General features: G+C 67.3%; 50 protein-coding genes and 2 tRNA genes (1 of these 52 running past the window's edge). 16 read left to right on the top strand and 36 right to left on the bottom strand.

Annotated elements, in window-relative coordinates; genetic code table 11:
• The 4 genes in view from tal to WG902_RS20095 are tightly spaced (at most 35 nt apart) and all read right to left on the bottom strand, a layout consistent with a single transcriptional unit that may run on beyond the window.
• Positions 1-646, bottom strand: the 5' portion of a protein-coding gene (gene tal / locus WG902_RS20110) for a transaldolase (RefSeq protein ID WP_340061985.1). 302 nt of this gene lie to the left of the window's left edge; 646 of the gene's 948 nt are visible here — the first part of the coding sequence; the start codon lies at positions 644-646; its stop codon lies off the left edge, out of view.
• A 35-nt stretch (positions 647-681) separates the two neighbouring features.
• Positions 682-1,731 carry an ABC transporter ATP-binding protein gene (locus WG902_RS20105; protein ID WP_340061984.1) on the bottom strand — a complete coding sequence of 350 codons (1,050 nt, stop codon included), beginning with the start codon at positions 1,729-1,731 and terminating at the stop codon, positions 682-684.
• Complete coding sequence (locus WG902_RS20100; RefSeq protein ID WP_340061983.1) at positions 1,732-3,915, bottom strand: ABC transporter permease; 2,184 nt, start codon at positions 3,913-3,915, stop codon at positions 1,732-1,734.
• Positions 3,912-4,925 carry an ABC transporter substrate-binding protein gene (locus WG902_RS20095; RefSeq protein WP_340061982.1) on the bottom strand — a complete coding sequence of 338 codons (1,014 nt, stop codon included), beginning with the start codon at positions 4,923-4,925 and terminating at the stop codon, positions 3,912-3,914. The genes WG902_RS20100 and WG902_RS20095 overlap by 4 nt, the downstream gene beginning before the upstream one ends.
• 176 nt (positions 4,926-5,101) lie before the next feature.
• Here WG902_RS20095 and zwf point away from each other — a divergent pair, with 176 nt between their 5' ends.
• A complete protein-coding gene (gene zwf / locus WG902_RS20090) occupies positions 5,102-6,556 on the top strand; it encodes a glucose-6-phosphate dehydrogenase (protein ID WP_340061981.1) in 1,455 nt (484 codons plus the stop codon).
• Positions 6,557-6,697: 141 nt separating this feature from the next.
• Here the strand turns inward: zwf and WG902_RS20085 are convergent, their stop codons facing one another.
• The 9 genes from WG902_RS20085 to WG902_RS20045 all read right to left on the bottom strand — a co-directional run bounded on the left by WG902_RS20085 (position 6,698) and on the right by WG902_RS20045 (position 17,338).
• Entirely contained in the window at positions 6,698-7,696 is a 999-nt protein-coding gene (locus WG902_RS20085) for an ABC transporter ATP-binding protein (RefSeq protein WP_340061980.1), read from the bottom strand.
• Positions 7,693-8,670 (bottom strand): ABC transporter ATP-binding protein, encoded by a 978-nt coding sequence (locus WG902_RS20080; protein ID WP_340061979.1) that lies wholly within the window; start codon positions 8,668-8,670, stop codon positions 7,693-7,695. The genes WG902_RS20085 and WG902_RS20080 overlap by 4 nt, the downstream gene beginning before the upstream one ends.
• A complete protein-coding gene (locus WG902_RS20075; protein WP_340061978.1) occupies positions 8,667-9,578 on the bottom strand; it encodes an ABC transporter permease in 912 nt (303 codons plus the stop codon). The genes WG902_RS20080 and WG902_RS20075 overlap by 4 nt, the downstream gene beginning before the upstream one ends.
• Before the next feature lie 48 nt (positions 9,579-9,626).
• On the bottom strand, positions 9,627-11,201 hold the full coding sequence (locus WG902_RS20070; RefSeq protein WP_340061977.1) for an ABC transporter substrate-binding protein: 1,575 nt from the start codon (positions 11,199-11,201) through the stop codon (positions 9,627-9,629).
• A 55-nt stretch (positions 11,202-11,256) separates the two neighbouring features.
• Entirely contained in the window at positions 11,257-12,483 is a 1,227-nt protein-coding gene (locus WG902_RS20065; RefSeq protein ID WP_340061976.1) for a M20 aminoacylase family protein, read from the bottom strand.
• Complete coding sequence (locus tag WG902_RS20060) at positions 12,483-13,463, bottom strand: ABC transporter permease (RefSeq protein WP_340061975.1); 981 nt, start codon at positions 13,461-13,463, stop codon at positions 12,483-12,485. Before WG902_RS20060 ends, WG902_RS20065 begins: the two co-directional genes overlap by 1 nt.
• Positions 13,464-13,672: 209 nt before the next feature.
• Positions 13,673-15,253, bottom strand: a complete 1,581-nt coding sequence (locus WG902_RS20055) for an ABC transporter substrate-binding protein (protein WP_340061974.1) — start codon at positions 15,251-15,253, stop codon at positions 13,673-13,675.
• Between the two features lie 97 nt (positions 15,254-15,350).
• The gene (locus WG902_RS20050) at positions 15,351-16,118 is read right to left on the bottom strand and encodes a DUF3047 domain-containing protein (protein ID WP_340061973.1); all 768 of its coding nucleotides are present in this window, start codon (positions 16,116-16,118) and stop codon (positions 15,351-15,353) included.
• Positions 16,119-16,201: 83 nt separating this feature from the next.
• Positions 16,202-17,338 carry a porin gene (locus WG902_RS20045; RefSeq protein ID WP_340061972.1) on the bottom strand — a complete coding sequence of 379 codons (1,137 nt, stop codon included), beginning with the start codon at positions 17,336-17,338 and terminating at the stop codon, positions 16,202-16,204.
• Positions 17,339-17,667: 329 nt separating this feature from the next.
• Between WG902_RS20045 and coq7 the strand changes: the two genes are divergently transcribed.
• Positions 17,668-18,285, top strand: coding sequence for a 2-polyprenyl-3-methyl-6-methoxy-1,4-benzoquinone monooxygenase (coq7, locus tag WG902_RS20040; protein ID WP_340061971.1), 618 nt, complete (start codon positions 17,668-17,670; stop codon positions 18,283-18,285).
• 32 nt (positions 18,286-18,317) lie between these two features.
• Here coq7 and WG902_RS20035 read toward each other — a convergent pair whose 3' ends face one another.
• Positions 18,318-18,776, bottom strand: a complete 459-nt coding sequence (locus WG902_RS20035) for an OsmC family protein (protein WP_340061970.1) — start codon at positions 18,774-18,776, stop codon at positions 18,318-18,320.
• Between the two features lie 184 nt (positions 18,777-18,960).
• Between WG902_RS20035 and ilvA the strand changes: the two genes are divergently transcribed.
• Both ilvA and WG902_RS20025 read left to right on the top strand, forming a co-directional pair.
• A complete protein-coding gene (gene ilvA, locus WG902_RS20030; RefSeq protein WP_340061969.1) occupies positions 18,961-20,505 on the top strand; it encodes a threonine ammonia-lyase, biosynthetic in 1,545 nt (514 codons plus the stop codon).
• Positions 20,506-20,515: 10 nt separating this feature from the next.
• Positions 20,516-21,268, top strand: a complete 753-nt coding sequence (locus WG902_RS20025; protein ID WP_340061968.1) for an adenosylcobinamide-GDP ribazoletransferase — start codon at positions 20,516-20,518, stop codon at positions 21,266-21,268.
• On the opposite strand, the gene WG902_RS20020 is transcribed toward WG902_RS20025, so the two are convergent.
• Entirely contained in the window at positions 21,238-21,732 is a 495-nt protein-coding gene (locus WG902_RS20020; RefSeq protein WP_340061967.1) for a type II secretion system protein N, read from the bottom strand. The two genes, WG902_RS20025 and WG902_RS20020, sit on opposite strands and share 31 nt — an antisense overlap.
• 21 nt (positions 21,733-21,753) lie before the next feature.
• Here WG902_RS20020 and gspG point away from each other — a divergent pair, with 21 nt between their 5' ends.
• The 10 genes from gspG to gspE are packed head-to-tail and all read left to right on the top strand — an operon-like array spanning position 21,754 to position 30,751.
• A complete protein-coding gene (gene gspG, locus WG902_RS20015; protein WP_340061966.1) occupies positions 21,754-22,215 on the top strand; it encodes a type II secretion system major pseudopilin GspG in 462 nt (153 codons plus the stop codon).
• Positions 22,190-22,669 carry a prepilin-type N-terminal cleavage/methylation domain-containing protein gene (locus WG902_RS20010; RefSeq protein WP_340061965.1) on the top strand — a complete coding sequence of 160 codons (480 nt, stop codon included), beginning with the start codon at positions 22,190-22,192 and terminating at the stop codon, positions 22,667-22,669. Before gspG ends, WG902_RS20010 begins: the two co-directional genes overlap by 26 nt.
• A complete protein-coding gene (gene gspI / locus WG902_RS20005) occupies positions 22,666-23,022 on the top strand; it encodes a type II secretion system minor pseudopilin GspI (protein WP_340061964.1) in 357 nt (118 codons plus the stop codon). The genes WG902_RS20010 and gspI overlap by 4 nt, the downstream gene beginning before the upstream one ends.
• Positions 23,022-23,669 (top strand): PulJ/GspJ family protein, encoded by a 648-nt coding sequence (locus WG902_RS20000; RefSeq protein WP_340061963.1) that lies wholly within the window; start codon positions 23,022-23,024, stop codon positions 23,667-23,669. Before gspI ends, WG902_RS20000 begins: the two co-directional genes overlap by 1 nt.
• Positions 23,666-24,628 (top strand): type II secretion system minor pseudopilin GspK, encoded by a 963-nt coding sequence (gspK, locus tag WG902_RS19995; protein WP_340061962.1) that lies wholly within the window; start codon positions 23,666-23,668, stop codon positions 24,626-24,628. The genes WG902_RS20000 and gspK overlap by 4 nt, the downstream gene beginning before the upstream one ends.
• Before the next feature lie 25 nt (positions 24,629-24,653).
• A complete protein-coding gene (gene gspL, locus WG902_RS19990) occupies positions 24,654-25,862 on the top strand; it encodes a type II secretion system protein GspL (RefSeq protein WP_340061961.1) in 1,209 nt (402 codons plus the stop codon).
• Complete coding sequence (gspM, locus tag WG902_RS19985) at positions 25,859-26,338, top strand: type II secretion system protein GspM (RefSeq protein ID WP_340061960.1); 480 nt, start codon at positions 25,859-25,861, stop codon at positions 26,336-26,338. The genes gspL and gspM overlap by 4 nt, the downstream gene beginning before the upstream one ends.
• 10 nt (positions 26,339-26,348) lie before the next feature.
• A complete protein-coding gene (gene gspN, locus WG902_RS19980) occupies positions 26,349-27,149 on the top strand; it encodes a type II secretion system protein N (RefSeq protein ID WP_340061959.1) in 801 nt (266 codons plus the stop codon).
• A gap of 3 nt (positions 27,150-27,152) precedes the next feature.
• Positions 27,153-29,339, top strand: a complete 2,187-nt coding sequence (gspD, locus tag WG902_RS19975; RefSeq protein WP_340061957.1) for a type II secretion system secretin GspD — start codon at positions 27,153-27,155, stop codon at positions 29,337-29,339.
• A 5-nt stretch (positions 29,340-29,344) separates the two neighbouring features.
• Complete coding sequence (gene gspE / locus WG902_RS19970) at positions 29,345-30,751, top strand: type II secretion system ATPase GspE (RefSeq protein ID WP_340061956.1); 1,407 nt, start codon at positions 29,345-29,347, stop codon at positions 30,749-30,751.
• Between the two features lie 80 nt (positions 30,752-30,831).
• On the opposite strand, the gene WG902_RS19965 is transcribed toward gspE, so the two are convergent.
• The 4 genes from WG902_RS19965 to WG902_RS19950 form a co-directional block, all read right to left on the bottom strand.
• Complete coding sequence (locus WG902_RS19965; RefSeq protein WP_340061955.1) at positions 30,832-31,059, bottom strand: hypothetical protein; 228 nt, start codon at positions 31,057-31,059, stop codon at positions 30,832-30,834.
• A gap of 4 nt (positions 31,060-31,063) precedes the next feature.
• Entirely contained in the window at positions 31,064-31,249 is a 186-nt protein-coding gene (locus tag WG902_RS19960) for a hypothetical protein (protein WP_340061954.1), read from the bottom strand.
• A 116-nt stretch (positions 31,250-31,365) separates the two neighbouring features.
• Positions 31,366-32,070: a haloacid dehalogenase type II gene (locus WG902_RS19955; RefSeq protein ID WP_340061953.1), complete on the bottom strand. Its 705-nt coding sequence runs from the start codon at positions 32,068-32,070 to the stop codon at positions 31,366-31,368.
• Complete coding sequence (locus WG902_RS19950) at positions 32,067-33,125, bottom strand: calcium-binding protein (protein WP_340061952.1); 1,059 nt, start codon at positions 33,123-33,125, stop codon at positions 32,067-32,069. The genes WG902_RS19955 and WG902_RS19950 overlap by 4 nt, the downstream gene beginning before the upstream one ends.
• Before the next feature lie 189 nt (positions 33,126-33,314).
• Here WG902_RS19950 and WG902_RS19945 point away from each other — a divergent pair, with 189 nt between their 5' ends.
• The gene (locus WG902_RS19945) at positions 33,315-35,555 is read left to right on the top strand and encodes a hypothetical protein (protein ID WP_340061951.1); all 2,241 of its coding nucleotides are present in this window, start codon (positions 33,315-33,317) and stop codon (positions 35,553-35,555) included.
• 54 nt (positions 35,556-35,609) lie between these two features.
• Here WG902_RS19945 and WG902_RS19940 read toward each other — a convergent pair whose 3' ends face one another.
• Positions 35,610-36,785, bottom strand: coding sequence for a BamA/TamA family outer membrane protein (locus WG902_RS19940; RefSeq protein ID WP_340061950.1), 1,176 nt, complete (start codon positions 36,783-36,785; stop codon positions 35,610-35,612).
• Between the two features lie 242 nt (positions 36,786-37,027).
• Between WG902_RS19940 and WG902_RS19935 the strand changes: the two genes are divergently transcribed.
• Positions 37,028-37,831 carry a class I SAM-dependent DNA methyltransferase gene (locus tag WG902_RS19935; protein WP_340061949.1) on the top strand — a complete coding sequence of 268 codons (804 nt, stop codon included), beginning with the start codon at positions 37,028-37,030 and terminating at the stop codon, positions 37,829-37,831.
• Between the two features lie 94 nt (positions 37,832-37,925).
• Here the strand turns inward: WG902_RS19935 and WG902_RS19930 are convergent, their stop codons facing one another.
• From WG902_RS19930 to WG902_RS19855, 16 genes are all read right to left on the bottom strand, one after another.
• Positions 37,926-39,212: a phospholipase D-like domain-containing protein gene (locus WG902_RS19930; RefSeq protein ID WP_340061948.1), complete on the bottom strand. Its 1,287-nt coding sequence runs from the start codon at positions 39,210-39,212 to the stop codon at positions 37,926-37,928.
• A gap of 144 nt (positions 39,213-39,356) precedes the next feature.
• Positions 39,357-39,432, bottom strand: a tRNA-Phe gene (locus tag WG902_RS19925).
• 93 nt (positions 39,433-39,525) lie between these two features.
• Complete coding sequence (locus WG902_RS19920; RefSeq protein ID WP_340061947.1) at positions 39,526-40,245, bottom strand: response regulator; 720 nt, start codon at positions 40,243-40,245, stop codon at positions 39,526-39,528.
• Between the two features lie 42 nt (positions 40,246-40,287).
• Entirely contained in the window at positions 40,288-42,555 is a 2,268-nt protein-coding gene (locus tag WG902_RS19915) for a sensor histidine kinase (protein ID WP_340062171.1), read from the bottom strand.
• A gap of 2 nt (positions 42,556-42,557) precedes the next feature.
• A complete protein-coding gene (locus tag WG902_RS19910) occupies positions 42,558-43,157 on the bottom strand; it encodes a DUF4390 domain-containing protein (protein ID WP_340061946.1) in 600 nt (199 codons plus the stop codon).
• Positions 43,150-44,496, bottom strand: a complete 1,347-nt coding sequence (gene rsmB / locus WG902_RS19905; protein WP_445263715.1) for a 16S rRNA (cytosine(967)-C(5))-methyltransferase RsmB — start codon at positions 44,494-44,496, stop codon at positions 43,150-43,152. The genes WG902_RS19910 and rsmB overlap by 8 nt, the downstream gene beginning before the upstream one ends.
• A 2-nt stretch (positions 44,497-44,498) precedes the next feature.
• Positions 44,499-45,062: a LemA family protein gene (locus WG902_RS19900; RefSeq protein ID WP_340061945.1), complete on the bottom strand. Its 564-nt coding sequence runs from the start codon at positions 45,060-45,062 to the stop codon at positions 44,499-44,501.
• Between the two features lie 69 nt (positions 45,063-45,131).
• The gene (rpoC, locus tag WG902_RS19895) at positions 45,132-49,361 is read right to left on the bottom strand and encodes a DNA-directed RNA polymerase subunit beta' (RefSeq protein WP_340061944.1); all 4,230 of its coding nucleotides are present in this window, start codon (positions 49,359-49,361) and stop codon (positions 45,132-45,134) included.
• A gap of 18 nt (positions 49,362-49,379) precedes the next feature.
• Positions 49,380-53,492 carry a DNA-directed RNA polymerase subunit beta gene (gene rpoB / locus WG902_RS19890; protein ID WP_340061943.1) on the bottom strand — a complete coding sequence of 1,371 codons (4,113 nt, stop codon included), beginning with the start codon at positions 53,490-53,492 and terminating at the stop codon, positions 49,380-49,382.
• Between the two features lie 256 nt (positions 53,493-53,748).
• Positions 53,749-54,129 (bottom strand): 50S ribosomal protein L7/L12, encoded by a 381-nt coding sequence (gene rplL, locus WG902_RS19885; protein WP_340061942.1) that lies wholly within the window; start codon positions 54,127-54,129, stop codon positions 53,749-53,751.
• A 42-nt stretch (positions 54,130-54,171) separates the two neighbouring features.
• Positions 54,172-54,696, bottom strand: a complete 525-nt coding sequence (rplJ, locus tag WG902_RS19880; protein ID WP_340061941.1) for a 50S ribosomal protein L10 — start codon at positions 54,694-54,696, stop codon at positions 54,172-54,174.
• 224 nt (positions 54,697-54,920) lie between these two features.
• On the bottom strand, positions 54,921-55,634 hold the full coding sequence (gene rplA / locus WG902_RS19875) for a 50S ribosomal protein L1 (RefSeq protein ID WP_340062169.1): 714 nt from the start codon (positions 55,632-55,634) through the stop codon (positions 54,921-54,923).
• Positions 55,635-56,066, bottom strand: coding sequence for a 50S ribosomal protein L11 (gene rplK / locus WG902_RS19870; protein ID WP_340061940.1), 432 nt, complete (start codon positions 56,064-56,066; stop codon positions 55,635-55,637).
• Positions 56,067-56,146: 80 nt separating this feature from the next.
• Positions 56,147-56,746 (bottom strand): transcription termination/antitermination protein NusG, encoded by a 600-nt coding sequence (gene nusG / locus WG902_RS19865; RefSeq protein WP_445263711.1) that lies wholly within the window; start codon positions 56,744-56,746, stop codon positions 56,147-56,149.
• Positions 56,746-57,129: a preprotein translocase subunit SecE gene (secE, locus tag WG902_RS19860; protein ID WP_340061939.1), complete on the bottom strand. Its 384-nt coding sequence runs from the start codon at positions 57,127-57,129 to the stop codon at positions 56,746-56,748. Before secE ends, nusG begins: the two co-directional genes overlap by 1 nt.
• Positions 57,130-57,220: 91 nt before the next feature.
• Positions 57,221-57,296 (bottom strand) — tRNA-Trp (locus WG902_RS19855).
• Between the last annotated feature and the right edge of the window lie 138 nt (positions 57,297-57,434).

Here is a 57,434-nt window from a genome sequence, read left to right as displayed (position 1 = left end):
CGATGCCGAAGTGCTTGTAGTACTCGTAGATCTGCCGCACCGACTGCACGCCGGGGTCGTTGGGCCCGGCTTTGGCCGCCTCGTCCCAGCCCGCGCCCGCGCTCTTCTTGTACCAGTCGTAGATGCGGCCCACGAACGGGGAGATCAGCTGCACCTTCGCCTGTCCGCAGGCCACGGCCTGGCAGAACGAGAACAACAGCGTCAGGTTGGTGTTGATGCCGCGCTGCTGCAATTTCCTGGCGGCCTGGATGCCTTCCCAGGTGCTGGCCACCTTGATCAACACGCGGTCGACAGGCACGCCCTCGGCCTGGTACAGCTCGATGATGCGTTCGCCGCGGCTGAAAGTGGCCTCCATGTCGAAGCTCAGGCGCGCATCGACCTCGGTGGAAACGCGGCCGGGGATGATCCCGAGGATCTCGGTGCCGAAGCGCACCAGCAGCCGGTCCATCACCTCATGGATGTCGCGGCCGCGAAAACGCTCGACGGTTTCCTTGAGCAGCGGTGCGTACTCGGCCTTCTGCACGGCCTTGAGGATCAGGGATGGATTGGTGGTGGCATCCTGCGGCTGGTACTGCCCCAGCTGCTTGAAGTCGCCGGTGTCGGCAACCACGGTGGTGAACTGCTTGAGGGCTTCCAGTTGGTTCATGGCCCGATTATCCGGTGCCCGGCCCCGGGCGGTGACTAGGGCGCCTGCACCACGGAGACTCCGTGACCGCCGAGCTGGAGGCCGACGTCGCTGCCCAGGCTGAGCACAGTGCCGACATCGGGCGACACGACGAAGATCGGCCCCAGCTCCGTCTCGAAGGTGTATTCGTAATTGCTGCCCAGGTAGGCCAGTTTCGCCAGCCGTCCGTTGAGGCCGTGACCCGGCGGGCCGACGTGCCAGGCCTCGGGCCGCACCGCCACCTTCACCGCACCGGGGGCCACCGGCTGGCGCGGTTCGATGCGCAGCGGTCCCAGCAGCACCGTACCGGACTCGTCCGCCTTCGCGGGGAACAGCATGGCCTCGCCCATGAATCCGGCGACGAACTCGGTGGCCGGGGACTCGTACAGCTGCTGCGGCGTGCCGGCCTGGGCGATGACGCCATGGTCCATGACGATGATGCGGTCGCTCACGGCGAGCGCCTCGCTCTGGTCGTGCGTGACGTAGGCCACCGTCAGCTGCAGGCGCTGTTGCAGCGAGCGGATCTCCTCACGCATCTCGCGCCGCAGCCGCGCATCCAGGTTCGACAGCGGTTCGTCGAACAGCAGCACCGCGGGCTCCAGCACCAGGGCACGCGCCAGCGCCACCCGCTGCTGCTGGCCGCCGGACAGCTCGCTGGGCAGCCGGCGTTCGAAGTCCACCAGGCCCACGTTGCGCAGCGCATCGGCGGCCCGCCCGCGCGCGACGTCCTTCGCCTCGCCGGACATGCGCAGGCCGTAGCTCACGTTCTCCAGCACGTCCATGTGCGGGAACAGTGCGTAGCTCTGGAACATCATGCTGACGTTGCGGTCCGAGGGGCCCAGCGTGGTGACGTCGCGGCCTTCGATGAGGATCTGTCCGCTGGTGGGCGACTCCAGCCCCGCGATCATCCGCAGGGTCGTGGTCTTGCCGCAGCCCGAGGGGCCGAGGATGGTGACGAGCGTGCCGCTCTCCACCTGGAAGCTGATGCCCTTGACGGCCAGCGGTGCGGAAGCGTCGGCGCCATAGCGCTTGGTGACGTTGCGGAATTCGATGCCGATGCTGTTCATTCACGCTCCGAGGTGTACGGGCACGGCCGCGCGGCGTCCCAATCGGCGCTCACCCACCAGCAACTGGATCAGCGCGGTGGCGGCGCTCATGAGGAGGATCAGCACGGTGCAGTAGGCCAGGGCCACGCCGTAGTCGCCATTGCCGACGCGGCCCAGGATGTACGTGGTGGCCAGCTCGTTTTCCGCCGTCACCAGGAAGATCACCGCCGACACGGTGGTGATGGACCGCACGAAGCTGTACACCAGCGCCGCCACCAGCGCCGGCTTGAGCAGCGGCAGCGTGACGTGGCGCAGCGTCCTGGCGGTGGAAGCACGCAGCATCAACGACGCTTCGTCGAGCGACTTGTCCAGCTGCTGGAACGCCGCCGAGCCCGCACGCACACCCACCGGCAGGTTGCGGAACAGGAAGCACAGCACGATGATGAGGCCGGTGCCGGTCAGCTCGAACGGGGGCACGTTGAAAGCCAGGATATAGCTGACGCCCAGCACCGTGCCGGGAATGGCGAAGGCGAGCAGCGCGGAGAATTCGAACAGGTTCTGGCCGCGGAACTGCGTGCGCGCCAGCAGCCACGCGATCAGCAGCCCCATGGCCGCGGTGAGCGGCGCCGAGATGGCGGCCAGCTTGATCGTGGTGAAGAACGAGCTCCACGCGGTGCCGGACCACACGATGCCGAAGGCCCCCCATTCCACCGAGAAGGCCGTCGCGAAATGCGCCAGGGTGGGGGTGTAGTCGCGGCCCCAGGTCTGCACGAAGCCGCCAACCAGCGCGAACAGGTACACCACCAGCGTGAACGCCACCCACGGCAGCGCGATCGCATTGACCATGCGGCGCACGTTCACCGGCAGCGGCATCGGCACGCCCCCATCGCCCTTGCCGCTGACGGTGGTGTAGCCGCGCCGTCCCAGCACCCAGCGCTGCAAGGCGAACACGGCCAGCGCGAACAACGTCAGCAGCCATGCCAGCGAGGCCGCACGGCCCTGGTCGTACTGCGCGCCGACGATGGCAAAGAAGATCTCGGTCGACAACACGGAGAACTGGCCGCCGACGACCACCGGGTTGCCGAAGTCGGCCATGCTCTCGATGAAGCCGACCAGGAAGGCGTTGGCCAGCCCCGGCCGCAGCAGGGGCAGCGTGATGGTGGTGAAGGTGCGCTGCGCATTCGCGCGCAGCGTCTGGGCCGCCTCCTCCAGGCTGGGTGCGATGCCCTGCACCACGCCGCGCATGATCATGAAGGCGATCGGCGTGAAGGCGAAGGTCTGCGCCAGCCAGACGCCGAAGCCCCCGTAGAACCAGCGCGTGGGCGTGACACCGAACACGCTTTCCAGGGCTTGGTTGACGATGCCGGCGCGGCCGAACAGCAGGATCAGGCCCAGCCCCACGACGAAGGGTGGCGTGATGATGGGGAGCATCGCGAGGATGTTCAGCGCGCGGGCGCCGCGGCGGCCGCCACGCTCGGCCATCAGTGCCATCAACGTGCCGAGCAGTGTGGTGCTGGCCGCGGTGGCGATGCCCAGGATGATCGTGTTCCATGCCACCCCGCAGCGCACGCCGCCGGCCAGGCAGCCGACGCCGAAATTGCGCTCGTTGAAGATGCGCGCCGCGAACGAGGCGATGACCCCGGCGCCGTCGTCGCCGATGAAGGCGCCGGCCAGCGCCCTGGCCACCGGATACACGATGAAGAGCGCCAGCAGGCCGCCGCACAGCACCACCGCTGCGGCGACGAACAGGTCGCCGCGGAAGAGGCCGCGCCGCGCGAGACCGAATGCGCCCAGGACCGTCAGCGCCGCCAGCGCCAGCGCACCGCCCCAGCCCATGCCGAACTGCTGCTGCGTGAGCTCGCCGAACACCGTCCCCAGGATGGCAAAGCTCCAGCCCTTGGCGCCGATCGCAAAGCTGCTGGCCAGCAGCGCCAGCGCGCCCCCCAGCCCGCCGGCCACGAGAACCGTCCCCTGCCGCCGCCCGGGCGCCATGCCGGCGGCGACGGCGCACGCGAGCAGCCCGGCCAGCCCGCACAGCAGCCACGGCTTGCCGAAACGGGTGGCCTGCATCAGGCCGTTGGCCGTCTCCGGCGCGCCCCAGGTGCGGCCAAACGCCAGCAGCCCGTTGGCGTCCTGCAGCGCGTACCAGGGGAACAGCAGGTAGGCCGCCACGCCCGCGGCGACCCACGCCCACAACGCTCTCACCGTGGCAGGGAGTTCACTTCCTTCTCCCACCGGGCAATGAGGCGCCGCCGCTCGGCGCTGGCGCCGTACTTTGCATAGTCGTAGTTGATCAGCTTGATCTTCTTGAAGTCCGGCACGCGCGGGTCGACCTTCGCGGCCTTGTTGCTTGGCAGCTGGAACTGCTTGGCCGCAGCCGCCATCTCCTGCGCGGCCGGCGTCAGAGCCCATTCGTAGAACTTCGTGGCGGCGTCGACGTTGCGCGAGCCCTTGATGATGCTCATGGACCCGATCTCGGCGCCGGTGCCGTCCGACGGGGTGATGGTCTCGACCGGGAAGCCCTGCATCTTCTCGCCGGGGCCGTCATGCACGAAGCTGATGGACAGCGCGGTCTCGCCACGCGCGACGGCCTTGATGGGTGCGGTGCCGGAGCGCGGGTAGGCGCCCACGTTGCGGTGCAGGCCCTTCAGGTATTCGAAAGCCTTGTCTTCTCCCATCAGCTGCACGAGCGTGGCGATCATCGTATACGACGTGCCGCTGGAGGCGGGATTGGCAACCTGCACCTCGCCCTTGTATTCGACCTTCGCCAGGTCCGCCCAGGTCTTGGGCACCGCCAGCTTCTTCTTCGCCAGCAGCTCGGGGTTGTAGCCGAAACCGAGCGGACCCGAGTAGATGCCGACCGTCTTGTAGCCGGACTGCTTGGCCTGCTGCTGCGCCCATTCGTGCAGCTGGGGCAGGGACGGCGACTTGTATTCGACGGTGAGCCCCTGTTCCGCGGCCTGCAGGTGCGGGTCCCCGGTGCCGCCGAACCAGACGTCGGTCTTGGGATTTTCCTTTTCCGCGATCAGCTGTGCGAGTGCTTCGCCCGAGCCCTTCATCGTGACGTTGACGCGGGTGCCGGTGGTCCGCGCGTACACCGTGGAGATCATGTTGCACCACTCGGCCTGCACGGAGCAGATGACGTTGACCTGGCCCTGGGCGGCGGCCCCGCCGACGGACGCGGCGAGCAGCACCGCGAGAGATATCTTGCGCATCACATTCGCTCCAGAAAGTAACGGAATCACACGCATCCAGCTTAGCCGCGCTGCGGGAAAGAATCGGTCGGGTAAACACCAGAGGTAGCGATTTGCGTGCGACGGACACAGGCCGGTGGCACGGGCATTGCATGAAAGCAAGCTACATTGCCAGCCATGCAAATCCAGGGAAAGCCATGAGCTTCGACCTCGTCCTCTTCGGCGGAACCGGCGACCTCGCCTGGCGCAAGCTGATGCCTGCGCTGTTCCAGGCCTTCCGCCATGGCACGCTGCCCGAAGGCGGCCGCATCATCGGCGTCGGCCGCGATGACCTCAGCGACGCCCAGTACCGGGAATTGATCCGTTCGCGCTTCGACAACGTCGACCTGGCCAAGCGGCCGAGTCCGGAGGAGTTCGACCGGTTCGCCGGACTGCTGCATTTCGTGCGGATGGACCTGACGCAGCCGCAGGATTACGCCCGGCTGGGCGCCACGCTGGGCGAACGGCATGCCGACACCGTGGTGATGTACCTGGCCACGGCCCCCGACCTTTTCACGCGCGTGTGCGAGCAGCTTGCCGCCTCGGGACTGAACCGGCCCAACACCCGGCTGGTGCTGGAAAAGCCGCTGGGCCACGACCTCGCCTCCAACCGCGAGATCAACGACGCGGTGCGGCGCGTGCTGGACGAGCGCCAGATCTTCCGCATCGACCATTACCTCGGCAAGCCGGCGGTGCAGAACCTGTTCGCGATGCGCTTCGGCAATGCCCTGTTCGAACCGGTGTGGCGGCGCGAGCACATCTCCAACATCCAGATCACCATCGCCGAGGACATGGGCGTGGAAAAGCGCGGCGCCTTCTACGACAAGACCGGCGCCTTGCGCGACATGGTGCAGAACCATGCGCTCCAGCTGCTGTGCGCACTGGCCATGGAGCCGCCGGTCAACTCCCATGCGGATGCCGTCCGCGACGAAAAGCTGAAGGTGCTGCGCTCGCTGGTGCGCTGGACGCCGGAGCGGCTGGACCAGCACGTGGTGCGCGGGCAGTACGCGGCAGGCAATGCCGGGGGCCAGCAGGTGCCGGGCTACCGGGAAGAGCCGGGCGTCGACCCCGACAGCCAGACCGAGACCTTCGTCGCGCTGCGCGCCGAGATCGCCAGCTGGCGCTGGGCCGGCGTTCCGTTCTACATCCGCACCGGCAAGCGGCTGGCCGCGCGGGAAGCGCACATCCTGGTGAACTTCCGGGAGGCGCCGCACGCCATCTACCAGGCGCCGTCCGGATCCTGGAACCGCCTGGTGATCAACCTGCAGCCGCGCGACGGCCTGCAGTTGCACCTGCTGGCGCAGGGGCAGGAGAACCGGCGCAACGGGGCCGTGCTGGCGCCGGTGCAGCTGGACCTGGACTTCGACAAGCGCTTCGGCTCCGAGCGCGTGGGCGCCTACGAACGGCTGCTGCTCGACGTGATCGCGGGCCGGCTGAACCTGTTCGTGCGCAGTGACGAGCAGGAGGCCGCGTGGCGTTGGGTGGAGCCGATCATGGAGTACTGGGCCGCCGATTCGCGCGGCCCGCGGCCGTATGCAGCGGGCAGCTGGGGCCCGAGCGCGTCGAGCGCGATGATCGCGCGGGATGGGTTCTGCTGGGCGGAGGAGTGTTAGCTCGCCCAGGCCAAAACAAATAACCGGACGCAGAAGGCGCAAAAGTTACGCAGAAGTCGCAGAAGAAACCAAAGACCTTTTCCTGGATTTCCTTCTGCGACTTCTGCGTAACTTCTGCGCCTTCTGCGTCCGGTTGTTGGCTTAAATGCGGCCTTCTTCCACCGCGTGACAAGCAACGCGCACGCCCTGGATCTCCAGCAGCGCCGGCCTTTCGACCCGGCAGCGCTCGTTGGCGTGAGGGCAGCGCGGATTGAAGGCGCAGCCCGTCGGCGGATTCAGGGGATTCGGCACCTCGCCCTGCACCGGCGTGCGTGAGCGGCCGGTGTCGTGCATCTTCGGGATCGCATCGAGCAGCATGCGCGTGTAGGGATGCCGCGGCTGCCCGAACAGCTGGTTCTTGCCCGCCACCTCGACCAGGCGGCCGAGGTACATCACGCCGACCTGGTCGCTGACGTGGCGCACCACGGCGAGGTTGTGCGAGATGAAGAGGTACGTGAGGCCATGCTTGTTCTGCAGGTCCTTCATGATGTTGAGCACCTGCGCCTGCACGCTCACGTCGAGCGCCGAGGTGGGCTCGTCGCAAACCAGGAATTCCGGTTGCGTGGCCAGGGCGCGCGCGATCGAGATGCGCTGGCGCTGGCCGCCGGAGAACTGGTGCGGGTACTTCACCATGTCCAGCGGGCTCAGGCCGACGGACTGGAGCAGCTCGCCGACGCGATCCTTCAGCTGCGGGGCATCCGTGATGAGGCGGTGCTCCTTGAGCGGCTCGCCGACGATGTCTTCGACCTTCCAGCGCGGGTTCAGGCTGGCGTACGGATCCTGGAAGATCATCTGGATGCGGCGCCGCAGCTTCAGGCCGTCGCTGGTCTTGAACGCCGCATGCGCGTCCTGGCCGTCGAAGGTGAAGCCACCGCGGGTCGGGTTGTACAGGCCCACCAGCAGGCGCGCCACCGTGCTCTTGCCGCAGCCGGATTCGCCCACCAGCGCCAGCGTCTGGCCCTTCTCGATGTTGAAGCTGACGCCGTCGACGGCATGCAGCATCTGGCGCGGCCGGCGCTCGATGACGCGGTTCAGCCAGGGCACGGAGACGTCGAAGGTCTTGGCGAGGTCGTGCGCCTGGACGAGCGAAGTGCTGCTCATGCAGTCGCCTCGACGCGCGTGTCGTGCAACCAGCATGCCGCGCGGGTGGCGCCGGCCTGCAGCAGGTCGGGGCGCTCGCGCGTGCAGCGGTCGAAGGCGCGCGGGCAACGCGGGTTGTACGCGCAACCCGGGGGGATGGCGTTCAGGCGCGGCATCGCGCCGTCGATCTGGTTCAGGCGCTCGCGGTCCACGGTGATGTCGGGAATGGCCGCCATGAGGCCCATCGTGTACGGATGCGCCGGCTGGTTGATCACTTCGTGCACCGGGCCGATCTCGGCGATGCGGCCGGCATACATCACGGCGACGCGGTCGCACGTTTCCGCGATCACGCCCATGTCGTGCGTGATCAGCATGACGGCGGCGCCTCGGTCCTTGCACACGCTCTTGAGCAACTGGATGATCTGCGCCTGGATCGACACGTCGAGCGCGGTGGTCGGCTCGTCCGCGACGATCAGCTTCGGCTCGGCCGCCAGCGCCAGGGCGATGACGACGCGCTGGCGCATCCCGCCCGAAAACTGGTGCGGAAAGTGGTCGATGCGCTCGGCGGCTCCCGGGATGCCGGTGTCCTCCAGCAGGCCCACCGCGCGCCGGAGCGCTTCCTCGTTGCTCACCGGCAGGTGCGCCTGGATGGTTTCGGTCAGCTGCCGGCCGATCGTGTACAGCGGGTTGAGCGACGTCAGCGGGTCCTGGAAGATCGCACCGATCTTGCGCCCGCGGATGTGGCGCATCTGGTCCGAGGACAGGTTGTCGATGCGCTGGCCTTCCAGCAGGATCTGCCCGGACGCGACGCGCCCCGGCGGCTCGAGCAGGCCGATGATGGAGGCGCCGGTCAGCGACTTGCCGGCGCCGGACTCGCCGACCACGCCGAGGATCTCGCCAGGCGCGATCTCGAAGGAGATGTGGTCCAGGGCACGCAGGGTCCCGCGGCGCGTGGGGAATTCGACCACGAGGTCCTGGACTTGGAGAAGACTCATCTCAATCTTGGGTTCAGGGCGTCGCGCAGCCAGTCGCCCAGCAGGTTCACGGACAACGCGATCAGGATCAGCATGACGCCGGGCCACACCGTGATCCACCACTCGCCCGAGAACAGGTAGTCGTTGCCGACGCGGATCAGCGTGCCGAGCGAAGGAGAAGTGGGCGGCACGCCCACGCCCAGGAAGGACAGCGTGGCCTCGGTGATGATGGCCGTGGCGACGTGGATGGTGGCAAGCACCAGCACCGGGCCCATCACGTTGGGCATCACATGCCGGAACATGATGCGCAGCGGCGCGACGCCGGTGACGCGCGCGGCCTGCACGTATTCCTTGTTGCGTTCCACCATGGTGGAGCCGCGCACGGTGCGCGCGTACTGCACCCAGCCGGTGAGCGTGATGGCGACGATCAGCACCCCGAACGCCACCGTGTCGTGCGCGTTCGGGAACATCGCGCGGCCGACGCCGGCGATCAACAGCGCCACCAGGATCGGCGGGAAGCTGAGCATCACGTCGCACAGGCGCATCAGGAAGCCGTCGATCCAGCCGCCGCGAAAGCCGGCCAGCAGCCCGAGTCCGACGCCGATCATCATCGACAGCAGCACCGAAACGGCGCCGACCACCAGCGAGATGCGGGCGCCGTACATCAGGGCGGACAGGATGTCGCGGCCCTGGTCGTCCGTACCCAGCAGGTATTTCGAGGTGCCCTCGCCGATCCACGCGGGCGGCCTGCGCGCGTCGCTCAGCTCCAGCGTCGTCAGGTCGAACGGGTTGTGCGGCGCGACGAAACCGGCGAAGACCGCGCAGAAGACGCAGATGAGGGCGATGCTTGCCGCGAGGATCGCCATCGGCGACGTGCGGAAGCTGTAGCCGACATCGCTGTCGAACCAACGGAACAGGGCTTGTTTCATGGGGAGGAAATCAGGCGCCACGGTGCTGGACCGCGGCGCCTCGCAGGCTTACTTCTTGACCGTGATCCACTTGAAGGACATGTTGTTGTCCGCGCGTTGCACCACATCCACCTTCTTGCTGACGCCCCAGGCCAGCGCCTGCTGGTGCAGCGGCAGGTGCCCGATGTCGTCCATGTGCAGCTGGAACGCTTCGCGGATCATCGCGTTGCGCTTGGTCTTGTCGGTCTCGGACTGGATCTGCCGGGTCAGTTCGTCCACCTTCGGGTTGCAGTACGCGCCCAGGTTGAACTGGCCGGCGCCCTTGTCGTCGACGCAAGACACGATGGCATTGAGCATGTCGTGCGCGTCGTTGGTGCTGGGCGTCCAGCCGAGCAGGTAGAAGCTGGTGTCGCGGCGCAGGATCTTCGGGAAGTACGTGCCCTTCGTCTCGGCGGCAAGGTTGATCTTCACGCCGATGCGCGACAGGTTGGCGGCGACGGCCTGGCAGATCCGCGAGTCGTTGACGTAGCGGTCGTTGGGGCAGTTCATCGAGACTTCGAAGCCGTTCGGGTAGCCGGCGTCGGCCAGCAGCTTCTTCGCGGCATCCGCGTCGAAGGGCAGGCGCTTGTTCATGTCGGGTTGGTAGCCATTCACGCCCGCGCCGATCATCAGGGCCGTCGGGACGGAGGCGCCACGCATGACGGTGCGCTTGATGCCTTCGATGTCGATCGACTGGTAGAACGCCTGGCGCACACGCTTGTCCTTGAAGGGGTTCTTGCCCTTCACGCTGGAATACAGCAGCTCGTCACGCTTCTGGTCCATGCCCAGGAAGATGGTGCGCAGTTCCGGCGCCGTCATCACGCGCGCATTGGCGGAGGCGCCGACGCGCTCCACGTCCTGCAGCGGCACCGGCTCCATCACGTCGATCTCGCCGGACAGCAGCGCGGCGACGCGCGTGGCGTCGTTGCCGATCGGCGTGAAGATCACTTCCTGCACGTTGCCTTCGATCTTGCCCCAGTAGTTGCCGTTGCGGACGAACACGGTGCGCACGCCCGGCTGGCGCTCGCGCAGGCGGAACGGGCCGGTGCCGTTGGCACGGAACGATGCGGCGTTCTCGATGCCCTTGCGGCGGTCGACGGGACGCGTGGCCTGGTTGTCCTCGCACCACTTCTTGCTCATGATCATCACGCGGGCCATCTGGTCCGGCAGGATCGGGAAGGGCTTGTTGGTCTCGATCTCCACCGTGTGGCTGTCGACCTTGCGAACGGACTTGAAGTCGTTGGTGTAGCTCTTCATGTCGGAGCCGTCGGCCTGCGTCCGGGCCATGGAGAACACCACGTCGTCGGCCGTGAACGGGGTTCCGTCATGGAACAGCACGCCCTTGCGCAGTTCGAAGCGCCAGACCGTGGGCGAAGTCTGCTTCCACGCGGTGGCCAGGCCGGGGGCGAGACTGAGGTCCTTGTTGCGCTGCACGAGCGTGTCGTACACGTTGTTGTTCACGTCCAGCTGGAGCGACTCGTTGAGCGAGTGCGGATCCATGGAGAGCGCGTCGCCCTGGTTCGCGATGCGCACGGTCTGCGCCTGCGCGCCGGCGGCGGCCGCGCACAGCACGGCGGCGGCAAGCAGGTAGGTCTTGATTTTCATGGTGGGGACTCCTTGTGGAAGTGTGTTGTCGCAGTGGACCTGGGGTCGCCGCGGGTCAGGTGCCCGCGTGCGGCATGGCTTGCTCCACCAGGCTCGCGTGCATCGCGGAGCCCAGCGGAAGGATGTCGTCGTTGAAGTCGTAGCGGCTCATGTGCAGCATGCAGCTGCCCTCGCCGCCCTGGCCGATGCGCAGGTAGGCGCCGGGCTTGGCCTGCAGCATGAAGGAAAAGTCCTCGGCGCCCATGCTGGGTTCCATGTCGCGCACGACGTGCTCGGCCCCCACCAGCGACTCGGCGACGTCGGCGGCGAATTCGGTCTCGCGGGCGGTGTTGATGGTGGCCGGATAGATGCGCTCGTAGTGCACCGTGGCCGTGGCGCCGAAGCCGAGCGCCACCGCGCTGCACAGCTCGTTCAGGCGCCGTTCCACCAGGTCCTGCACTTCCGGGCGGAAGGTGCGCACCGTGCCGACCAGCGTGGCCTTGCCGGGGATCACGCTCATCGCATGCACGTCGCCCGCGTGCATGGCGCACAGGCTGATGACCGCACCGTCCACCGCCTTGACGTTGCGCGAGACGATGCTCTGCACCGACGTGATGATGTGCGCCGCCACCAGCACCGGGTCGACCGCGAGGTAGGGATGCGCTCCGTGCCCGCCCTTGCCCGTGATGTCGATCGTCACCCGGTCCGCGGAGGCCATCATGGCCTCGTGGCGGATGCCGAAGCAGCCCGGCTTGAGGCCGGGCCAGTTGTGCATGGCGTACACCGCATCGACATCGAAGCGCTGGAACAGGCCATCCTCGATCATGGCCTTGGCGCCGGCAAAGCCTTCCTCGCCCGGCTGGAAGATCAGCACCGCGGTGCCGTCGAAATTGCGCGTCTCGGCCAGGTAGCGCGCGGCGCCCACCAGCATTGCCGTGTGGCCGTCGTGGCCGCAGCCGTGCATCATCCCCTGGCGCGTGGATTTCCACGGGAAGTCGTTGCCCTCGGCCATCGTGAGCGCATCCATGTCGGCCCGCAGCCCGATCATGCGGCCCGAAGCCGTCGAGCGTCCGCGGATCACGCCGACCACGCCGGTCTTGCCGATGCCGGCATGCACCTCGTCCACGCCGCAGACGCGCAGCGCCTCCTGCACGCGCGCGGCGGTGTAGACCTCCTCGAAACCCAGTTCGGGGTGCGCATGCAGGTCGCGCCGGAACGCAGTCATCTCCGGGTGGTATTGCGCGATGTGCGAGAACGCGCGGCCGTGGACGTTCAACCGCGACGCGGTGCCGGGAGCAAGCATCAATGACCTCCGGCCGTGCCGACGCGCAGCCGCGGGTCGACGGCGAAATACAACAAGTCCACCACCAGGTTGATGACCACGAAGATCAGCGCGATGAGGCAGAGGTAGGCGGCCATGACGGGGATGTCGGCGAAGGTCACGGCCTGGATGAACAGCAGCCCCATGCCGGGCCACTGGAAGACCGTCTCGGTGATGATGGCGAACGCGATCAGGCCGCCGAGCTGCAGGCCGGTGATCGTCATCACCGGCACCAGCGTGTTCTTCAGGGCGTGCCCGAAATGCACCGCGCGGTTGGACAGGCCGCGGGCCCGCGCGAACTTGATGTAGTCGGTGCGCAGCACCTCCAGCATCTCGGCGCGCACCAGCCGCATGATCAGCGTGAGCTGGAAGATGGCGAGCGTCACGGCCGGAAGCACGATGTGGTGCCAGCCCTTGGGCGTCAGCAGCCCCGAGCTCCACCAGCCGATCTGCACCGTGTCGCCGCGGCCGAAGCTCGGGAACCAGCCCAGCAGGACGGCGAAGACGAGGATCAGCAGGATGCCGATCAGGAAGGTGGGCAGCGAGACACCGAGCAGCGAGATCGTCATGAAAACCTGGCTCAGGAACGTCCCGCGGCGCAGCGCCGCATACACACCCATCGGGATTCCGACCGTCAACGCCAGCAACCCCGCGATCACCGCGAGTTCGAGCGTAGCCGGAAAGCGTTCGGCGATCAGCCGCGACACCTTGGAGCCCTGGCGCAGGCTCAGGCCGAATTCGCCCTGCACCGCGTTGACAAGGAAATGCCAGAACTGCACGAAGAACGGCTGGTCGAGGCCGAGGGCGGAACGCAGTTCGCGGATCTGCTCCGGCCTGGCGTCCTGCCCGAGCAGGAAGACCACGGGATCCCCGACGTACTGAAACAGCAGGAAGGCAATGAATGCGACCGCGACCATGACGACCATGGCCTGGATCAGGCGGCGCAGGATGAAGGCGAACATTCTGTGAGGCGCGAGAGGGCTGCCGATGCTAGCAGAGCAAGCTGCGTGCCGACACCGGGGTTTCCTTTAGGCTTAAAGCAAAGACGGGCCGCAAGCCCGCCCAAGGACAAGGCCACCGCCCAAGGACAAGGCCGCCGAGTCGACACGCCTCCGGAGAGCACTGCATCGACGAGGTGGCCTTGTTTTGTCCGTTCAGCCTTGTCTTGTCCTTAATTCACTTTGATCAGTCGCCAATCCAGGCGGTTGTCCGGGCGGTGCACCACGTCGATGTTGCGCTTCATCGCCCAGGGGATCACCTGGTTGTGCAGCGGGATGTGCGAGACGTCGTCGTTGCTCATCTGAAGCGCATCGGTCAGCAGCCGGTTGCGCACCAGCAGGTCCGTCTCCACCTTCGCGCGGTCGATCACCGCGTCGATCTTGGCGTTGCTGTAGCGGCCCACGTTGTAGTTGCCATCGCCGTCGCTGCCGACGGTGCGCACCAGCGACTGCAGGCTGTACATGGCATCGAAGGTGGGCACGCCCCAGCCCAGCATGTAGATGCTGGCTTCGTAGCGCTGGATCATCGGGAAGTACGTCACCAGCGGCAGGGTGCGCAGCTTGGCGCGTACGCCGATGCGCGACCACATCGCGGTCACCGCCTGGCAGATCTCTTCGTCGTTGATGTAGCGGTTGTTGGGGCAGGCGAAGTCCACTTCGAAGCCTTGCGGGTAGCCGGCATCGGCGAGCAGCCTCTTGGCGCCTTCCACGTCATAAGGCACGCGCTTGTGGATGGATTCCTTCCAGCCGTTCACCTGCGGGGCGATCAGCGCGCCCGTGGACTGCCCCAGGCCGCGCATCGTCACGCGCATCAGCGAATCGATGTCGATCGCCTGGTACAGCGCCTTGCGCACGCGCTGGTCCTTCAGCGGGTTCTTGCCCTTGACGTTGGAGCCGGGCAGCTCCTCGCGGTACTGGTCCATGCCGAAGAAGATGGTGCGGCTCTCGACACCGTCCATCACCTTGAGGTTCGGGCTCTGGCGAAGACGCGGCAGGTCCTGCGGGCTGGGGTCGAGCACCAGGTCCACTTCGCCCGACAGCAGGGCGGCGACGCGCGTCGCTTCCGACTTGATGGGCGTGTAGATGATCTCGCTGATGTTGCCTTCCAGCTTGCCCCACCAGTTGGGGTTGGCGGCCATCACCATGCGCTGGTCCGGCACCCACTGGCGCAGCATGAAGGGGCCGGTGCCCATGGCATTGCGGTTGGCGAAGGTTTCGAGCGTGACGTTGCGGATGTCCTTGGGCTCGACGGAGTTGTTCTTCTCCGCCCAGGCCTTGCTCATCATGCGCAGCTCGGTCAGCTGGTTCAGCAGCACCGGGTTCGGCCGCTTGGTGAAGATGTCGATGGTGTTGGCGTTCACCTTGACGACGCGGTCGATGCCGGCCGTGTACGGGGTGAAGTTGGACGTCTTCATCATCGCGCGCTCGATCGAGTACGCGGCGTCGTCGGCGGTGAACGTGCTGCCGTCGTGGAACTTGACGTTCTGGCGCAGGTTCACGCGCAGCTGCGTCGGCGACACGAGCGTCCACGACGTGGCGAGCACGGGCTCGAGCTTGAAGTCGCGGCTGTTGTAATAGACGAGCGACTCGTAAACGGCGGCGTGGATGCCGTTCTGCAGCGCGTTGTTCTGGGAGTGGATGTCCCAGGTCGAGATCTCGGCCGCGCTCGCCCAGCGGAACGGCTTGGCCTGGAGCGCCGGCGAGGCCAGCGCGGTGGCCGCCGCCGCACACATCAGTGCGTAGTTGATCCTCATTGCAATCCCTCGTGATCCTGGAAAGCGGGACTATGCAGCACCCGTGCCAACGGATCACAAGGGCTTTCCCCAGCGGCGGGCCGCCGTGGCGACAGGCTCAGCGCGCCGCGTTTTCGGGCACGAAACGCACCAGTCCGTACCAGGCCTGCGTGCTCGATCGGGTGTTGTCGCTGTCGGTCATGATGGCGATCCCGACCAGCGCCCCCGGCTTTTCACCGAAGGCCCGCTCGAAGTCGGCGCTGATGTCGCGCTCGTATTCCAGCCATTGATTCAGCCGGCGCGGGCCCGATTCCACCACCAGCTTGCGGACGCGGTCGGTGCGGGAGTTGACGATGACACTGCCCGGCTCTCGCTGGTTGCACCAGACGTACATCAGCGTCGCATAGGGCATCTCTTCACCGGTGAGCGCGCGCGCCAGGTCCGACAGCGCGGAGTCGCGCGCAGACAGGCGTGAACGGTCCCCTTCGAACGCCAATACCACGCGCACCGGCGCATCGTCCTTGTCGCGCAGGGCCATGTCGGCCAGCGGAATGAGTCCCGGGACCTTCCAGGAAAAGCGCACCCGCGCCAGGTCTGTGGGTTCGATGCGCACGCTCTGGCGCAGCATGCTGACCGAACCCTCGGCGTGAGCGGAGATGGTGTCGCGCCCGTCCAGGCGCGCATAACGGAACCGGCTGGCTGTCTTGCCAGGAAAGGTCTTGTGCTGCCAGGCTTGCGGCAGCTCCCGGGCATGCTGGCCCGATTGCTCGGCCCACGCCGATATTCCCAGGTCCGCCTGCGGCGCGAGGGCACATCCCGCCAGCAGCAGCATGGCAGCGGCGGCGCAGGGCGCGCAAATGCGAAACAGGAATCCCAACGGTCTCATGGAGTACTCATAAAAAAAGCCGCCCGAAGGCGGCTTTTCAAGTTTCTTGTTTCCTGCACCGGCCCAGGGGGCCGGTTCGAAAATCAGAAGCTGTGGCGAATGCCCAGGTCGAGGCCGACCGACGAGTCGTTCGCCTGGAGGCCAGCGGCGCTGTTCACGCCTTGGAAGGCGCCGCCGGAGTTCTTCAGCTTGGCGATGGTCGAGTACACGGCCGTGCGCTTGGACAGGTTGTGCACGTAGCCGATGGCCAGCTTCTTCACCTTCGGCTCGAAGCTCGGGCCGCCGGGGACCAGGACGCCGGCATCGACGCTGTACTGGGAGTAGGCCAGGCGGATCTCGCCAGCGCCCACCGGAACCAGGCCACCGATCAGGAAACCGAACGCATCGGCGCCATCAAAGCCGCTGTAGTTCTTGTCCCATGCCAGCTGACCCATCAGCTTGGCCACGCCGAAGTCCCACGAGCCACCGAGGTTCATCACGGTGATGTCGTCGCTGGGGCGAGTCGGGAAAATCGGGCTGGTCAGGCCTTGAACGTCGGTGCGGCCATAGGACGCAGCGATGTTGAACGGGCCAGAGGCGAAGCCGATGCGGCCACCGAAGTAACGGCCGTTGTCGATCGTGGTACCCACGTCGTTGCGCAGCTCGTTCTCAGCGTACATGAACTGGCCGTAGACGCCGCCAATGTTCGCCGGCAGGAAGTAGCCGATGCTGTTGCTGGCGCGAACGGTGTTCGGGCCCGTGCCACCGGTGACGGTGCCGAACGTGCTGCCGTCCGGGTTGGGCGACTGCAGCAGGGCGGTGGTGCCGGAGCCGTTGGTGCCGAACGGATCGAACACGGTCAGGTTCCAGAAGGTCGGGGTGTAGTCACGACCGACACGCAGTTCACCCCAGCCGCCGGACAGGCTGACCGTGGAGCGGCGCTGGAAGTTGAAACCGCCAGCGTTGCCGTCGTCGTTCGACAGAGCGGCTTCCAGCCAGAAGGAAGCGGCCATGCCACCACCCAGGTCTTCCGTTCCACGGAAGCCCAGGCGCGAGCTGTTGTAGCCGGAGTTGGTCACGCGGAAGCGGATGTCGCCGTCACCGGCCACGCCAGGAATGCCGCTCGAGCCACGGGTCCACTGGGCAGTAGCGTCAACGATACCGAACAGGGTGACGGACGACTGGGCGGAAGCCGCACCGGCGGCAGCCATCACAGCCAGCGCGATCAGGGTTTTCTTCATGCAAGTTTCTCCAAGGTTAAACATAGGGCTCCGGTGCGTATGGGAGAACGAATGCAGGCACGTCCACTCTCCCACCGGATCCCCGGGCCAACCTCCTTTTGGAAGGTTGACGCTATTGCACCAGACGGTCTTTTCCGACGCAAAGGATTTAGGCCTCCACAAGCTCTTTCGTTGTGGACGGACAACAAGCCTCCCACGGCTGAGTGGAATGCGAACAACGATGGCCGTTCGTCGTTTCGCATCCCAGAAAAAGCCTGTCGCTTTCCTGTCAGTCAAGGCCTTGGGGCGCCGTTCGACCACCCGACTGCGCCGCTCGTAAACTCCCGGACATGGATCGCTTCCTCGGCGCACTCGACCAGACCCTGCGCACCCTCTTCGCCACCCCGCGCGCATCGCGGCCGTGTCCCGTGGTGCCCAACGAGGCGACGCACCTCGGCGCCGACGAGCGCAGGCATGCCGGGGCACTCATGCGGGTCAACCACGTCGGGGAGATCTGCGCCCAGGCGCTTTACACGGCGCAGGCCATGGCCACCCGCAACGCGGGGCTGCGGCTGCAACTCGAGCAAGCCGCGCGGGAGGAAACCGACCATCTCGCCTGGACCAGGACGCGGCTGGACGAACTCGGGGCCCGGCCTTCGCTGCTCAATCCGCTCTGGTATGCGGGCGCCTTCGGGCTGGGGCTGGTCGCCGGCCGCCTGGGCGACCCGGTCAGCCTGGGCTTCCTGGTGGAAACCGAGCGCCAGGTGGAAGCGCACCTGCAGGGCCACCTGGACCGGTTGCCGGCTGCCGACCATGCCTCGCGGGCGATCGTGGCGCAGATGAAGGACGACGAAGCCGCGCACGCGAAGCTGGCGCTGGCCAGCGGCGCGACCGAATTGCCGGCCGCGGTGAAGCTGGCGATGCGGGCGGCGGCCAGGGTGATGACCACCACCGCGCACTACGTCTGAACCTTCACCGGGGTTCCTGCCGTCACCCCGGCCTACGGGGCATCGTCCTCCAGCAGATTGAAGCTGGTCGTCATCTCCGCCGTCTTGGCCAGCATCGCGCTCGCGGAGCAGTACTTCTCGTGGCTCATGGCGATTGCGCGTTCAACGGCTTGCGCAGGCAACTTGCGCCCGCGCACGGTGAAGTGCATGTGGATCTTCGTGAATACTTTCGGGTCCGTGGCCGCCCGGTCCGCCGTGAGCTTGACCGAGCAGGCGCTGACGGCGTGGCGGCCTCGCTTGAGGATCAGCACCACGTCGTAAGCCGTGCATCCGCCGGTGCCGGCCAGCACCGTTTCCATGGGACGCGGGGCCAGGTTCCGGCCGCCGTTCTCGGGCTTCGCTTCATCCGGCGCGCCATCCATGACGAGCACGTGCCCACTTCCCGTCTCGGCGACGAATCCCATCCCGGACCGGGCACCCGTGGCCCCCGTCCAACTCACAATGCATTCCATGGTTCTCATTTCCTTCGGCGCAACACGCTTGGTGCAATGCAACAAATAGCGGGCTATACTGGTTTCACAGCATAGCGATTCCGCTACGCATCGACGGTTGTCTCCTCCACCCTCCAAGGTGGATTCAGCCCCTGGATCGCAAGGTCCGGGGGCTTTTTTCTGCGCCACTTATGATGCCCGCGCCATGAAGAAACACCTGCAGCCCGAGGATTACCTCAAGAAGATCCTCACGGCGCGGGTCTACGACGTCGCCGTCGAATCCGCCCTGGAGCCGGCGCGCAACCTCAGCCGCCGCCTGCACAACAAGGTGCTCCTCAAGCGGGAGGACCAGCAGCCGGTGTTCAGCTTCAAGCTGCGCGGCGCATACAACAAGATGGTGCAGCTGACGGCGCAACAGCTGGAACGCGGCGTGATCTGCGCCTCCGCCGGCAACCACGCCCAGGGCGTGGCGCTGGCCGCCCAGAAGCTGGGCACCCGGGCCGTGATCGTGATGCCGGTGACGACGCCGCAGCTGAAGATCGACGCGGTCCGCGCGCTCGGCGGCGAGGTGGTCCTGCATGGCGACAGCTACTCGGACGCGTTCGACCACGCCAACGGGCTGTGCGAAAAGCAGCAACTGACTTTCGTCCACCCGTTCGACGACCCGGACGTGATCGCCGGCCAGGGCACCATCGCCATGGAGATCCTGCGGCAGCACCAGGGCCCGCTCGATGCCGTGTTCGTGGCCATCGGCGGCGGCGGGCTGATCGCCGGCGTCGCCAGCTACATCAAGTCGGTGCGCCCGGAGGTCAAGGTGATCGGCGTGCAGATGCGCGACTCCGATGCGATGACCCGCTCGGTGGCCGCGAAAAAGCGCGTGACGCTGGGCGACGTGGGCCTGTTCTCCGACGGCACCGCGGTCAAGCTGGTGGGCGAGGAGACTTTCCGCCTGGCGCGGGAGCTGGTGGACGGCTACATGCTGGTGGACACCGATGCGGTCTGCGCGGCGATCAAGGACGTGTTCGTCGACACGCGCAGCATCGTGGAGCCCGCGGGTGCGCTGGCCGTGGCCGCGATCAAGCAGTACGTCGCCGAGCACAAGACGCGCGGCGAGACCTATGCGGCCATCCTGTGCGGCGCCAACATCAATTTCGACCGGCTGCGCTTCGTCGCCGAACGCGCCGAGGTGGGCGAGGAACGCGAGGCGCTGTTCGCCGTCACCATCCCCGAGGAGCGCGGCAGCTTTCGCCGCTTCTGCGAGGTGATCGGCGCGCTGCCCGGCGGCGCGCGCAACGTGACGGAGTTCAACTACCGCATCAGCGACGCGCAGCAGGCCCACGTGTTCGTCGGCCTCACCACGCACGGCAAGGGCGAGTCGGCGCGCATCGCGGCCAACTTCACCCGCCACGGATTCGGCACGCTGGACCTGACGCATGACGAACTCGCCATGGAGCACGTGCGCCACATGGTGGGTGGCCCGTCGCCGCTGGCGAACGACGAGCGCCTGCTGCGCTTCATCTTCCCCGAGCGGCCCGGCGCGCTCATGAAGTTCCTGTCGCACATGCGGCCGAACTGGAACATCTCCCTGTTCCACTACCGCAACCAGGGCGCCGACTACGGCCGCATCCTGGTCGGCCTGCAGGTGCCCGCCAGCGAGGGGAAGGCGTTCCAGTCGTTCCTGGACGAGCTCGGATACCCGCACGTGGACGAGACGGCCAATCCGGTCTATCGCCTCTTCCTGCGCAGCTGAGGGCCCTTGGATGACCGCCTTGCGCACCACCTTCCACCTCTTCGTGCGCGATTGCGCGCTCGCGCTGGCGCGCTTCACCCGGCTGCGGCCGCGGCCGCCCGACGCGGGGGCCGCTCCCGCGGCAACCGGGGCCGCATCCCTGGCGCAGGCGCCCGGCGTGGGCTGGCTGGTCGGCATGGTGGCCTGCCTCGTGTTCGCGCTGGTTTCGGTCATGTTGCGCGGCAACCCCTGGTCCCCCGCCGTCGCTGCGGTGTTCAGCACCCTGGCGACGGTGTTGCTGACGGGCGCGCTGCATGAAGGCGCGCTGTTCCGCACCGCCGACCGGCTGGATGCCGCGCAGCCCGGTGCCTCGGGTTCGGCTCTGGGGGTGATCGCATCGCTGCTGCTCATTGCCGGCAAGCTGGCGCTGCTCGCGGCGCTGGCCGCGGCCTCGGAAGTCGCGCTGATGTCGGCGCTGTTCGCGGCCCACGTCGTGTCGCGCTACCTGCCGCTGGCTGCGGCGCACCTGCTCTCGCCCGCTGCGGTGCAGCGGCGCGCGCTCGGACTGTCCGCACTGTGGTGCGTGGTGCCGCTGTCGTTGATGGTGCTGGTGGCCGGCCCGGCGTTCCCGGCGATCGCCTTGCTCGCAGCCGTGCTGGCCGGCTTGGCGATGCTGCACTTCCTGCGCCGCCGGGCCGCCGGCTTCGACGACGGCGTCTTCGGGGCCGTGCAGCAGGTGTGCGAAGCCGGCTTCTACCTGGGCGCGGCGCTTGCGGCCGGCTGACCTGCCAGGTCGCTGCGCAACGACGGCAGTTCCAGCGTGAGCAGCGGCGTCGCCGTCATGCTGGCGGCTATCGACGCGGTACGGCCACGCACGGATTGCAGCACCAGCCCCTGGTCCAGCGAACTGCCCACGCGGTAGGGCCGCGCGGGCCGGCCGTCCACGGAGATCACCGCGGCCCCGCCACCCGAGCGCTCGCCTGCGACCACGCCCACCAGCTGGAAGCGGCTGGCGAACGACGCCTGCGGCGCGGCAGCCGAGGCCGTCGCGGGCGCGCTGCCGAGCAAGCGGGCAATGGCGCCAGGGTCCGCCGACAGCACCGGGCGCGCGGGTGGCAACGGCGCGAGTACCCCAGCCGAACTGCCGCCGAGCTTCAAGGCCCAGAACGCGGCGCTCGCGGCGGCCAGCGCCCACAGTGCAAAGGTCGCGCCGCGCACCGTCCAAGTCGCGGGGATCGATGTGAGCATGCGGCGATTATGATGGAACGGATGTCATGGAACTCCTTCTCCCGTCGCCGCCTGCGCGCCTTGCCAGGCCAGCTGGCGCACGCCGGTTTCACCCTGATCGAACTGATGGTGGTGCTCGTCATCATCGGCGTGCTCGCCGCCCTGATCGTCCCCAACGTGCTGGACCGCGCCGATGACGCGCGCGTCACCGCCGCCCGCACCGACGTCAACAACGTGATGCAGGCCTTGAAGCTGTACAAGCTGGACAACCAGCGCTATCCGACCGGGGAGCAGGGCCTGTCGGCACTGATCGCCCGGCCCACCGTCGGGCCGCCGGCGCCGAACTGGAAGCCATACCTGGAGAAGCTGCCCAACGATCCGTGGGGGCGGCCGTACCAGTACCTCAACCCCGGCGTGAAAGGCGAGATCGACGTGATGTCCTTCGGCGCGGACGGACAGGCCGGCGGCGAGGGCAAGAATGCCGACGTCGGCTCCTGGCAGTAACAGCCGCGGCGACGCGCCGCAGCCCGCGCGGCTGCGTCCCCGCTTCGCGGGCTTCACCCTGATCGAGCTGATGGTGGTGGTGGCGATCATCGCCATCGCCTCCGCCGGCGTCGGCTTTGCCATGCGCGATGCGGCCGGCGCGCCGCTGGATCGCGATGCGTTGCGGCTGACGGCGTTGCTGGAATCCGCGCGTGCCCGCTCGCGCCTGAGCGGGCAGCCGGTGCGCTGGGTCGCCACGGAGGCCGGCTTCCGGTTCGAGGGCCTGCCGCGCGAGACGCTGTCGGAGCGCTGGCTGGCCGATGACACCCGCGTCGTCGGCAACGCGGTGCTGGTGCTGGGCCCGGAGCCGGTGATCGGCCCGCAGGCGCTGGTGTTGACCAGCGCGTCGCGACCCGAGCAGTTCGTGCGCATCGCCACCGACGGCGTGCGGCCTTTCAGCATCGCCGCGCCATGAATCGCCACGGCGGCTTCACGCTGATCGAGGTGCTGGTGTCGCTGGGCATCGTCGCCATCGCGCTGGTGGCGGGTGCGCAGGCCACGGCGGCGCTGACGCTCAATGCGCAGCGTCAGTCCGACGTGCTGCTGGCGCACATCTGCGCCGAGAACGAGCTGGGCCGCCTGCGGCTGATGCGCCAGCTGCCGGCGGTGGGCGACAGCGACCAGACCTGCGAGCAGGCCGGCCTGGCGTTCCGCGTGCACCTGACGGTGGCGCCGACGCCCAACCCGAGCTTCCGCCGCGTCGATGCGCAGGTGCTCGCCGGCGACACCCCGATCGTGCGGGTGTCCACGGTGATGGGGCGCTACTGATGCGGGGGGCCCGAGGCTTCACCCTGGTCGAACTGCTGGTCTCGCTGTTCGCCCTGGCCTTGCTGGCGGGCCTGAGCTGGCGCGGACTGGACGGCATGATGCGGGCGCGCCAGATCACCGAGGCGCGTGCGGACGAAGTCCTGGCGCTGCAGACCGGGCTGGCGCAGTGGACCGCGGACCTCGATGCGATCGAGGAATATCCGCCAGCGCGGGCACTGGAGTGGAACGGCCGCGTGCTGCGCCTCACCCGCCGCAGCAGCCTGTCGCCCACCGAGGGCGCGCGCGTGGTGGGCTGGACGCGGCGCGAAGGCCGCTGGCTGCGCTGGGAGTCGCCGCCCGTGCTGCTGCGCGGCGACCTGGACACCGCCTGGCAACAGGCCGACCTGTGGTCCCAGAACCCGAGCGACGCGCTGCGGGCGCGCGAGGTCGCCATCACCCCACTGGAGGAATGGCAGATCTTCTTCTACCGCGGCAACAGCTGGACCAATCCGCTGTCGAGCGGGGACGGCGATGCGGATGCCGCGCCGAACACCAGCACGCTGCCCGACGGCGTGCGCCTGATCCTGCTGCTGCCGCAGGCGCGGGCGATCGGCGGGCGCCTGCAGCGCGACTGGGTCCGGCCCACCCTGAGCGGGGCGCCATCATGACCCGGCGAGCCCATCGCGGCGCGGCACTGCTGGCTGCCATGTTGACCGTGACGCTGGTCGCGACGTTCGCCGCCGCGTCGGTGTGGCACCAATGGCGCAGCGCCGAAGTGGAAGGCGCCGACCGCATGCGCGTGCAGTCCGGCTGGATCCTCGGCGGCGCGCTCGACTGGGCGCGCCTTATCCTGCGCGAGGATGCGCGGGCCGGGAACGCGGACCATCTCGCAGAACCCTGGGCGGTGCCGCTGCAGGAGGCACGCCTGGCCACCTTCCTGGCGGCCGACCGCAACGTGAGCGTGGAAGGCAGCGACTCCGCAAACATTTTCCTTTCCGGCCAGATCGCCGACCTGCAGGCCAAGTTGAATGTCACCAGCCTGCTGCAGGCGGGCACTCAGTCGCAACTTCAGCGCGAGGTCTTCAACCGACTGTTCGACGCGCTGGGGCTGCCGCGGCAGCAACTGGAAACCATGGCAGCCAACCTGCAGTTCGCGGCCGACCTCAGCACCGAGAACCTGTCTGCGAAGCGAGCGCCGCTGATGCCGAACCGGTTGGAACAGCTGCAGTGGCTCGGCCTGGCGCCGGAAACCATCGCCGCGCTCGAGCCGCATGTGACGGTCCTGCCCGTACGGACGCTGCTGAATCTCAACACCGCCAGCGCAGAGGCGATCTATGCCGCCGGCCAGGGCATCGACATGGCGGACGCGCAGAAGCTGGTCGCCGTGCGCCAAGCTCAGTACTTCCGCTCAGTCAACGAAGCTGCGGCCCTGACAAAAGCCCCCACCGCCTTCGCCAACACGGCGGGAGTCAGCTCCCAGTTCTTCGAAGTGCGCGGGCGTCTGCGGATCGACAACGTGGTGATCGAGGAGCGCTCGGTCGTGCAGCGAACCGGACTGGACATCCGCATCGTGACGCGCGAGCGCGGCGCGGCCGAAAGCCCGCCGCAGGCGACGGCGCGAAAGTAGCGGCCCCTACAATCGCCCGCAATCCATGAGCTCCCTCATCGTTTCGCTGCCACTCGAGCCTGCCACCAGCGCGACGGAGTGGGCGTACGCGCTCACGCCCGATGGCCGCACGCTCGCCGACCACGGCAAATCGCCGGCCGCGTTGCTGCCGGCGCCGCGCGGCACCGGCGCCGAGACCGTGGCCCTGGTGCCCGTGCAGGCGCTCGCCTGGCACCGCGTCGACTTGCCCAAGGGCATGGCGCAGGGCACGCCGCGCCTGCGGGCCGCCCTCGAGGGCTTGCTGGAGGAGCAACTGCTGGACGACACCGAGGCGGTGCACCTGGCACTGGCCCCGGATGCCCGCGCGGGCGCAACGGCCTGGGTGGCCGCATGCAACCGCCAATGGTTGCGCAATGCCCTGCAGCTGCTGGAAGCAGCGGGGCGGCCGGCCACCCGCATCGTCCCGGAGTTCGCGCCGGAAGGCGCGCTGGCCCTGGTGGTCCTGGGCGACGCCGAGCAGCCCGTCGCAGTGGCGAGCAGCGACGAAGGCGTGCTGGTCCTGCCATTGACGGCCGCCTCGCTGCCGCTGCTGCCGGTGCTGCCGGAGGACGCGCAGCGCCTGGCTGAACCCGCCGTCGCCGCCGTCGCGGAACAGCTGCTGAATGAAAAGGTGGTGCTGCAGCAGGCGCCGCAGCGCTGGCTGCAGGCGGCGCGCACCCGCTGGGACCTGGCGCAGTTCGACCTGGCGAGCTCTTCGCGCGCGCGCGCATTGAAGAAGCTGGCAACCGGCTGGGGGGAGGTGCTGCATGGCGCGCCCTGGCGTCCGGCGCGCTGGGCGGCCGCCGTGCTCGTCGCCGCCAACCTGCTGGGGCTCAACGCCTGGGCGTGGAAGGAGCGCGCCGCGCTGGACACCAAGCGCGAGGCCGTGCGCCAGGTGCTGACCGACAGTTTTCCGCAGGTCAAGGTGGTCGTGGACGCACCGGTGCAGATGGAGCGCGAGGTCGCCACGCTGCGCCAGCAGACCGGCGTGCCATCGCCCCGCGACCTGGATGCGCTGCTCGGGGCCCTGGCCTCGGCGCTGCCCGCGGATCGCGCCCCCACGGCCCTGGAGTACGCGGCAGGCGACCTGCGGGCTCGCGGCATCGTGCTGTCGCCCGATGAATTGCGCAGCGTCACGACGCGGTTGAAGACGGTTGGCTACACCGCCACGGTGCGCGATTCGGCGCTGGTGGTGTCGGCGGAGGATGCGCGATGAATGCCCGGGAGTTGCGCGCGCGCTGGGCTGGCCTGGCGCCGCGCGAACAGGCGCTGGTCGCCGCGGCCACGGCATTGGTGGCGCTGGCGCTGCTCTGGTGGCTGGCCATCGGCCCTGCCCTCGCCACGCTGCGCTCCGCCGATAGCCAGCATCGAGAGGTGGATACGCAACTGCAGCAGATGCGCAGGCTGCAGGCGCAGGCGCGGGCGATGCAGGCGCAGCCGAAGCTCAGCCATGACGAAGCGATGCGGCAGCTGGAAGCAGCCATCCGCCAGCAACTGGGCGTCAGCGCGCGCTACGCCATCGCCGGCGACCGCGTCACCGTCACCCTCACCAACACGCCGGCGAATGCGCTGGCGCAGTGGTTGTCGCAGGTGCGCACCAATGCGCGGGCCATCCCCGGCGAAGCCCGGCTGTCGCGCAACGCGTCAGGCGGCTGGGACGGCAGCCTGGTGATGACGCTGCCCCCGCGCTAGGCCGCCCAACGTGGCCCGCCCCCTGCGCAACCCTCGCCCTGCCCGCGAAGCCCCCTGGTCGTGGGCAGCGGCGGGCGCGGTCCTGGGCCTCGCCGGCGCGCTGGTTCTCTTTGCACCCGCGCGATGGCTGACCGCTGGCGTCGACCGCGCCACTGGTGGCCAGCTGCTGCTGACGGATGCCCGCGGCACGCTGTGGGGCGGCTCCGCCCAGCTGGTGTTGACCGGAGGCGCCGGCAGCACGGACGCGGCGGCTTTGCCTGGCCGCGTGACGTGGACGCTGCGTCCGCGCTGGGACGGCGTGCTGGCGCGCGTGCGGCCGGAATGCTGCAGCCGGGAGCCCATCGAAGTGCGAGCCCACTGGCGCGTGGGCGGCGTGCGCGCGGTGGTGGCGGATGGCCTGTCCGAGTGGCCGGCCCACGTGACGACGGGGCTCGGAACACCCTGGAACACTTTACAACTCGACGGCGATCTGCAGCTGAGAACGCAAGGCCTTTCAGTAGAATGGATCGCAGGCCGCCTGGCCATTGCCGGGCGGGCCGAGTTGATGGCGTTGCGCGTGGCGTCGCGCCTGTCTACCCTGAGGCCCATGGGCAGCTACCGCATGACGTTGCAAGGTGGAACGCCGGCCACGCTGGCCGTGGACACTCTCGATGGCAGCCTGCAGCTGTCGGGCACAGGCCAATGGGTGGGGTCCCGCCTGCGATTCAACGGCGAGGCCAGCGCCGCTCCCGAACGTGAAGCGGCCCTCGCCAACCTCCTGAACATCATCGGGCGCCGCAGCGGCACCCGGTCCCTCATCTCCATTGGCTGACCCATGAATTTCCGTCTCGCCGCCGCCTCGCTCGCCGCCAGCCTCCTGCTGGCCGGCGCACCCGGCGCGCTGCATGCGCAGCGGTCCAACGAGCCGATCACGCTGAACTTCGTCAACGCCGAGATCGAGGCGGTGGCCCGCACGATGGCCGCGATCACCGGCCGCAACATCGTGGTGGACCCGCGCGTCAAGGGCGCGATCACGTTGTCCACCGACCGCCCCGTCCCGCCCGCGGTGGCCTTCAACCAGTTCGTGGCGACGCTGCGCCTGTCCGGCTTCACCATCGTCGAATCCGGCGGCCTGTGGAAAGTGGTGCCGGAGGCCGAGGCCAAGCTGCAGGGCGGCGCGGTCACCGTGACGGGCACCGGCGGCAACCAGATCGTCACGCAGATCTTCCGGCTGAACTTCGAGACCGCCGCCAACCTGGTGCCGATCCTGCGTCCCCTGATCAGCCCGAACAACACCATCAACGTGAATCCCGGCAACAACTCGCTGGTGATCACCGACTACGCCGACAACCTGCAGCGCATCGGCCGCATCATCGCGGCGCTGGACATCTCCAATGCGACCGATGTCGAGGTGATCAACCTGCGCAACGCACTGGCCACCGACCTGGCCCCCATCGTGCAGCGCCTGGTGGATTCCAGCGGCGGCGGCGGCGGCGCGCCCACTGCCGCTGCGCAGGGCCAGACGGACACCTCGTTTCGCACGACGGTCATCGCGGAGCCGCGCAGCAACTCGCTGATCGTGCGGGCGGCCAACCCGGCCCGCCTGAACCTCGTGCGCACCCTGGTGGCCCGGTTGGACCAGCCGGGGGCCACCACGCCATCCGGCAACATCTACGTCGTCTACCTGCGCAACGCCGACGCCACCAAGCTGGCCTCGGTGCTGCGTGCTGCGTTGGCAAGCATGTCCCCCAACAGTCCCGGCGGCGGCGCCAGCAGCGTCCCCACGACTGCGGGCCTCTCCAACTCGGGCTCCCCCACGACCACCAGCGGCCTGAGCGGCGCGGGCACGGGCACCGGGACGAGCGCATCCACGTCTCCCATCACGCCGTCGGCGCAGCCGTCCACCGGCGGCCAGATCCAGGCCGATCCATCGACCAATTCGCTGATCATCACGGCGCCGGAGCCGCAATACCGGCAGCTGCGCGCGGTGATCGACCAGCTGGACGGCCGGCGGGCGCAGGTGATGGTGGAAAGCCTGATCGTCGAAGTGAACGCCGACAAGGCGGCGGAATTCGGCATCCAGTGGCAGAACCTGCTGGGCAACACCAGCAGCAGCGTCGTCGGTGTCCTGGGCACCAACTTCAGCGGCACCAGCGGCGCCGGCACCAACATCATCAGCCTGGCGCTCCAGGCTGCCGGGGGCCTTCCCGCAGACTCGGCGGCGGCCGCTCTCGTGCGTCCTGCGACGGGCTTGAATTTCGGCGTTGCACGCAACATCAACGGAACCCCCTTGCTGGCATTCCTGGCGCGCTTCCTGGAGACCAATGCCGACGCCAACGTGCTGTCGACGCCGAACCTGCTGACGCTGGACAACGAGGAAGCCAAGATCGTGATCGGCCAGAACGTGCCCTTCATCACGGGGCAGTTCACGAACACCGGCACCGCGGGCGGTTCGGTGAATCCCTTCACGACCGTCGAGCGGCGCGACGTCGGCCTGACCTTGCGCGTGAAGCCGCAGATCAACGAGAACGGCACGGTGCGCCTGACGATCTATCAGGAAGCGTCGGCGGTGCAGGCGGGCTCGGAAAGGGACCCGAACGGGCCCACCACGAACAAGCGGACCATCGAATCCAACGTGCTGGTGGACGACGGCTCCATCGTGGTTCTCGGCGGGCTGCTCGAGGACCGCTATGGCAGCAGCCAGGAGAAAGTACCCGGCCTCGGAGACATGCCCGTCTTCGGGAACCTGTTCCGCAGCGAACAACGCAGGCGCGTGAAGAGCAACCTCATGGTCTTCCTGCGTCCCATCGTCCTGCGCGACGCGGCGCAAAGCGACGCCATCTCGCTGGACCGCTACGACCTGATGCGGGTCAAGCAGCAGAACTCGCAGCCGCTGCCCAGCGCGCTGGTGCCGCTGGAGGGGGCGCCGGTGATGCCCCAGGCGACCAAGCCCACGCCGCCGATGGACACCTGGAAGCCGCTTGTTCCGCCGCCCGCCCTGACCGCGCCCAGCGAGCGCTGACCGCCATGCGCTACCCCCTGCCCTACGCGTTCGCGCGCAGCCAGCAGTTGCTGCTCGAGGATGACGGCGAGCGGCTCGTGCTGTGGCACGCCGGCACGCCTGCCCCGGGGTGGACCGAGGTGATGCGCAAGTACCAGGTCCGAACGCTCCAGCAGCTGGAGGCGCAGGCGCTGGCCCAGCGCATCAGCGCCGCTTATGCGCAAGGCGAATCGAGCGCCGCCACGGTGGTGAGCGAGGTGCAGAACGACGCCGACCTCACCCGCATGATGCAGGAGCTGCCGGCGGTGGAGGACTTGCTGGAGGCCAGCGACGACGCCCCGATCATCCGCATGCTCAACGCGCTGCTCACGCAGGCAGCGCGGGACGGCGCCAGCGACATCCACATCGAGCCGTACGAGCGCCACTCCAGCGTGCGCTTTCGCGTCGACGGCGCGCTGCGCGAAGTGGTGCAGCCGAACCGGGCGCTGCACGCCGCGCTGATCTCGCGCCTGAAGATCATGGCGGAGCTGGACATCGCGGAAAAGCGGATGCCGCAGGACGGACGCATCTCGCTGCGCATCGGCACCCGCGCGGTCGACGTGCGCGTTTCCACCCTGCCCAGCGCGCATGGCGAGCGCGCGGTGCTGCGCCTGCTGGACAAGACCGAAAGCCGCATCAGCCTGGAATCCGTCGGCATGACGGGCGCCACGCTGGAGCGCTTCCTGAAGCTGATCGAGCAGCCCCACGGCATCATCCTGGTGACGGGTCCTACCGGCTCGGGCAAGACGACCACGCTGTATGCGGCGCTGAGCCGCCTGGATGCGTCCACCAGCAACATCATGACGGTGGAGGATCCGATCGAGTACGAGCTGCCCGGAATCGGGCAGACCCAGGTCAACCCCAAGATCGACCTCGACTTCGCCAAGGCGCTGCGCGCGATCCTGCGGCAGGACCCCGACGTCATCATGATCGGCGAAATCCGGGACTACGAAACGGCGCAGATCGCCATTCAAGCCTCGCTGACCGGCCACCTGGTGCTGGCCACGCTGCACACCAACGATGCGCCGAGCGCGGTCACGCGCCTGACCGACATGGGCGTGGAGCCATTCCTTTTGAGTTCATCGCTGCTGGGCGTGCTCGCGCAAAGGCTGGTGCGCAAGTTGTGCGCGTATTGCAGCAAGGATGCGGTGGAAGGCGCGCCGCGTGGCTGCTCCCACTGCGGCTACACCGGCTACCAGGGACGCACGGGGATTTTCGAGCTCATGACCGCCGACGAGCGCACCCGCACGATGATCCACAACAAGGCCGGGGAGCAGGAGATCCGCGCCACCGCGCTGGCCAGCGGCATGCGGCTGATGCGTGAGGACGGCGAGCGGCTGGTGCGCGAAGGCATCACCTCGCGAGAGGAAGTGTTGCGCGTGACGCGCGACTGATGTGACGCGCGCCCGCGCCTAGCCTGCGCCGCCTTATCGACCCGAACGCAGGCCCGCCTCCCGGCCGCGCGGACCCCTGGCTACCGCACGCGCTGCGGCTGGTGCGGCGGCCCGGGCTCTTTCACCGGGATCTGCTCGCCCTGCTCCTTGTCCACGGGCGGGGCTTTTTCCTCCGGTTCGGGCACGGGTTGCGGTTGCGGTTGCGGTTGCTGCTGCTGTTGCTGCTGCAGCCGATGCAGGTTGCGTCCCACGCCGGCGGACGGCTTGTCCGCCACCATCGGCTTGAACTTGGCCTTGAACATCACCATGGCGTCAGTCCGGTTCCTGCACGGTCTTCGTGCTGCCATCGACGACGTTGTGACGCGGCTCGGAAGCCGGCTGGTTCGGCACCAGTTCGCGCTCATCGTCGCCGGCTTGCGGCTGGGGCTGCGGAATGCGCCCACGCTCGGGCTGTGGGTGCGCCAAGCCGTGGTCCTGGGGCGTGCGGTCTTCGGGCATGGATCGCTCCTTTCGCCACCATCGTGCTGCCGCCGCGGGCCTCGGCTGCTAGGAGCGGTGCGCGGTCCGGCCTCAGCGTTGCCCTCGCTCGGCTGTCAGCACCTGACTACAGCTGCTCAGCAGCCGAGGCGGTCGGCCAGGGCCAGGAGGTCGCGCGCGTGCATGTCGTTCTCCGGCCGGGCGCTCACGTCCTTCGGCCGCGCCGCGCCGAACTCGAGCGGCCGTTCGATGTACGCCGTGCGCAAACCGCAGGCACGCGCGCCTTCCAGGTCGTCGTGGTGCGCGGCGACCAGCATCACGCGCTGCGGCGGCAGGTCGAACACCTTCGCGACGCCGAGATAAGCGGCCGGGTCCGGCTTGTAGGCGCGGAACACTTCCGCCGAAAGAATGCAATCCCAGGGCAGGCCTGCGCGTTTGGCCATGCGCGTGAGCAACCCGATATTGCCGTTGGACAGCGTGCACAGGATGTACTTGCGCTTCAGGCGCTGCAGTCCTTCGACGGAATCCGGCCATGGGTCCAGACGGTGCCACACCCGGTTCAACTCGCGGCGCGCGGGCTCGGCGAGGCGCTCGAGTCCGAACTGCGGCAGGATGCCGTCGAGGATCATGCGATGCAGGTCGTCGATCAGCGTCCAGCCAAGCTCGCCCGACATGACGCGCGCCATCGCCGGGCGATAGCCCGCGCGCCACGCCGTCGCAAACGCGTCGCCGTCGACCTGGGGATGCAGGCGCGCCATCTCGCGCACGATGGTGCCGTGCCAGTCGACCACCGTGCCGAAGATGTCGAAGGCGAGGACTTCGACGTCGCGCGGCAGGCTCACAGGACCAAGTCGGCGGCTTCCACGAAGTTCGCCCCCGTCAGGAAGATGGCGAACTCCGGGTCGATGTCCGCGTCGGTGTTCCCGTACAGAACGACGCCGGCTGCCATGACCACGCAGCGCAACACCCCGGCGCCCGCGGCTCCCGCGCCCCACGACCCCGAGCCTGCGTACATGAACGCCTGGTTGCCGTCCTCGAGCGCGTTGGCATCGATCGTGGAGAGGTCGATCTTGTCCAATCCGTTGGCGAAATCCTTGACGGTGTCCCAGGTGGTGCGCGTGGCGCCGCTGTCCGTGTCCAGGTTGAAGTCGAAGGTGTCCTCGCCTTCGCCGCCGGTCGTGTCGCGGCCACTGCCTCCGCGCAGCACGTCGTCGCCGTCACCGCTGATCAGGAGGTCCGCGCCGCCGCCGCCCGCCAAGGTGTTGGCGGCGCCGTTGCCGATGATCGCGTTATCGCCGGCATTGCCGGTGCCGTTGATGGCGGCAGTGCCGGTCAATATCAGCTTCTCGACGAATTGGCTCAGCGTGAAGCTCACGTAAGCCTTGACGACATCCATGCCCCCGGCATCGACACCGGAGGATCGGGTCGTGGTTTCGTAGACCTTGTCCAGCGCGTTGTCGACGACGTAACTGTCGTTGCCGGCGCCACCCAGCATGCCGTCGCGGCCGGCGCCGCCGTTGATCTTGTCGTTCCCGCCATAGCCTGCCAGCGTGTCGGCCGCGTCGCTGCCGGTCACCACGTCGTTGCCCGAGAGCACGAACGCGTAGGTTTCCTGGGTGTCACCACTGGTTTCGGCGAAGGCCTGCATGGTGCCGGCGTCGTGGTTCAGGCCCGTGACACGATAGACGATGTCGCCATTTTCGTAGAACGCGGTACCGGTGACATTGCCGCTCACGTTACCGAGCGAGTCGTAGGAAAACGTTCCCGCAAACGTCTGCTTCTTGCCGGCGCCGATGTCCTGGATCACGAGCGAAGCGGCGGTGTGCTCGGTGACGCTCCAGTCCCAATCCTGGGCAGCGACCATGTTGAACGCGGAAAAGAACCGGATGGACGCCATGGAGTCTCCTGGGAAGTGGGACGCCGAGGTTACGTTCTGATACGCGCCACCGTCAAGGCCCCTGCCCGAGGTCTCGGTGGGCCCGAACTGTGAAGTGCGCACACTTTTCACCTACTGACCAGATAGGCGGTAAGCATCTGTACGCCGAACCGGACCAATATGCGCACCCCACATCCAAGGAGCCCTTGCATGGCCGACTTTTCCTTCGCCACGCTCGCCAACGGCGCGCACGTTGCCTTCAACGCGTCCGCGGACAGATTGATGTTTGCGGCCGCCGTGAACGCGGGCCTCGTTCGACTGGAGCAAGTCGGCACCGCCGTGACGGCAACCTACCTGACGAAGACGGTGTTCCTCGACGACACGTCGCTGGTGGAACTGCGCATCGATGCCCTCAACTTCGCGAACGGCGGGCGGATCGCCCTCGGCGACGGCACCGTCCACCTGCTCGCCGACTGGTACGGGCAGCACCTGGACCTCTCGGCGTCCACGGCAAGCAACCAGCTCCAGGGCCTGGGCGGCGCGGACTTGCTGAGTGGCGGTTCCGGCGACGATCTCCTCATCGGCAACACCGCGTTCACGCCGCTGAACCACATCTCGCGCGTGGGCCAGACCGGGTCCCCGAACGCGTCTACCCTCCCCACCATCTCCGCGGATGGCCGCTTCGTCGGCTTCGAAGGCGGCTGGACCAGCTTCGGCAGCGTGAACAACAGCGCCACCGACGTCCTGGTGAAGGACCTCCTGAACAACAGCGTGACGAACGAGCACAAGAACTCCAGCGGCGAACTGGGGGGCAGCGGATCCGCGGCGCCTGTCGTCAGTGCCGACGGGCGCTACCTGGCATTCGACAGCGCCTCTGCCGGCCTGGTGGATCCACCGCCGTCCAACTCGTCGTACTCCGTCTACGTCGCCAGCATCGGTGGCAACGGCATCGACCTCGTCTCCACCGGTACCGGTGGCGTGCTGGCAGCGGATGGCTCATCCGAGAACCCGGACCTGACCGGCAACGGGCGCTGGGTCGTGTTCGAAAGCAACACCAGCAACTGGGCGGCCGGGGGCTCCACGTCCAGCACCGACATTTTTCTGAAGGACCGGAACACTGGCGTGCTCACCCGCATTTCCACCAGCCTCACGGACGGGGACGGCAATGGCGACAGCATCAATGCCCAGATCTCCAACGACGGCCGGTTCGTGGTGTTCGAGAGCGACGCGACCAACCTGACAGCGGGCGATACCAACGGCTACACCGACGTGTTCGTCTGGGACCGGACCGACGGCGCCCTCGTGAACCTGACCGACTTGATGGTGGGGGCGCGCGACCCCGACAACCACGTGCTCAACGCCGACATCGCCTATGACGCAGGCTGGGGCGGCGTGATCGTCTTCGAAACCGCCAGGGAGCTGGTGGACGCCGACAACAACAACACGACGGACGTCTATGCGTACAACATCGGCACCGAGACCTTCGAACTCGTTTCGGCCAAGGCGAACGGCGACGGCGTGGCGCTGTCCAGCGGTGACGCTTCCGTTTCGGGAGACGGCCGCTTCGTCGTCTTCACCAGCTTCTCGGACAGCCTGGTCGCGGGCGACAGCAACGGCACCAGGGACGTGTTCGTGAAGGACCTTTTCACGGGGAAAATCGCCCTGGTGTCACAGTCCGCCACCGGTGTTGCCGGCAACGGGCCCAGCGACGAAGCAGAGATCTCGCTGGGCGGTGACTGGATTGTTTTCGAAAGCTCGGCCTCCAATCTGGCAGGCACCGACGGCAACGCTGGCTTCCCGGATGTGTTCCGCGTCTCCAATCCGTTCCTGCGCGACACGCTGGCAGGCGGCGACGGCAACGACACCTACGTGATCAACCGGGACGACGTGATCATCGAAACGGCCACGGGCGGTTCCGACCTGGTGAAAAGCAGCATCACCTACCGGCTCGGCGCCAACGTGGAGCACCTGGAGCTGACGGGCACGGCCGGTCTGACCGGCACGGGCAACTCGGCGAGCAACAGGTTGACCGGCAATGACGGCAACAACAAGCTGTTGGGCCTGGGCGGCAATGACCTCCTCACGGGAGGCAGCGGCAACGACATGCTGACCGGCGGCACCGGCCGGGACACCATGGTGGGCGGTCGTGGCAACGACACGTACGATTTCAACGCGCTGTCCGAGCTGGGCTTCGGCGCCGCGCGCGACACCATCCGCGGCTGGGATGGGGGCGACATCATCGACCTGCGCACCATCGATGCCCGCGCCGCTGCCGGCGACCAGGCCTTCTCATTCCGGGGGACCAGCGGCTTCACGGCGACTGGCCAGGTGCGCTACGACAACGGCGTACTGCAGTTCAACACCGATGCCGACCTGTCCGCCGACTTCGAGATCGTGATCACCGGCACGCCGCCGGCGACCCTGGTGGTGGGGAACGACCTGCTGCTCTGACGGGGCCGGGCCCGCACCGCCACTGAAAAGATCGCGTCGCGATTTTTCAGTGGCCTAGGGCCGCGCCCAGGCGCTGCCGAACTGCACATACCAGGCCGTGCCATCGGGGCCGCGCGCAACGTCGATCCCCATGTGCAGGCCGTACTTGCGGGCGATCTCGTAGCGAAAGCCCGCGCCGACGGCGCCCACGTTCCGCGATGAGCGGCCGTTCGGGCCGTCGGTGCGGGTCGCGCCGAAGCCGCCGAAGCCGACGACGCTGTAGCGCCCGTGGAACTGCCAGCGCACTTCCGCCTCGACCTGCGCCATCTTGTCGCCCTGGTAGCGCATGGCCTGCACGCCGCGCATGTTGATGAAGGGTCGCAGATAGAAGGGCACGTCCCCGTAGCTGAGGACGGAATTGGCCAGCACCCCCAGGCTCAGGTGGCGGGCCAGCGGCTGGTAGTGGATGCCCGTGAGGGAGACGCGCTGGAAATCGGTGTCGCTGCCCAGCGATTTGTCGAACAGGCCGGCCGTCACCTCCGCATAGTTGCCGGCGGTGGGCGTGAAGACGTTGTCACGCGAGTCGAAGGTGACTGACGGCAGCACCCCGCCGACCCGGGATTCGCCTTGAAGGTCCGGCAGGCCCGGGATGTCCGGCGCGATATCGAACCTGGTCTTGGTGGTGGCCAGCACATAGCCGAGGCCCAGCCAGACCGGCGACTGGCCGATGCGGAACTGGCCCCGCACCAGGCCGGCCTCGGTGTCCAGGTTGTAGGCCCTCGGATTGTCCTGCAGTGACGGAATGCGGCCGCTGCCGTAGAAGTCCAGGTTCACCGATGCGCGCATCACGCCCACCATGGTTTTCACCCGGTCGTCGAGCCAGTGCCGGATGTCGCCGGCGAACGCGCCCTGCGTTCCGTTGTCGGTGCCGAGCGCGCCGACGATCGACAGGTTGGGCCGCCCGAAGCCGGCGCCCGCGTCGGCATTCTTCTGCTTGTCGATGAAGATCAGGGCGGCGGCGCCGCCGATGCCCACAGCCGGTTCGGTGATGGGCACGACCAGCGGCACGAAGCCGTAGGCCTCGTCGAGGAAGCCACTGATGTCCAGCTGGCCGTCGTCCGGCGACCGGATGCGCGAGGGCTTTTCCGGTTTCGGCGTTACGACGGGTTCATCCGCGGCCATGGCTTCGGCGCCGAGCAGGGCCCCGGACAGCAGGGCGCAGCACAGGAGCCTGGATGGAGCTCGCTTCATGGATTCCTCGTCGGGACGGTGGAGTCGCCAGCCTAAGGCGAAAACGGCCTGGACTCCATGGGACCTTGGGCCACCGCCGAAAACGGCACCCGCGACGCGGATGCTATTCTGAAGCGCTCCCGCCCGTTGGGAAACCCGGGTTCGACGATATCAGCGAGTGAAAGCGATCCATGTTCTGGCGTCCAAGACCACAGCCCACTTCGCCGCGCGAGGCCTTCGGGCGCCTCTCCGATTCCCGATGGTTGAAGGTCCTGCAACGCAGCATCAAGGAACCGGTGATCGACGGCATCAGGCTGCCCGGCTTCCCTCCGGCGGAGCTGCAGGTGTACACCGTGGGCTCGGCGTTCGACAAGACGTTGAGCGAAGCGTCCAATTTCTACGCGCATGTCAAAGCGGCCTGCGCGCGCAATGGCAAGCCGATCCGGCCGGGCACCGAGATCCTGGACTTCGGCGTCAGCTGGGGCCGCGTCATCCGCTTCTTCCTGAAGGACGTGGACGCGGCGACACTGCACGGCGTCGACACCAGCGCCAAGTTCCTGGACGCAGCGCGCCAGACAGGCATTCCCGGGCACCTGCACCAGATCGACCCCATGGGCCGCTTGCCCTACGATGATCGTGCCTTCGACCTGGCCTTCGCCTATTCAGTGTTCACGCACTTGCCAGAGCACGTGCAGGATCACTGGCTGGCGGACATCGCCCGTACCTTGCGCCCCGGGGCGCTGCTGATCGCCACGGTCGAACCCCCCAGATTCCTGGATTACTTTGCCGCGCTGGATGTGGAGGACAAGTCGCTGCATCCCTGGCAGGCCTCGATGGCCCGGAAGATCCGCAGCGATGGCGGCTTGAAAGCGCGGCTGCAGGCCGATGGCTACGTCTACATCCCTGAGAAGGAAGGGACGGACGGCAGTGGCGAGACGTACGGCGACTGCGTCATGACCAAGGCCTACGTGCAGCAGCACTGGGGCCGCTGGTTCGACATCGTGGAGTTTCTCGACGACCCCAAGCGTTTCTGGCAGGCCGTGGTGGTGGCGCGCGTGCGCGGGTAGCGGCGGCGGAGAGGCGGTCATGTAGAAACGCCCCAGAACCCGATTAGGGCGCTGGGGCGCACCAGAAAACACGGCGACTACTGGCACGCCGCGTCTACAGCTGGCTATGCAGGAGCGTGGCCAGGCGCTCTAGGACACGCTCGCTCCAGGGCCGGTCCTGCCATTCGGCCAGTGTGATCCGCCGGGACCGCGCCCAGTCCTGGTCGAACACCCGCTGCTGGATGGCCCCGAACTCGGGACTGAGCACGTTGAGGTTGGCCTCATCGTTCAGGCGGAACGAGCGGTTGTCGAAGTTCGTCGAGCCGACCGACGAGAACAAGCCGTCGACGACCAGGCCCTTGACGTGGAACATCGTCGGCTGGTATTCGGCGATCTCGACGCCCGCCTGCAGCAACGGGCCCCAGCTGCCGCGCGAGGCCTTGCGCACGACCTCCGAATCGATGTGGCCGCTGGGCAGGATCACACGGACCTTGACGCCGCGGCGCGCCGCCTCGACCAGCGTCCGGATGGTCATGTCGTCGGGCACGAAGTACGAATTCGCCAGGTCGATCCTGCGCCGGGCCGCGGTGATGGCCAGCTGGTACATCAGCTGCATGCTCTCGCTGCCGCCGCTGGGCGAGCTGCTGAACATCTGCGCCGCGTAATCGCCGGTGGGCTTGAGCGCCGGGAAATAGGCGTCGCCGTGCAGCACGGCGCCGGTGGCACGCATCCAGTTGTCCAGGAAGACGGATTGCATCTGCGCCACCACCGGACCTTCGATGCGGAAGTGGCTGTCGCGCCATTCCTCCGGATTGCGGGCCTGTCCCCGCCAGAGGTCGGCGATCCCCACGCCTCCGGTGAAGCCGACGCGGCCGTCCACCACCAGAAGCTTGCGGTGGGTGCGATTGTTGAGTTTGTTCCAGTTGGTCCAGTGGGGTTCGTGGAAACGCTCCACCTGGATCCCCGCCGCCTTCATCTCGTCGACCATCGCCTGGTCCATCTTCAGGCTGCCGACCCAGTCCAGCAGGACGTGCACGTGCACTCCCGCGCGGGCGCGCTCGTTGAGGGCGTCGACGAATTCGCGGCCGATGCTGCCCGACCAGTAGATGTAGGTCTCGAAGGTGATGGTCGAACGGGCGGCACGGATCGCGGCCAGCATCGACGGAAAGATCTGGTCGCCGTTCACCAGCGTCTCGACCTTGTTGCCGTCGACGATCTGCGGGCCGAGAAGGGAGCTCAGGGAACGCCGGAACTCCCGGTCGTCGCTCTCGTACAGGCGGGGCAGCTGCTGCTCGATCTTTTTCTCGGTGCCCACCCAGTTCTGCACCAACAGCACGGCCGCCAGCGTAGCCAGCGCCGTCAACACGACGAGTCCTGCCTTGGACGTCACGACGGACCACACCCTGGATTTTCCTGTCATCGGCAAGCTGCTTTCAGTGTGTGCCCGGGGATCGGAACAGATGCCTGCAGTTTAGGGGCACTGGATTGCGCTCCTCTCAAGCAAAACGCCCCAGAACCCGAACCGGGCGCTGGGGCGCATGAACACTGGTGGCCTGGGGCGGAATCGAACCACCGACACGCGGATTTTCAATCCGCTGCTCTACCAACTGAGCTACCGGGCCTGGAGAGGGGAAATTATATCAGCGCCGGGAGTCCCGTCCGCCCTGAGCGCCCTCACCCCGGCCCTCTCCCGGAGGGAGAGGGAGGAAGACAGGTCAGGAGGTTGAACTGGCGGCGCTGCGCTTGCCGCGCGACAGGTCCACGCCCAGCTGCTTCAACTTGCGATACAGGTGGGTGCGCTCCAGGCCGGTCTTCTCCGCCACGCGCGTCATCGAGCCGCCTTCGCGGGCGAGGTGGTACTCGAAGTAGCACTTCTCGAATTCGTCGCGCGCGTCGCGCAGGGGCTTGTCCAGCTCGAACACCTGCCGCGCCTGCGGCCCCATCTCCACGACGGCGGGAATGGTCTGGCCGCCCGTCATGGCTGCTTCGACGGTCAACTCGATCGGCTGCATCGGCACCACGCCGGCCATGCCCGGCTTGCGCATCGGCACCGGCGAGGACGCCGAGCCGCTGATGCGGGCCAGCCCCGTCTCCACTGCCTTCAGCAGCTTCTGCATGGTGATCGGTTTTTCCAGGAAGGACTGCGCGCCGATCTTGGTCGCCTCCACCGCGGTTTCGATGGTGGCGTGGCCACTCATCATCACCACCGGCATGTTCAGGAGGCCCGTGGTGGACCATTCCTTCAACAGCGTGACGCCGTCCGTGTCCGGCATCCAGATATCGAGCAGCACCAGGTCGGGCCGCATGCGCTGGCGGGCCGCCCGCGCCTGGGCCGCGTTCTCCGCCAGTTCGACGGTGTGCCCTTCGTCGTTGAGGATCTCGGAGAGCAGGTCCCGGATTCCGAGTTCGTCGTCCACCACCAGTATGTTTGCCATCAGCTCTCTTCTGTGAGGGGCACTCGGTCTAGAGGGCCGTTGTCAATTCGCAACTGCAAATGATAACGACACTTGAGCTCCGTGGATGAGGCTGTTTTCGACCCTGTTCTTCAGTTCGATGCGCGCGCCATGCTCATCCGCGATTTTTTTCACAACCGCCAGTCCGAGCCCGGTGCCCTTGACCTTGGTCGTCACGTACGGCTCGAACGCGCGTTTCAGGATGTGCTCCGGAAAACCTGCCCCGCTGTCCTGCACCACCAGCCGCACCCGCCGGGACGCCTCGTTCCACTGCGTCCGCACCAGGACGTCGCGGGTCGGGCGGCCCTCCGTCGCGTCCTGCGCATTCTGCAGCAGGTTGTGGATCACCTGGCGCAGCTGCTGGGCGTCGCCCAGGATCCGCGGCGCCGCGGGATCCAGTTCCACCCGCACGGGCACCTGGGTGGCCGTGCGCGCGGGGTCGTCTTCGCGGGCGTAGAGATACAGCACGTCGTTGACCAGCCCATTCAGGTCCACCGGTTTCAGCTCCGCGGCGGGCAGCCGCGCGTAGTCGCGGAACTCGTTGACCAGCCGCTTCATGGAGTCGACCTGGTCGACGATGGTGTGCACCGACTTGGCCAGCACCGCCCGCTCGGGCTCCTCGAGCTTGCCCGCCAGCTTGCGCTCCAGCCGTTCGGCGGAGAGCTGGATGGGCGTCAGGGGATTCTTGATCTCGTGCGCAAGCCGCCGCGCGACCTCGCCCCACGCCTGCGCGCGCTGGGCCGAGACGATTTCCGAAATGTCGTCGAACACCAGCAGGTGCGCGTCTCCCGGCATGGGCGCCCCACGCGCGACCAGCGTCACGATGTTGGCCTGCGCCTCGCCGGCTTGCGCCGTGTTCAGCTCGAAGGACTGTTGCCAGTGATTGGCGCCCTGCTGCGCCCGCTCGTTGAGCAGGTCGTCGAAACGCTGCTGCACCGAACCGCCGAACTCGGCCAGCCCCGGCACCTCCGACAGCAGTTGGCCGCGATAGGCGTCCAGCTCCAGCCGCAGGATGCGGTCTGCGCCGGGGTTCGCCGTCTGGATGCGGCCCTGTGCGTCCAGCACGATGACGCCCGCGGTGAGGTTGTCCAGGATGGTCTGCAGGTTGGCGCGAGCGGCGCTCACCTGCCCCATGCTCTTTTCGACACTGGCGCGCGCGTCGGCCAGCTGCTGCGTCATGTCGGCAAAGGAGCGCGTCAGGCCGCCGAGTTCGTCCTTGCCCTGCAGCGCCGGCTTGGGGGACAGGTCGCCCGCCGCCACCTCGCTCACGCCGGCGGCCAGCAGCAACAGCGGCCGGGCGAGCTGGTTGCCCACCAGGACGGCCAGCAGCACGGCGCCGAACACGGCGAGAAACAGGCTCAGGGTCAGCGTGCCGATGTACATGCGCCGCAAGCCCTCGCGTCCCAGCGCGCGCTCCTGGTACTCGCGGTTGGCCTCCTGCACGGCGATGGCGTTCGACACCAGCGTTGGCGGGATGGTCACCGTCGCCTGCAGGAAGCGGGACTCGGCCAGCAGGCCCAGGCTGGGCTGCGGCACCACCACGATCGCCTTGATGCGCGCCGCCGACGTGGTGGCCACTCCCGGGTCGTCCAGCCCTTCCACCACCGTGAAGCTGCGCTGGGTGCGCGCGGTGCGCAGCTGCTGCGGGGTGGGCCGGTCCGGACTGAGCGTGAAGCGCGATTCACCAGCGCTGGCGATCATCTGCCCGCTGCCGTTCCACAGCACCACGTCGACGGCCGACAACTGTTCGCGCACGCGATCCAGCAGCAGGCCGGCGGAGGTTTCCGGCACGTCGGCCACCTGCCTCGCGGCGGAGCGCGTCTTGTTGGCCAGGTCGCTGGACAAGGTGTCCAGCGTTGCCCGCCCGAGGTTGAGGCCCGCGTCCAGCGCGCCTTCGACCTTCACGTCGAACCAGCTTTCGATGGAGCGCGAGACGAACTGGTAGGACACCACGTAGATCAACAGGCCCGGCATCAGGCCCGTCAACGCGAAGATCGCGGCCAGCTTCACCAGCAGCCGGCTGCCGAACTTGCCGCGCCGCAGCCGCGAGGCCAGCCGCACGAACACCCAGAGGATCACCGCGAGCAGCAGGCCGGCCACCACCATGTTCAGCGCGAACAGGCGGCCGTAGTTGCGCTCGTACAGTTCGCGGTTGTTGGTGGCCTGCGTGAGCAGGAACATCAGGACGATGCCGATCCCGACGATCGCCGCGATGGCAACCAGGACGGCCCAGCGCAAGGCCCGCGGGCTCTCGATCAGCTTGCGCGGCGGGCCTTCGGGCGGGCGGGGCAGGTTCACTTGGCTTGCTCGATCACAAGGCGCTGCGTGCGCGTGGCGAGGATAGTCCAGTCGGCCTGGCCGACCGCCCCGATCTGGAAGGGCCGCGGCAGTTGCGACACATCCAGCCGGAAGCGGAAGTCCACGTTGTGCACCGCCTCCGCATCCACCTCGCCCGACTCGGCGATGCGCCAGCGGGAGACGCGCTGCACGGCGGCGAGCGCTTCGTCGCGGCTGTCGAACATCTGTCCCAGCACCAGTCCCGAGTTGCCGATCGGCGACGACGACACCTGCAGCCGCCAGCGCCGCGTGAGCGGCTGGAAGGCCAGCCGCATGTGCCGTTCCGCGTGGGCCACGCGCTTGTCGTACCAGTACCAGCGATCGCGCAGGATGGTCGCCTCGGCGACGAAGAACATCGGGATGCCCTTGGCCAGCGCGTCGTCCACCGCCTGGGGCAGCTCGAAGCGGACCGCCGCGCTGAGCAGGACGCCTTCATCCGTGCGCTCCAAATGAAGTTGGGTGACTTCCGCCGGCGTGACCTGCGCCCATGCCGCGGCCCCGCCGCCAAACAGCAGCAGGAGGGCGAAGAACCAGGACCAGCCAGTCCGCTCAAACATCCGGGCGGGCGGCTGGTGCATCCAGTGCACTCTTTCGCAGCACCGCATAGAAGAACCCGTCGTGGTCACTGGGTAGATTGTCCGGGAGGGCCCCGCCGTCCACCCCGCTGCGGGGCCATAAATGGCCGGGGCCGGGGCCCAAAAGGGCCGTGCTGTTGTGTGCAAGAAACGCGGCGATCTGGGCATCGCCCTCGGCCCGGAACACCGAGCAGGTGCAGTAGACCAGATGGCCCCCAGGCTTCAAGACGGGCCATAGCGCAGTGAGCAACCGCTTCTGCTGGGCAGCCAACTGCGCCACGTCGCTCTCCCGGCGCAGCCAGCGCACGTCCGGGTGCCGGCGAACAATGCCCGAAGCGGTGCACGGGGCGTCGAGCAGGATGGCGTCGTAGGGCTCGCCATCCCACCACGATGCGGTGTCGCCGGCGTCCGCGGCCTGCACCTGCGCGCGCAGGTCCAGCCGCTGCAGGTTCTGGTGGATGCGCTGGCAGCGCACCGGGTCCACGTCCAGCGCGAGAACCTGCGCGTCGGGCTTGAGCTCGCACAGGTGCGCGGTCTTGCCGCCCGGCGCGGCGCAGGCGTCCAGCACGCGCGCCTGCGGCGGCAACCCTGCGGCCATCAGCTGCGCGGCCAGCTGGGCGCCGGCATCCTGCACCGACCACAGGCCTTCCCGGAAGCCGGGGATGGCCTCCACCGGCAACGCCCGCTCCAGGATCAAGCCGTGCAGCCCGACCGGCTGCGCGGCGATGTGGGCCGCGGCCAGCAACTCGCGCAGCGGCTCGCGCGAAATGCGGTGCGTGTTCACGCGCAGCGTCATGGGCGCCGGGCGGTTGCTGGCGGCGAGGATCTCCTGCCAGCCGTCCGGGTGGTCCTGCCGCAGCCGAGCGATCCACCAGCGCGGGTGGTTCCAGCGCGCCACCGGGTCGGCGTCGGTGGCGGCCACCAATGCGTCGCGCTCGCGCAGGAAGCGCCGCAGGCAGGCGTTGATGAAGGCCTGCTGGTTGCGGGTTTCGGGAGATCGTTTCGCGGCCTCCACGGCCTGGTCGACCAGGGTGAAGGGGGGATACGGCGCACCCTCCTCCTGCCACGCCAGGGCGAGCGCCGTGCACAGCAAGGCGTCCGCAGCCGGGGGCGGCGCCCGCTTGGCCAGCTGCGCCCGCAAGGCTTCTGCGCGCCCCAGCTGGCGCAGCACGTGGAAGGCAAGCGCCTGCGCGGCCGGCCGCAGGTCCGCCGGCACGCGCGCGATCGCCGGCGTGGCCGATTCCCCGCCGCGCACCGCGGCAAGCACGCCTGCGGCCGCATGCAGCTGCCGCCAAAGGGGGATGGGCGCTGGCAGGATGATCTCTAGACGCGCGCGCGCAGCCCGCGGGCCGGCTGGAAGCCGAACAGCCACGCCAGCAGCACGGCAGGGAACTGGGCGATGGCGTCGTTGTAGTTGGTGACGGCCTGATTGAAATGCTCGGTCGCCGCCTGGGCCATGCGCACCAGTTGCTGGCGCTCGCCGCTCAGGTCGTCCGGCAGGCGCGCGCCGGCCAGGTCGTGCGCGTCGTCGCGCTCCGCGCGGTCCCAGGCCATCCCCAGCACCTCCTGGGCGGCGCCGAGCGCCGCGATGCGGTCGGGGTCCAGTGGGCGGGCCTTGGCGGACGCCAGCGAAGCCGCCAGCTGCGCCGCGGCGCCCTGCAGCCCGCCCCAGAAGGCGCTGCCGCCGGCGAATTGCGACGGCGCCCACTCATCCTCCGGCGGTACGCAGGCGTGGACCAGCTGCACCTGGCGGGAGAGCTCGGCCTCCAGTGCAGCAAAGGCCACATTGGCGTCCGAGCGCAGCCGCACCAGCCGGTTGTAGGCACCGACCATCCAGAACACCACCACGGCGGCGATGACCCAGGGAAGGAACGTCGACGTTTGCATCAGGCTCGCAAAAAGAAACGGGCGCCGCCCCGTGAAGGGTGGCGCCCGCAGTTTAGAGGCAAACCCGGGTTATTCGCCCGTGGCCGTGCCTTCGCTGGTTTCCGCGCTGGCCGCACCTTCGGTGACGGCGGCCAGTTCCGCCGCTTCCGCGTCGGCGATGGCGCGGCGCTCGGCGTCGTCCATCTCGTCCTTCGCCTTGCGCGCCTTGTGGTACGCCATGCCGGTGCCCGCCGGGATCAGGCGGCCGACGATCACGTTTTCCTTCAGGCCGCGCAGCTCGTCGCGCTTGCCCATGATCGCGGCTTCGGTCAGCACCCGCGTCGTTTCCTGGAAGGAAGCGGCGGAGATGAACGAGTCGGTGGACAGCGAGGCCTTGGTGATGCCCAGCAGCAGGTTGCTGAACGTCGCCGGGATCTTGTTCTCCGACCGCAGACGGTCGTTGGTGTCCAGGATCTCGGAACGCTCGACCTGTTCGCCGGAGATGTGGTCCGACTCGCCGATGTTCTCGATGATCACGCGGCGCAGCATCTGGCGCACGATCACTTCGATGTGCTTGTCGTTGATCTTCACGCCCTGCAGGCGGTAGACGTCCTGCACTTCATCGACGATGTAGCGCGCCAGTTCCTCGGAGCCCAGCAGGCGCAGGATGTCCTGCGGATCGGCCGGCCCGTCGACCACGGATTCGCCCTTGTTCACCACCTGGCCTTCGTGCACCAGGATGTTCTTTTCCTTCGGGACGAGCTCTTCGTGCACGCCGCCTTCCGGATCGGTGATCTGCAGGCGGATCTTGCCCTTGGTCTCCTTGCCGAACGACACGGTACCGGTCATCTCGGCCAGCACGCCCTTGTCCTTGGGCGAACGGGCTTCGAACAGCTCGGCCACCCGCGGCAAGCCGCCGGTGATGTCGCGCGTCTTCTGCCCTTCGACCGGGATGCGGGCCAGCACTTCGCCGGGGCCCACGTCCTGGCCGTCGCGCACCTGGACCAGCGAGCCGACCTGGAAGGCGATCGTCACCGAGTGGTCGGTGCCGGGGATCTTCACTTCGTTGCCAGCCGGGTCGATCAGCTTCACCTGCGGACGCACGACCTTGGTGGCGCCGCGGCGCTTGGGGTCGATCACCACCAGCGTCGACAGGCCCGTGACCTCGTCGACCTGCTTGGCCACCGTCAGGCCCTCTTCGACGTTTTCGAACCTGATCTTGCCGGCGAATTCCGTGATGATCGGTCGGGTCAGCGGGTCCCAGTTGGCCAGGATCGTGCCGGCCTTGACGGTCTGGTCGGCCTTCACTGCCAGGATCGCGCCGTACGGCACCTTGTGGCGCTCGCGCTCGCGGCCGTGCTCGTCATGGATGACGATTTCGCCGGACCGCGAGATGACGACCAGCTCGCCCTTGCCGTTGGTCACGTAGCGCATCGTGGTGTTGAAGCCCACCGAACCGGCGGACTTGGCATCCACGCTGGAGGCCACAGCAGCGCGCGAAGCGGCGCCACCGATGTGGAACGTGCGCATCGTCAGCTGCGTGCCCGGTTCGCCGATGGACTGCGCGGCGATCACGCCGACAGCTTCACCGACGTTCACCAGCCCGCCGCGGCCGAGGTCGCGGCCGTAGCACTTGGCGCACAGGCCGAAGCGCGTGGCGCAGTTCAGCGCGGTGCGGACCTTGACCTCGTCGACACCGGCTGCTTCCAGCTCGTCGATCAGGTCTTCGTCCAGCATCGTCGCGGCAGGCACCATCACCGCACGCGTTTCCGGGTGCAGCACGTCTTCGGCAGCCACGCGGCCCAGGATGCGGTCGCGCAGCGACTCGATCACTTCGCCGCCTTCGACGATGGCGCGCATCAGTGCGCCATCGACGGTGCCGCAATCGACCTCGATCACCACCAGGTCCTGCGTCACGTCGACCAGGCGGCGCGTCAGGTAGCCCGAGTTCGCGGTCTTCAGCGCCGTGTCCGCCAGGCCCTTGCGGGCGCCGTGGGTGGAGATGAAGTACTGCAGCACGTTCAGGCCTTCACGGAAGTTGGCCGTGATGGGCGTCTCGATGATCGAGCCGTCCGGCTTGGCCATCAGGCCCCGCATGCCCGCCAGCTGGCGGATCTGCGCGGCGGAACCGCGAGCACCCGAGTCGGCCATCATGTAGATGGAGTTGAACGACTCCTGCTCCACTTCCTTGCCGTGGCGGTCGATGACCTTTTCCTTGGCGAGCTGGGCCATCATGACCTTCGACACTTCGTCGCCGGCCTTGCCCCAGATGTCCACCACCTTGTTGTAGCGCTCGCCGGCCGTGACGAGACCCGAGACGTACTGCTGCTCGATCTCCTTCACTTCCTTTTCGGAGCGCTCGATGATGGCTGCCTTCTCCGGCGGCACCAGCATGTCGTCCACCGCGATGGAGATGCCGGCCTTGGTGGCCAGCCGGAAGCCGTTTTGCAACAGCTTGTCGGCGAACACCACGGTTTCCTTCAGGCCGCACTTGCGGAAGGACAGGTTGATCAGCTTGCTGATTTCCTTCTTCTTCAGCGCCTTGTTCAGCACGCTGAACGGCAGGCCCTTCGGCAGGATCTCGGACAGCAGCGCGCGGCCGGCCGTGGTGTCGTGCAGGCGCACGGACGGGACGAACTCGCCCGTATCCTTGTCCTTCGTCCACTCGGTCAGGCGCACGGCGATCTTGGCGGTGATTTCCACCACGCCGAGCTCCAGCGCGCGCAGCACTTCGGCGACGTCGGCGAAAACCATGCCCTCGCCCTTGCCGTTGGTGCGCTCACGCGTCGTGTAGTACAGGCCCAGCACCACGTCCTGCGACGGCACGATGGACGGCTCGCCGTTGGCCGGGAACAGCACGTTGTTGGAGGCCAGCATCAGCGTGCGGGCTTCCATCTGCGCTTCCACCGACAGCGGCACGTGGACGGCCATCTGGTCGCCGTCGAAGTCGGCGTTGAACGCCGCGCAGACCAGCGGGTGCAGCTGGATCGCCTTGCCTTCGATCAGGATCGGCTCGAAGGCCTGGATGCCCAGGCGGTGCAGCGTGGGAGCGCGGTTCAGCAGGACCGGGTGCTCCTTGATGACCTCTTCCAGGATGTCCCAGACCACCGGCGTGCCGGCTTCGACTTCCTTCTTCGCGGCCTTGATGGTGGTCGCGATGCCCATGGCTTCCAGGCGCGAGAAGATGAAGGGCTTGAACAGCTCCAGCGCCATCAGCTTCGGCAGGCCGCACTGGTGCAGCTTGAGCGTCGGGCCCACGGTGATGACCGAACGGCCCGAGTAGTCGACGCGCTTGCCCAGCAGGTTCTGGCGGAAGCGGCCGCTCTTGCCCTTGATCATGTCGGCCAGCGACTTCAGGGCGCGCTTGTTGGCGCCGGTCATCGCCTTGCCGCGACGGCCGTTGTCCAGGAGCGAGTCGACTGCTTCCTGCAGCATGCGCTTTTCGTTGCGCGCAATGATTTCCGGGGCCTTCAGCTCCAGCAGGCGCTTCAGCCGCGAGTTGCGGTTGATGACGCGGCGGTACAGGTCGTTCAGGTCGGAGGTCGCGAAGCGGCCGCCGTCCAGCGGCACCAGCGGACGCAGGTCCGGCGGGAGCACGGGCAGCACTTCCATCACCATCCAGTGCGGCTTCATGCCGGACTTCTTGAAGGCCTCCAGCACCTTCAGGCGCTTGGAGTTCTTCTTGACCTTGACTTCGGAGCCGGTGAGGTCGCCGCGCAGCTTTTCGATCTCGATGTCGAGGTCGATGCCTTCCAGCAGGTCCTTGATGCCCTCGGCGCCCATCTTGGCGATGAACTCGTCACCGAATTCCTTGCGCTTGGCGTCGAAGTCGTCCTCGGACATGATGCCGAACTTCTTCAGCGGGGTCATGCCGGGGTCGGTGATGACGTACGCCTCGAAGTACAGCACGCGCTCGATGTCGCGCAACGTCATGTCGAGCACCAGGCCCAGGCGCGACGGCAGCGACTTCAGGAACCAGATGTGCGCACAGGGCGCGGCCAGGTCGATGTGGCCCATGCGCTCGCGGCGCACCTTGGTCTGCGTGACTTCAACGCCGCACTTCTCGCAGATCACGCCGCGGTGCTTCAGGCGCTTGTACTTGCCGCACAGGCACTCGTAGTCCTTGATCGGGCCGAAGATCTTGGCGCAGAAGAGACCATCGCGTTCCGGCTTGAAGGTCCGGTAGTTGATGGTTTCCGGCTTCTTCACCTCACCGAAGGACCACGAGCGGATCTTTTCGGGCGAGGCGATGCCGATGCGGATGGCATCGAAATGCTCGTCCGGCGTGAACTGCTTGAACAGGTCGAGTAGGGATTTCATTGACTCTTGTCCTTCCTGTTAGCTGCGTTCGAGTTCGATGTCGATCCCGAGCGAGCGAATTTCCTTGACCAGCACGTTGAACGACTCCGGCATGCCGGCTTCGATCGCGTGTTCGCCCTTGACGATGGACTCGTACACCTTGGTGCGGCCCTGCACGTCGTCGGACTTGACGGTGAGCATTTCCTGCAGCGTGTAGGAAGCGCCGTAGGCTTCCAGCGCCCACACTTCCATCTCGCCGAAACGCTGTCCGCCGAACTGCGCCTTGCCGCCCAGCGGCTGCTGCGTGACCAGGCTGTACGGGCCGGTCGAGCGGGCGTGCATCTTGTCGTCCACCAGATGGTGCAGCTTGAGCACGTGCATGTAGCCCACGGTCACCGGGCGCTCGAACTGGTCGCCGGAGCGGCCGTCGGACAGCCAAGCCTGCGTGCGCGTCGCCGTCAGGCCCTTGACCTTGGAGATGTCCTCCGGGAAGGCCAGCTTCAGCATGCCGCGGATTTCCTCTTCCGAGGCGCCGTCGAACACCGGTGTCGCGAACGGCACGCCCTTGGCGAGCTGGCCGCCCATCTCGATCACGTCGCTGTCGCTCAGGTCCGCCAGCGCTTCCATCTTGCCCGAGCCGTTGTACAGCTGCTCCATGAACTTGCGCAGTTCGGCCACCGCCGATTCCTGCTGCAGCATCGCGCCGATGCGGTGTCCGATGCCCTTGGCGGCCCAGCCCAGGTGCACTTCGAGCACCTGGCCCACGTTCATGCGCGAAGGCACGCCCAGCGGGTTGAGCACGATGTCGCACGGCGTGCCGTCGGCCATGTAGGGCATGTCTTCGACCGGGACGATCTTGGACACGACACCCTTGTTGCCGTGGCGGCCGGCCATCTTGTCGCCGGGTTGCAGGCGGCGCTTGACGGCCAGGTAGACCTTGACCATCTTCAGCACGCCCGCCGGCAGCTCGTCGCCCTGCGTGAGCTTCTTGCGCTTTTCCTCGAACGCGAGGTCGAAGCTGTGGCGCGTCTGCTCCAGCGAGTTCTTGATCGACTCGAGCTGCCCGGCGATCTCGTCTTCGGCCGGGCGGATGTCGAACCAGTGGTACTTCTCGACCGAGTCCATGTACTCCCGGTCGATCTTCGCGCCCTTGGCCAGCTTGTTCGGGCCGCCGTTGGCCGTGCGGCCGTTCAGCAGCTTGGCGATGCGGTCGAAGGCGTCGGCCTCCACGATGCGCAGCTGGTCGTTCAGGTCCAGGCGGAAGCGCTTGAGCTCGTCGTCGATGATCTGCTGGGCGCGCTTGTCGCGCTGGATGCCTTCACGCGTGAAGACCTGCACGTCGATGACGGTGCCCTGCGAGCCCTGGTCGACGCGCAGCGACGTGTCCTTCACGTCGGAAGCCTTCTCGCCGAAGATCGCGCGCAGCAGCTTTTCTTCCGGCGTCAGCGTGGTCTCGCCCTTTGGCGTGACCTTGCCCACCAGCACGTCGCCCGGCTGCACTTCCGCGCCGACGTAGATGATGCCGGACTCGTCCAGGCGGTTCAGCTGCTGCTCGGACAGGTTCGGGATGTCGCGGGTGATTTCCTCGGCGCCCAGCTTGGTGTCGCGGGCCATCACCACCAGCTCCTCGATGTGGATCGAGGTGTAGCGGTCGTCGGCAACGACGCGCTCGCTGATCAGGATCGAGTCCTCGAAGTTGTAGCCGTTCCAGGGCATGAACGCCACCAGCATGTTCTGGCCGAGGGCCAGTTCACCCAGGTCCGTCGACGCGCCGTCGGCGATGACATCGCCCTTGGCGATCTTGTCGCCGCGCGCGACGATCGGACGCTGGTGGATGTTGGTGTTCTGGTTGGAACGCTGGTACTTGATCAGATTGTAGATGTCCACCCCGACTTCACCGGCCTGGGCTTCCGCGTCGTTCACGCGCACCACGATGCGCGTTGCGTCGACGTAGTCCACGGTGCCGCCACGGGTGGCGGTGACCACGGTGCCGGAGTCGATCGCGGAGACGCGCTCGATGCCGGTGCCGACGAAGGCCTTCTCGGGGCGCAGCACGGGCACGGCCTGGCGCTGCATGTTGGCGCCCATCAGCGCGCGGTTGGCGTCGTCGTGCTCCAGGAACGGAACCAGCGAGGCGGCGACCGACACGATCTGCGCCGGCGACACGTCCATGTACTGGATGCGGTCGGCGGACACCAGGATCGATTCGCCCTTCTCACGCGCGGACACGAGGTCGCCGGTCAGGCGGCCTTCTGCGTCCAGCAGCGCGTTGGCCTGGGCGATGACGTACTTGCCTTCCTCGATGGCCGACAGGTAGTCGATCTCCATCGTGACCTTGCCTTCGTGCACGCGACGGTACGGCGTCTCGATGAAGCCGTATTCGTTCAGGCGGGCATACAGGGCCAGCGAGTTGATCAGGCCGATGTTCGGGCCTTCCGGCGTCTCGATCGGGCAGACGCGGCCGTAATGGGTGACGTGCACGTCACGCACTTCGAAGCCGGCGCGCTCGCGCGTCAGGCCGCCCGGGCCCAGTGCGGAGACGCGGCGCTTGTGCGTGATCTCGGACAGCGGGTTGGTCTGGTCCATGAACTGCGACAGCTGCGAGGCACCGAAGAACTCCTTGAGCGCCGCGGAGATCGGCTTGGAGTTGATCAGGTCGTGCGGCATCAGCGGCTCTTGCTCGGCCTGGCCCAGACGCTCCTTGACGGCCTTCTCGATACGGGCGAGGCCTGTGCGGTACTGGTTCTCGGCCAGTTCGCCGACGCAGCGCACGCGGCGGTTGCCCAGGTGGTCGATGTCGTCGACCTCACCGCGGCCGTTGCGCAGGTCCACCAGGATCTTCACCACCGACAGGATGTCGTCGTTGGTCAGGACCATCGGGCCGGTGCTCTCGTCGCGGCCGACCTTGGCGTTGAACTTCATGCGGCCCACGCGCGACAGGTCGTACGTGTCCGGGTTGTAGAACAGGCGCTGGAACAGGGCCTGCACCGCGTCCTCGGTCGGCGGCTCGCCGGGGCGCATCATGCGATAGATGGCGACACGGGCGGCGAACTCGTCCACGGTCTCGTCCACGCGCAGGGTCTGCGACATGTACGGGCCCTGGTCCAGCTCGTTCGTGTAGATCGCCTGGATCTCCTGGATGCCGGCCGTGCGCAGCTTCTTCAGCAGCGCTTCGGTCAGTTCGTCGTTGGCCTTGGCAATGATCTCGCCCGTGTCCGGGTCGATGATGTTGCGCGCGACCACGCGGCCGACCAGGAAGTCTTCCGGCACGCTGATGTGGGTGGTGCCGGACTGCTCCAGCTCACGGGTGTGGCGCGCGGTGACGCGCTTGTCTTTGGCCACGACGACCTTGCCGGACTTGTCGGTGATGTCGAAGCGGGCGACTTCACCGCGCAGGCGGTCGGAGACGAACTCCAGCTGGGCGCCGCTGTCCATCAGGCGGAAGTTGTCGTTGACGAAGAAGTTCGCCAGGATGGTTTCCGGCGTCAGGCCGATGGCCTTGAGCAGGATCGTCACCGGCATCTTGCGGCGGCGGTCGACGCGGAAGTACAGCACGTCCTTCGGGTCGAATTCGAAGTCGAGCCAGGAGCCGCGGTACGGGATGATCCGCGCCGAGAACAGCAGCTTGCCCGAGCTGTGGGTCTTGCCCTTGTCGTGCTCGAAGAACACACCCGGCGAGCGGTGCAGCTGCGAGACGATGACGCGCTCGGTGCCGTTGATGATGAACGAGCCCTTGTCGGTCATCAGGGGCACCTCGCCCATGTAGACCTCCTGCTCCTTCACCTCTTTCACCACCTTCGATTGCGGCGTGGAGGACTCGCGGTCGTAGATGATCAGCTGCACCTTGGCGCGCACGGCCGAGGCGAAGGTGAGACCCCGGGTCTGGCATTCGCGCACGTCGAACGCGGGCTTGGCCAGGTTGTATTCGATGAACTTCATCTCCACGAACCCGTTGTGCGACACGATCGGGAAGGCGGAGTCGAACGCGGCCTGCAGGCCCTCGATGGTGCGCTTTTGCGGCGCCCGGTCGGCTTGCAGGAAGGCGGTGTACGCATCCTTCTGCATCTGCAGCAGGTAAGGCACTTCGAGCACGCTGTCGCGTTTGCCGAAGCTCTTGCGGATGCGCTTGCGTTCGGTAAAGGTATAGGCCATGAAATCTCCGGGCTAGAGAAGTTCTAAAACTTCATCAACTGGCGCGCCCCAGGATGGGGGCATTTCTTGGCGGTTGGCCACTACCAACCTTGGCGGACGGCCGCGCATTGCACGCGGCCCGAACCAAGCAGTTCTTTGCAGTCGGATCAAAGAACACTACAAACATTCCCCTTGTCGGGGCAGGTTTGTGGTGGTCTCTACAAGCGGCAAAGGCTGGAGGCCCTTTCGGGCGCTCCAGCCTCGGCGCGGGGTCGAATTACTTGAGTTCGACCTTGGCGCCGGCGTCTTCCAGCTTCTTCTTGGCAGCGTCGGCGTCGGCCTTGTTCATGCCTTCCTTGACGGCCTTCGGGGCGCCGTCCACCAGGTCCTTCGCTTCCTTCAGGCCCAGGCCCGTGATTTCGCGAACGGCCTTGATGACGGAGACCTTCTGCGCGCCGGTTTCCACCAGCTGCACCGTGAACTCGGTCTTCTCTTCGGCGGCAGCCGGGGCGGCGCCACCGCCACCACCGCCAGCCGGAGCGGCCATCGCCGCTGCGGACACGCCGAACTTCTCTTCAATGGCCTTCACCAGGTCATTGAGTTCCATGACGGTCATGCTGTCCAGCGCCGTCAGAAATGCGTTTTTGTCGAATGCCATTTTGATCTTTCCTGAATAAGTTGGTGTCGAGCAGGGTTGCTGTCAGGCAGCCGCGGGTTCCGCGGCGGCTTCGCCAGCCGGCTCTTCTCTTTTCTTCGCCAGAGCGCCCAGCACCACCGCGGTGCGCGAGATGGGCGACATCAGCAAGCCGCAAAGCTGTGCCAGCAGGACCGGCTTCGACGGAATGTTGGCCAGTTGCTTCACGCCGTTGACATCCAGCGCCTTGCCCGCGAACGCGCCCCCGCGAATGACCAGCTTGTCGTTGGTCTTCGCGAAGTCGGCCACCACCTTGGCGGCGGCCACTGCGTCCACGGAGAAGCCGTAGATCAGCGGGCCGGTCATCTGGTCACCGACGACTTCGAACGCGCTGCCTGCAACGGCGCGGCGGGCCAGGGTGTTCTTCAGAACACTCAGGTCCACGCCAGCGCCGCGCGCGGCAACGCGCAGCTTCGTCATGTCGGCGACCGTGATGCCGCGGTATTCCGCCATCACCAGCGTTTGAGCCTTGGCGGCGAGGGCGGTCACTTCACTGACGACCGCTTCTTTCTCACTGCGATTCAAACTCAAGGTCTACTCCTTCAAAAAGCGCTTCGGGCCGGGGCCCTCGGCGCGCCCTTGTTAAGCGACCAACTGTCTTCGGAAATCTCTCGAAATCTTTCAGTCAGCGGGATCGCCATCTGCGTTGGCTGTCTTGCGATTAAGAGCCTCGAGGCTCGCCAACGGTCTTGGATGGCCCACCGGTTGCCCAGTGGCCCACCACACCGGCCAGCCCTTTCGGACCGGCCAATTCATCAGGCCTGCGCCTGTCCTTGCGCGTTCAGCGTCTGCATGTCGACGCGGACGCCCACGCCCATCGTCGAGGACACCGCCACCTTGCGCAGGTAAACACCCTTGCTGGACGCCGGCTTGGCCTTGGTCAGCGCATCGATCAGCGCCACCAGGTTGCCTTGCAGCTTGTCGGCGTCGAACGAACGGCGGCCGAGCGTGGCGTGGATGATCCCGGCCTTGTCGGCACGGAACTGCACTTGGCCGGCCTTCGCGTTCTTGACCGCGGTGGCGACATCGGGAGTGACAGTGCCGACCTTCGGGTTGGGCATCAGGCCGCGCGGGCCCAGGATCTGGCCCAGCTGGCCCACCACGCGCATCGCGTCGGGAGCGGCGATCACCACGTCGAACGGCATGTCGCCGGCCTTCACGCGGGCGGCCAGGTCGTCCATGCCGACGATGTCGGCGCCGGCGGCCTTGGCTTCTTCAGCCTTGGCGCCCTGCGCGAACACGGCGACGCGCTTGGTCTTGCCGGTGCCGTTGGGCATCACGACGGCGCCACGCACCACCTGGTCGGACTTCTTCGGGTCGATGCCCAGCTGCACGGCCACGTCGATGGACTCATCGAACTTGGCGGTGGCGGCTTCCTTGACGATGCCCAGGGCATCGGCCAGCGGGTACAGCTTGTTGCTGTCGACCTTGCCCTCGAGGGCCTTTTGCTTCTTGGTCAGTGCCATGATTTAGAGGCCCTCCACCGTGATGCCCATGGAACGGGCGGAACCAGCCAGGGTCTTGACCGCGGCGTTGATGTCGGACGCGTTCATGTCCTTCAGCTTGGTCTTGGCGATCTCTTCCAGCTGGGCGCGGGTGATCTTGCCGACCTTGTCCTTCAGCGGGTTCTTGGAGCCCTTGTCCAGCTTGATGGCCTTCTTGATCAGGACGGTCGCGGGCGGCGTCTTGATGATGAAGGTGAAGCTCTTGTCCGCGAACGCGGTGATCACCACCGGCAGCGGCAGACCGGGCTCGACGCCCTGGGTCTGGGCGTTGAACGCCTTGCAGAACTCCATGATGTTCAGGCCGCGCTGGCCCAGCGCGGGACCGATCGGGGGCGAGGGGTTCGCCTTTCCGGCCGGGACTTGCAGCTTCACGAAGCCGACAATCTTCTTTGCCATTTGATTTCCTTGCGGGTGCTGGCGCCTTGCGGCTCCCCGGGGTTTGCAGCTCGTTGGTTCGCGTCGAGCTGATGAACGCGTTAGGTTTTCTCGATCTGGCTGAACTCGAGCTCGACCGGCGTGGCGCGACCGAAGATCGTGACCGACACGCTGACCTTGCTCTTCTCGTAGTTCACGTCCTCGACCGTGCCGTTGAAGTCCGTGAACGGGCCGTCCTTGACGCGCACGTACTCGCCCACCACGAATTCGACCTTGTGGCGGGGCTTCTCGGTACCCTCTTCCATCTGGCCGAGGATCTTCTTGACCTCGTCGTCGGAGATCGGGGCCGGCCGGTTCTTGGCGCCGCCCACGAAGCCGGTCACCTTGTTGGTGTGCTTCACCAGGTGCCACGACTCGTCGTTCATGATCATCTGCACCAGCACATAGCCGGGGTAGAAGCGGCGCTCGGAGCTGCGCTTCTGGCCGTTCTTGATCTCGACCACTTCCTCGGTCGGCACCAGGATCTCGCCGAACATGTCCTGCATGCCCGAGCGGTTGATGCGCTCGCGGATATTGCGCTCCACCGCCTTCTCCATTCCGGAGTAGGCGTGCACCACGTACCAGCGCATGTCCGGGTTCACCGGCTTGGCCGGAGTCTCGGACTGCTGGCCGTCGGCGGCAGTGTTGTCGATCTCGCTCATCACTTCTTCCATCCCAGGATCAGGTCGTAGAACACCCATTCGAGGGTCTTGTCGGTCAGCCACAGGAAGAGCGCCATCACCACGACGAAGCCGAACACGTACAGCGTCATCTGGATGGCCTCCTTGCGGCTGGGCCAGACGACCTTCTTGGTTTCCTTGACGGCGTCACGGCCGAAGCCGATGAATTCCTTGCCCGGCTCGGAGGTGAAGAACACCGCCACGGCGGCGATGAGGCCGACGATCAGCACGCCCCACTGGACCAGCTGCCCCTGCCGCGTCAGCAGGTAGAAGCCGGCAAGCGCCGCGATGACCAGCGCAATGGCTGCGCCCACCTTGGCCTTGTCGGCGCCAGTGGTGACGGTTTCAACTTGGGTCGTTGCCATTTTGCTGGGCGTTTCCTGCTGCAGTCGCGGTGCCGTTGAAGACACCGAAGCCCGTCAGGGACGGGCTTGGGATTTTGAGGTGCCACTCATGTGGCAGGGGCAGTAGGAATCGAACCTACAACCTTCGGTTTTGGAGACCGACGCTCTGCCAATTGAGCTATACCCCTCCGGATCGAATTTCGGGGAACCGATGATTATGACCGATTCCGGGTAACCCGTCGAGGACGGGGCATTTTGCCCCATCCCCTGCCCTAATCAGTGGGGCCCGAGCAGCGCGCTACGCTCTGCTGGTCCGGCCCCAAGCA

Origin of the sequence: Ramlibacter sp. PS3R-8 (assembly GCF_037572435.1) — a bacterium.
In the GTDB taxonomy this organism is placed as follows: Bacteria; Pseudomonadota; Gammaproteobacteria; order Burkholderiales; family Burkholderiaceae_C; genus Ramlibacter.
The sequence above is the reverse complement of the archived record's forward strand: the minus strand, read 5'-3'. Positions and strand labels throughout refer to the sequence as shown.

What these genes read in the sequence shown, in the direction of transcription:
- gspG (WP_340061966.1), top strand. Translation starts at nt 21,754, where the DNA reads ATGTCATGGAACTCCTTCTCCCGTCGCCGCCTGCGCGCCTTGCCAGGC.
- WG902_RS20045 (WP_340061972.1), bottom strand. Translation starts at nt 17,338, where the DNA reads ATGAAGAAAACCCTGATCGCGCTGGCTGTGATGGCTGCCGCCGGTGCG.
- WG902_RS20085 (WP_340061980.1), bottom strand. Translation starts at nt 7,696, where the DNA reads ATGAGCAGCACTTCGCTCGTCCAGGCGCACGACCTCGCCAAGACCTTC.
- WG902_RS20080 (WP_340061979.1), bottom strand. Translation starts at nt 8,670, where the DNA reads ATGAGTCTTCTCCAAGTCCAGGACCTCGTGGTCGAATTCCCCACGCGC.
- WG902_RS20105 (WP_340061984.1), bottom strand. Translation starts at nt 1,731, where the DNA reads ATGAACAGCATCGGCATCGAATTCCGCAACGTCACCAAGCGCTATGGC.
- rpoB (WP_340061943.1), bottom strand. Translation starts at nt 53,492, where the DNA reads ATGGCCTATACCTTTACCGAACGCAAGCGCATCCGCAAGAGCTTCGGC.
- WG902_RS19945 (WP_340061951.1), top strand. Translation starts at nt 33,315, where the DNA reads ATGGCCGACTTTTCCTTCGCCACGCTCGCCAACGGCGCGCACGTTGCC.
- WG902_RS20050 (WP_340061973.1), bottom strand. Translation starts at nt 16,118, where the DNA reads ATGAGACCGTTGGGATTCCTGTTTCGCATTTGCGCGCCCTGCGCCGCC.
- ilvA (WP_340061969.1), top strand. Translation starts at nt 18,961, where the DNA reads ATGAAGAAACACCTGCAGCCCGAGGATTACCTCAAGAAGATCCTCACG.
- zwf (WP_340061981.1), top strand. Translation starts at nt 5,102, where the DNA reads ATGAGCTTCGACCTCGTCCTCTTCGGCGGAACCGGCGACCTCGCCTGG.
- WG902_RS20065 (WP_340061976.1), bottom strand. Translation starts at nt 12,483, where the DNA reads ATGCTTGCTCCCGGCACCGCGTCGCGGTTGAACGTCCACGGCCGCGCG.
- WG902_RS20070 (WP_340061977.1), bottom strand. Translation starts at nt 11,201, where the DNA reads ATGAAAATCAAGACCTACCTGCTTGCCGCCGCCGTGCTGTGCGCGGCC.
- WG902_RS20075 (WP_340061978.1), bottom strand. Translation starts at nt 9,578, where the DNA reads ATGAAACAAGCCCTGTTCCGTTGGTTCGACAGCGATGTCGGCTACAGC.
- gspI (WP_340061964.1), top strand. Translation starts at nt 22,666, where the DNA reads ATGAATCGCCACGGCGGCTTCACGCTGATCGAGGTGCTGGTGTCGCTG.
- WG902_RS19920 (WP_340061947.1), bottom strand. Translation starts at nt 40,245, where the DNA reads ATGGCAAACATACTGGTGGTGGACGACGAACTCGGAATCCGGGACCTG.
- nusG (WP_445263711.1), bottom strand. Translation starts at nt 56,746, where the DNA reads ATGAGCGAGATCGACAACACTGCCGCCGACGGCCAGCAGTCCGAGACT.
- WG902_RS19950 (WP_340061952.1), bottom strand. Translation starts at nt 33,125, where the DNA reads ATGGCGTCCATCCGGTTCTTTTCCGCGTTCAACATGGTCGCTGCCCAG.
- WG902_RS20060 (WP_340061975.1), bottom strand. Translation starts at nt 13,463, where the DNA reads ATGTTCGCCTTCATCCTGCGCCGCCTGATCCAGGCCATGGTCGTCATG.
- WG902_RS20035 (WP_340061970.1), bottom strand. Translation starts at nt 18,776, where the DNA reads ATGGAATGCATTGTGAGTTGGACGGGGGCCACGGGTGCCCGGTCCGGG.
- WG902_RS19965 (WP_340061955.1), bottom strand. Translation starts at nt 31,059, where the DNA reads ATGGTGATGTTCAAGGCCAAGTTCAAGCCGATGGTGGCGGACAAGCCG.
- WG902_RS20010 (WP_340061965.1), top strand. Translation starts at nt 22,190, where the DNA reads ATGCCGACGTCGGCTCCTGGCAGTAACAGCCGCGGCGACGCGCCGCAG.
- WG902_RS20055 (WP_340061974.1), bottom strand. Translation starts at nt 15,253, where the DNA reads ATGAGGATCAACTACGCACTGATGTGTGCGGCGGCGGCCACCGCGCTG.
- rplL (WP_340061942.1), bottom strand. Translation starts at nt 54,129, where the DNA reads ATGGCATTCGACAAAAACGCATTTCTGACGGCGCTGGACAGCATGACC.
- WG902_RS20020 (WP_340061967.1), bottom strand. Translation starts at nt 21,732, where the DNA reads ATGCTCACATCGATCCCCGCGACTTGGACGGTGCGCGGCGCGACCTTT.
- rpoC (WP_340061944.1), bottom strand. Translation starts at nt 49,361, where the DNA reads ATGAAATCCCTACTCGACCTGTTCAAGCAGTTCACGCCGGACGAGCAT.
- WG902_RS19900 (WP_340061945.1), bottom strand. Translation starts at nt 45,062, where the DNA reads ATGCAAACGTCGACGTTCCTTCCCTGGGTCATCGCCGCCGTGGTGGTG.
- secE (WP_340061939.1), bottom strand. Translation starts at nt 57,129, where the DNA reads ATGGCAACGACCCAAGTTGAAACCGTCACCACTGGCGCCGACAAGGCC.
- gspK (WP_340061962.1), top strand. Translation starts at nt 23,666, where the DNA reads ATGACCCGGCGAGCCCATCGCGGCGCGGCACTGCTGGCTGCCATGTTG.
- WG902_RS20000 (WP_340061963.1), top strand. Translation starts at nt 23,022, where the DNA reads ATGCGGGGGGCCCGAGGCTTCACCCTGGTCGAACTGCTGGTCTCGCTG.
- rplK (WP_340061940.1), bottom strand. Translation starts at nt 56,066, where the DNA reads ATGGCAAAGAAGATTGTCGGCTTCGTGAAGCTGCAAGTCCCGGCCGGA.
- gspL (WP_340061961.1), top strand. Translation starts at nt 24,654, where the DNA reads ATGAGCTCCCTCATCGTTTCGCTGCCACTCGAGCCTGCCACCAGCGCG.
- WG902_RS20025 (WP_340061968.1), top strand. Translation starts at nt 20,516, where the DNA reads ATGACCGCCTTGCGCACCACCTTCCACCTCTTCGTGCGCGATTGCGCG.
- WG902_RS20095 (WP_340061982.1), bottom strand. Translation starts at nt 4,925, where the DNA reads ATGCGCAAGATATCTCTCGCGGTGCTGCTCGCCGCGTCCGTCGGCGGG.
- gspM (WP_340061960.1), top strand. Translation starts at nt 25,859, where the DNA reads ATGAATGCCCGGGAGTTGCGCGCGCGCTGGGCTGGCCTGGCGCCGCGC.
- WG902_RS19940 (WP_340061950.1), bottom strand. Translation starts at nt 36,785, where the DNA reads ATGAAGCGAGCTCCATCCAGGCTCCTGTGCTGCGCCCTGCTGTCCGGG.
- gspD (WP_340061957.1), top strand. Translation starts at nt 27,153, where the DNA reads ATGAATTTCCGTCTCGCCGCCGCCTCGCTCGCCGCCAGCCTCCTGCTG.
- gspE (WP_340061956.1), top strand. Translation starts at nt 29,345, where the DNA reads ATGCGCTACCCCCTGCCCTACGCGTTCGCGCGCAGCCAGCAGTTGCTG.
- WG902_RS19960 (WP_340061954.1), bottom strand. Translation starts at nt 31,249, where the DNA reads ATGCCCGAAGACCGCACGCCCCAGGACCACGGCTTGGCGCACCCACAG.
- WG902_RS19910 (WP_340061946.1), bottom strand. Translation starts at nt 43,157, where the DNA reads ATGTTTGAGCGGACTGGCTGGTCCTGGTTCTTCGCCCTCCTGCTGCTG.
- coq7 (WP_340061971.1), top strand. Translation starts at nt 17,668, where the DNA reads ATGGATCGCTTCCTCGGCGCACTCGACCAGACCCTGCGCACCCTCTTC.